The following is a 56,157-nucleotide window of genomic DNA, read 5'->3' as shown; positions in this document are numbered from 1 at the left end:
GTCGACGATCTCCTGCTCGACGTCGGGCACGACGCGGGCTTCGCAGAGGTCCACGCCGTAGGTCGCCAGGTACCTGGCGATGGCGTTGAGGTTCACGTCCTGGGTGCGGCCCGACAGGATCTCGTCGCCGATGATCAGCACCGCCGCCGTCACCCGATCCTTGCTGGCCGTCATGCGCGTCGCTCCTCTTAAGTGTCGGCGTTAGGACTAAGGCCAGGCCGGGCGGGCGGCAACGCCCTCCTGCGTCGCGGAAGGCGCCTGGGCGTTGGTAATGAACCGCCGGTTGACACCCCGCCCCGGCTGACAGCTTATCGCTGCATCTTTCAGCTTAGCCATTGAGCCGTGATGCGCGCCTTCGTCGTTTCCGCCCTGATCTCCATCGCCGTGGCCGGCTCGGCCGCCGCCCAGACCGCCGCGCCTTCGGACGCCGCCGCGCCGGCCGCCGCCGACAAGAAGGCGGAAAAGAAGAAGGACGCCGGGGTCATCTGCCGCCGCGAGCGCGTCGTCGGCAGCAACCGCCCGGTCCGGGTCTGCACCACGGCCGCCCAGCGCGACCTCGACAAGGAAGCCGCCCGCTCGATCTTCGACGGCCGCGCGCCCAACACCACCGAGGCTCCCGACGGCGGCTCCACGAACTGACGCCTTCGGCATCGTGCTTCTTCCGCAACCGCTGACCCGCGGTCGCATCGTCCAGCGCTACAAGCGGTTCTTCTGCGACCTGGTGCTGGACGACGGCCGCGAGATCACCGCCCACTGCCCCAACTCCGGCGCCATGCTGGGCGTGAACCTGCCGGGGCAGGGAGCGTGGGTCTCCTACTCCGACGATCCCAAGCGCAAGCTGGCCTGGACGCTGCAACTGGTCGAGGCCGCCGGCCCCGACGGGACCGGCCTGGTGGGGATCAACACCCTGCTGCCCAACAAGCTGGTGGCCGAGGCCCTGGTCGGCGGGGTGATCCCAGAGCTGACCGGCTACGCCTCGATCCGGCCCGAGGTGAAGTACGCCGCCGCCAGCCGCGTCGATTTCCTGCTGACCGACCCCGACCGGCCGCCGTGCTGGCTGGAGGTCAAGAACGTCCACCTCTCCCGCAGCCCGGGCCTGGCCGAGTTTCCCGACTGCAAGGCCGCCCGCTCGACCCGGCATCTGGAGGATCTCGCCGCCCAGGTGCGCGAGGGCCATCGGGCTGTCGCGCTGTTCGTCGTGCAGCGCGAGGACTGCGAAGAGTTCAAGGCCTGCCGCGAGCTGGATCCGGCCTTCGCGCGCGGCCTCGACGTCGCGGCCGAGGCGGGGGTCGAGGTCATGGTCTGGGCCTGCGCGATGAGCACGCAGGAGATCAGGATCACGCGGCCGATCGCCTGGCGGCCTTAGACGCTTTGAGCCCGGCGCCTTCCGACGCCGGGCTCTTTCTTACCGTCAGTCCGCTTCGGTGGTGGCCTGCCACGCGACGTAGAAGGCCGAGGCGGGCGGGGCGTCCACCCGGACGGTGAACTGCGTCGCGGTGATCGAGGCGCTGTCGATCCAGTAGCGCGACACCGAGGTCCAGTCGGATACCGGCGTGACCGACAGACCGGTCACCGAAGGCGGCGAGGCCAGCCCGTGGTTGATGGTCACGAAGGTCGTGCCGGTGGCGATCTCGGCCGAGCCCCGCGTGCGGGTCGCGTATCCGATGTTGCGGGTGACGCGACCGTCGGCGGCCAGCGCGTTGTCGCTGAGGCCGATGGTCGTGTTGCCGGTCAGATCGTTGTCACGGATCTCGTACTCGCTGCTGCCGGCGCCGACATAGATGCCGAACAGGTTGCCGGCGAAGTCGTCGTGCGGGCCGATCCGGTTGCCGCGGATCTTGAACTTCCGCGTTCCGGGCGCGATCGAGATGCCCGAGCCGCCGTTCTGGGCGAAGCTGCCCTGGTCGAACCAGACATCGACCGCGTTCGAGCCGACGAAGACGCCGTCATGGGCGTTGAGCTCGGCTTGGTGACGGATGGCGTGGAAACCGATGATGTCCCCGTCGCCGCCCAACATCACGCCGTTCTCGATCTGCGACGAGGTCCAGACATTGGTCAGCCAGGTGCGCGCGACCGCGCCGCCGGCGGCCGGGTCGACGAAGATCCCGAACTGGGCGGTGTCGAAGTAGGTGTGGTGGATGTAGGTGTTGACCACGGCCTGATTGGCCCCGGGGGTCATGGCCAGGTCCTTGCCCGCGCGGATGATGTCGCAGTTGGCGATGACGACCGCGTCGCTGTGCAGCATGCGGATCCCGTAGGAGGGCATCTGCTGCACCTGCTCGCTCTTGACCGTCGACGTAACCAGGTCGCTGTCCATCACCACGTCGTCGATGACGACCGCGACGCAGAAGCCGTTGGCGTTGGCGCCGAGCACGATGCCGGCGGAACCGGGCGCGACGCTGCTCTTGGTGGCGTTGCGGATGCTGCCGTGACAGATGCGGCCGATCGAGGAGTTGATCAGCTCGAAGCCCACATAGGGCGCGCGCAGGTCGAAGTCGCTGATCGCGAAGAACGGCGCGTTCTCCAGCCGCACATAGGCGCCCGAGGTGCGGACCACGTCGCTGGTGATCACCAGGCCGCGGGCGGTGAAGCCGGGCGAGGTGACGTTGAGCACCGGGTCGGTGGCCTCGGCGGCGATCAACTGGGCGGCGACGCCCGACAGGCCGCCGGTGAACTGCAGGGTGACCGGCTTCCTTACGTAAAGTTGGCCGACCTTGTAGCGGCCGGCGGCGAGAACGAGGCCGCCGTGAGCGGGAAGGGCGTCCAGCATGATCTGCCACGCTTGGGTGTCGTCGGCTACGCCGTCGCCGATGGCGCCGCAGGCTTCAGGGGTAAAATAGGTCGTCATAATATGGCTCCGAAAGAATATGCCCGCGGCTCTTGGCGGCGGGGCTTCGATCATGGAGCGCGACTACGACAGCCTCGGTCGCTGACGCCTGCCGCCATTGCGCGAGCGCGGGGTGGCGACGCCGGTTGAAATTTCATGCTATGGTCGCGACATAAGCCCGACCGGCATCCAGTGTTTCCGGCGCGCCTTCGTGGTCGCGCCCCGTTTGAGATTGAACGCCCATGACCCTCGACGACGCCTTCGAGATCGAGACCGAGACCCGCACGGGCCAGATCAAGATCCACAAGCCCGAAGACTTCGAGGGCATGCGCCGCGCCGGCCGCCTGGCCGCCGAGTGCCTGGACATGCTGATCCCGCACGTCGTGCCGGGCGTGTCGACCGATCATCTGGACGCGCTGGCCCGCGAGTTCATCCTCGACCACGGCGCCCTGCCGGCCTGCCTGTTCTATCGCGGCTATCCCAAGACCGTCTGCATCTCGCGCAACCACGTGGTCTGCCACGGCATCCCGGGCGACTGGACGCTGCGCGAGGGCGACATCGCCAATATCGACGTCACGGTCATCGTCGACGGTTGGCACGGCGACACCTCGCGCATGTACGGCGTGGGCGAGGTCGGCCCGCGCGCCCGCCGTCTGGTCGACATCACCTATGAAAGCCTGGCCCGCGGCCTGGCGGCCGTGAAGCCGGGCGCGACCCTGGGCGACATCGGCCACGCCATCCAGTCCTATGTCGAAGCCCAGCGCTGCAGCGTCGTGCGCGACTTCTGCGGCCACGGCCTGGGCAAGGTGTTCCACGACGCCCCCAACATCCTGCACTTCGGCCGTCCCGGTCAGGGCGCGGTGCTGAAGGCGGGCATGTTCTTCACCGTCGAGCCGATGGTGAACCTGGGCAAGCCGGCGGTGAAGGTGCTGGGCGACGGCTGGACGGCCGTGACCCGCGACAAGTCGCTGTCGGCCCAGTGCGAGCACTCGATCGGCGTGACGGAGGACGGCTGCGAGATCTTCACGGCCTCGCCCACCGGCCTGTTCCAGCCGCCGATGCAGGGCGCCTGAGCGCATCCCCTTACGGGCGCGAAGCCACTAGGCGAAACTGACATTTCAGCCTACCTATCAGTCCGAGGACAATCTTCGGAGCGGTTCCGTGCGCCAGCCTTCGCCCCCTCGGGCCCCTGACGACGCCCCCTACAACGTCGCTGGAGGCGGCGCGCGCTCGCGCATGCTGGTGCTGGACGTCTGCTCGTCGTCGGGCCTGGAGGACTGGTCGCCCGACCTGCAGAAGGCCAAGGTCTACGAGAAGATCCTGCTGGACCTGATCCTGGGCGAGTTGCCGCCGGGCGCGCGGCTGGACGAGCAGTCGCTGGCCGCCCGCTACGATGCGGGCCTGGCCGGCGTGCGCGACGCCCTGGGACGTCTGGCGCTGGAGGGGCTGGTCATCCGCCGCGCCCGCTCGGGCACCACGGTGGCGCCGCTGGATCTGGTGGACCTCCGCCAGGGCTACGAGGCCCGGGCCCTGATCGAGCCGCACTGCGCGGGCCTGGCCGCCCGCCACGCTTCCAAGGCCGACATCGCCGCCATCAGGGCCGTGTTCGACGACGCCGAAGCCGCCGCCAAGGCCCGCGACCTGCCGGCCCTGGTGGCCATGGATCAGCGCTTCCACGCCGCCGTCGCCCGGGCCTCGGGCAACCTGGCTTTGGCCCGCATCCTCATCCCCTTGCAGCACAAGGCCGCCCGCTTCTGGGTGTTCTCGTTCGGCGGCGCCACCGAGGCCGAGCTGATGGCCGACATCGAGCAGCACCGCGAAGTCGCCGACGTCATCGCCAGCGGCGACGTCGAGGCTTCCAAGGCCGCGATGATGCGCGTGCTGAGCGTCACCCCCGAGGCCGTGCAGAGGCCGCCGGTCGAGGCTTAGCGCCTTTACTTTGGCCCTCCCCCTCGATGGGGGAGGGGGGCGGCGTCGGAAGCCGTGCCCTGCCGCCAACTCAGCAGATCACCCCCATCCCAAACCCTTCCCCCTCGAGGGGGAAGGGGGCTTTCTGTGCACGCCCTTCCATCCAGTCCAGATTTGGACTATATGTAGATCTGGATGGAGGCTCGCATGTCGAACGCCAAGCGCAAACCCGTCGAGGTCGCCGCTGGTCCGGGCGTGCTGGACCTGTCGCGGTTCTCGCCCGCCAATCGCCGGAGGCTGAGCGGCCCTGGCCTTCGCACCTTCCTGTCGATCGCCGACCTGTGGGGGCTGACCGAGGACGAGCGCCTGCTGGTGTTGGGCCTGCCGTCGCGCTCGACCTACTACAACTGGATCAAGGCGGTGCGGGAGCATCGCGACATCACCCTCGACCTCGACATGCTGACTCGCATCTCGGCGGTGCTGGGCGTTCACCAGGCGCTCGGCGTGCTGCATGCGAGCGAGCGCGAGGGGGTCGCCTGGCTGCGCAGCCGCCACGCCGCCCCGCTGTTCGGCGGCCGCGCGCCCATCGAACTCCTGACCTGCGGAACCCAGGACGGGCTGCTCAGCCTGCGCCGGTTCCTCGACGCCGCGCGGGGCGGGCTCTACATGCCGCCGGGCGATCTCGACCGTGACTTCCGCCCCTACGAAGACGCCGAGATCGTCTTCTCGTGAGCGGCGAGCCCCACGCGCCCGCGCCCCGGCCGGCCTATCGCCTGATCCCGTCGCGCTTTCCGCCGATCGGCCTGTTCGACACCGTGGCGACGGCGGCCGATCTCGACGCGGTGATGGACCTGGCCGGCTGGACCAACGACCGGCTGGTGGCCGAGCGCATTGCGCGCCTGCCGATGGAGGAGCGGGTCTATGGCCGCCCCAACGCCAGTATCGTCATGGCCTCGTTCCTGCACGTGGCGCCGGGTGGCATGCGCTTCAACGGTCCCGACCTTGGCGCCTGGTACGCCGCCGAGCACCTGACGACGGCCGTGGCCGAGGTGGCCCACCACCTGCGCCGCGAGGCGGTCGCCATCGGCGCGGCGACGATCAGCCGTCAGTATCGCGTCTATACCGCGCGGCTCAAGGGCGACTATCTCGACATCCGCGGCCAGCAGGCGGCGCGGCCCGAGGTCTATGCCAGTGACGATTACGCCGCCGGCCAGGTGCTGGGCGAGGCGGTGCGCGCATCGGGCGGGGCGGGGATCCTGTTCGACAGCCTGCGCCACGCGGGCGGCGTCAACGTCGCCGCCCATCGCCCCCGCTACGTTCAAGACGTGACGCAGGGCGACCACTACGAACTGCGAGTGCAGGCCGCTTCGCGCCGGATCGAGGCCAGGCGGCTCGCGGCCTGAAGTTGGCGGACGGCTTTTTCTGAACCGATACCCTCAACTCCGTTCTTCCCCGCGAAGGCGGGGATCCAAGCTGAGACGGCAGAAGATGGCTCGGCAGCGCTCCATGCTGAACGTCAGCTTGGGCCCCCGCCTTCGCGGGGGATGTCGGATGGGGCGGAACATCCCGCCAACTGTGAGGCTTTCCCGACACAGGCCTTGGCAATCCATTCTAAAATGTCAGAAGGGATTTTGACGAACGTCAAGTCATCCCCATTTGGTGCGGCGAGGCGGGGCCTTGGTCCCGCTCTCCGGAGTCCGCACGCATGTCTCGCCGCCTCGTCCTGCTCGCCACCGTCGCCGCCCTTGGCGCCTTCGCCGTCTCGGCCGCGCATGCCGACGACCAGTTGGCGGAAGTCGACGCGGTGGTGGTGGTCGCTCGGGACCGCAACGCCGGCCTTCTGGAAAAGCAGCCCAACGACACGGTGTTCGGCCTCGACAAGCCGCTGATCGAGACGCCGCGCTCGGCCAGCTTCGTGTCGGACCTGACCTTGCAGCGCTATGGCATCGAGACCATCGACGGCCTGACGGCGGTGTCGCCCGGCACCTATACGGCCAGCTTCTACGGCGTGCCCGGCGCGCTCAACATCCGCGGCACCCTGGCGGAGAACTATTTCCGCGGCTTCAAGCGCATCGAGAACCGCGGCACCTATTCGACGCCGATCGGGGCCGCCGACCAGATCCAGATCGTCCGCGGCCCGCCGACCCCGATCTATGGCGCGGGCAAGGTCGGCGGCATGCTGAACTTCATCCCCAAGTCCGGGAAGGGCGAGGGCGGTTACCTGACCGAGCCCGAGGGCGAACTGACCGCCACCTTCGGCAGCTACAATCGCAAGAACGCCACCGCCCAGATCGGCCTGCCCGCCAATTTCGGGAACGTGGTCGGCGGTGTGCATGTCTATGGCGAGGTCGAGGACAGTCACAGCTATTATCGCGGCATCTATCCGCGCCGACAGACCTTGCAGGTGTCGTCCGATTTCGACCTGGGCGATGGCTGGAGCACGGCGCTGGGCGGCATGGTCTATCGCTCCAAGGGCGACGTGCAGACCGCCGGCTGGAACCGCCTGACCCAGGACCTGATCGACAACCGCACCTACGTCACCGGCCGGGATACGAGCCTGGTCGACGCCGACGGCAATGGCCGCCTGACCCCCAATGAGATCGGCGGGGCGCTGTACCTGCCCTATTACGGCTTCCCGGCGACGGACGGCGCCCACACCCTGGATACCGGCGTCGGGACCACGAAGCTGTCGCCGCGCACGGTCTATGTCTCGGGCGCGGACTTCTCGAAGACGGCGACCAGCACCCTCTATTTCGACATCGCCCGGAAGCTGTCGCCCGACAGCGCGATCAAGCTGCAGCTGTTCTACGACGACCTCACGAACAAGCGCTTCGTCTCCTACGGCTATCCGGCGCGCTTCGACAGCAAGGTCTGGGAGGCTCGCGCCACCTACGAGTTCGCCAACCGCTTCCTCGATGACGCCGTGGTCGCCCGCTCGTTCGTCGGCGCCTCGTATCGCGGCTTCAAGGGCCGTCGGCGCGAGAGCTACAACAGCGGCCTGATCGCTCTTGACCGCCGCGACCTGTCGGTGGGCCAGACCGCCACCGACCTGATCGGCAGCCCGTTCACCGACCCGTCGATGACCTGGGAAAACGACAACCACACCAAGTGGACGCAAGCCGGGATCTTCTTCACCACCGACATCAAGGTCGGCGAGCGGCTGAACCTGATGCTGGGCGGCCGTTACGACGACTACGACGTCACCTCGGAAGACACCGGCTCGCTGAGCTTCACCACGCCCGGCGAGCAGCACGCCGCCAAGGGCAAGGGAACCTATACGGCCAGCGTCACCTACAAGGCGCCGTGGGGCCTGATGCCCTACATCTCCTACGCCAAGGCCAGCGCGCTGGAGATGAGCCAGGCCGGCGACGTCAATCCAGGCCTGGTGGCCGACGCCGGCGACGCCTGGCTGTCGGATAGCGACCTGGCCGAAGCCGGCGTTAAGTTTCAGTGGCTGAAGGGCGCGCTGATCGGCTCGCTGGCCGGCTACCGCCAGAACCGCACCCAGCTGATGGGCATCAACGGCGATCCGGCCGGTACGCGCTCGAAGGGCGTCGAGCTGGAGGTTCGCTGGCTGGCCAGCCAGCATTTCAGCTTCACCTTCTCGGGCAACACCCAGCGCACCACGGTGAAGGGCCCCGACACCTCGTTCCAGTACGTGCCGACCTATACGGCGGGCGTGCCGGGGGCGCAGGGCTATGGCGGCTCGTACGTGGTTTGGAGCTTCGCCAGCGTCCGGCCGGGCGACTACGACTACACCCTGATCCCGAAATCCGTGGTCAGCCTTTACGGCGCCTACGCCTCGGACCAGCACGACTGGGGCAAGCTCTATGGGACGCTGGGCGTGACCCACGTGACCAAGACCTCGGGCACGGTTCCCGGCGCGGTGGTCTATCCGGCCTATGCGGTGGTCAATGGCTCGCTGGCCTACGAGCAGGGCCCCTACACCGCGACGCTCAACGTCGATAACCTGCTGGACGAGCTCTATTTCACGCCCGTCGCCGACACCTACGCCAACCTTGCCGCCCTGCCGGGCAAGGGGCGCGAGTGGCGGATCACCCTCGCAAGGCGCTTCTGATGACGAACCACCAGATCCAGCACCGTCCCTGGCTGCTGCTGGGCGCCTTCAGCTTGCTGCTGTTCCTGATCACCGCGGCCACCTATTCGTCGCTGGGCGTGATGATCCCGGCCATGGTCCCGGAGCTGGGCTGGAGCTGGCAGAACGCCTTCCTCGGCTTCACCGTCATGGGCGTGGCCACCGGCGCCTCGTCCTGGTTGCCGACCCTCTTGATCCGCCGCTGGGGCGTGCGCGCGACGCTGGTGGCGGGCGCGGCCGTGATGGCCGCAGGCCTGGCCCTGCTGGCCAAGGTGCAGAGCCTGCCGGCCTATTTCCTGGCCACGGCCCTGCTGGGGATCGGCTTCCAGGCGGCGGCCCTCATTCCCGGCACCCATGTGCTGTCGGCGATCTTCCGCCAGCGGGCCCTGCCGTTCGGGATCTACTTCACCTGCGGCGCCCTGGGCGGCGTCGCCGGTCCGCTGCTGGTGCTGGCCAGCCAGGGCGCGTTCGACGGCCAGTGGCGGATCTACTGGGCGCTGCAGGCGGTGGTCATCGGCTTGCTGGGCCTGCTATGCGCCGCCGTGGTCGGCGGCCCCAAGTGGCTGGAAGAGGCCGGCCGGGCCATGGACCGCCTGACCGCCGCCGAAGCCAAGACCGCCCCGGCCCATCCGCGCGTTTTCCGCACCGACCATGACTGGAGCGTTCGCGACGCCGTGCGCACTCCGCAGTTCGCCATCCTGGTGGCGGCCTATTTCAGCCACCTGCTGGCCGGGGTCACCGCCGCCAGCCTGACCCAGGCGCACCTGACGCAGCTGGGCGTGGCCGGTGTCGTCGCGGCCGGGGCGCTCAGCGCCGAGGGCCTGATGCAGGTCGCAGCCCGCATGGCCGGCGGCGCGGTGGGCGACCGCATCGATCCGCGCTGGCTACTGGTGCTGGCCCAAGGCCTGCTGGTGGCCGGCCTGCTGGCCCTGGCGCACGCCACCACCCTGCCGTTGCAGATCCTCTACGCCGTGGGCGTGGGCCTGGGCTTTGGCCTGACCGTGCTGGCCGTCAGCCTGCTGCTGCTGAACTATTTCGGCCGCCGCAACAATGTCGAGCTGTTCTCGCTGGTCTGCCTGGTGGGCGCGGTGTCGGCGGCCGGACCGTTCATCGGCGGCTTCATGCGCGACCGCCTTGGCAGCTTCACCCCGACCTTCCAGCTGTTCGCGGCCCTGACGGCGGTTGTGTTCGTGGCCGTGCTGCTGATGCGTCCGCCCAAGCCGCGCGACGCCGCCGTCCAGGCTGACGCCGAGCCCGCCGCCAACCTCTGAGGCCGGTCTCGCGCGACCATGCTTTTGGTCTATGGTCGCGCCTGACTCGCGGTTGAGCGAGCGGGCGTGGAGGCGACGATGGGGTACGACGGCGGGCGCAAGGAGTTCGGCGTCTTCCTGCCCGTGGCCAATGGCGGCTGGATCGTCTCCAGCAGCACGCCGCCGCTCGACGGCCTCTATCCGCAGAACCGCGCCGCCGCCGTGCTGGCCGACCAGATCGGCCTGGACTTCGTGATGTCGATGGCCAAGTTCCGCGGCTTCGGCGGCGACACCGACCACTGGGGCGCGGCCCTGGAGTCGGTAACCCTTATGGCCGCCCTGGCCGAGGCGACCAGCCGGGTGAAGATCTGGGCCACACTGCACCCCCTGCTGCAGAACCCGGCTGTGGCCGCGAAGATGATCGCCACCCTGGATCGTATCAGCGGCGGCCGGGCGGGGCTGAACATCGTCGCCGGGGCCTATCGCGACGAGTTCGCCCAGATGGGCGCCTGGGACGACGCCCTCGATCACGACGACCGCTACGCCCTGGCCGAGGAGTGGACGCGTCTGGTCAAGCGCCTGTGGACCGAGGACAGCGTCAGCCACGAGGGCCGGTTCTTCACGCTCACCGACTGCCAGTCCAAGCCCAAGCCGATCAGCAGGCCGCGTCCGGACCTGATCTGCGCCGGCGTCTCCGAGCGCGGCTTTTCCTTCGCCGTGGCCGAGGCCGACGCCTGCTTCATCGGCGGCGAGGACGAGGCGGCGCTGCGCGACGCCAGCCGCCGGGCCAAGGCGCGGGCGAACGAACTGGGCAAGACGATCCGCACCTACGCCATGTGCACCGTGGTCCACGCCGACACCGACGCGCAGGCGCAAGACCTGGCGGATCGCTATCGCGACGGGGTGGACATGGGCGCGGTCACCACCATGTTGTCCAATTGGGGCGTGCCGCCCGAGCGCCTGGCCGAAACGGCCGCGCGGCAGGGCGCGTTCATGACCCGCACCGTGATCGGCGCGCCGGCGACCTGCGGCGCCAAGATCCGCGATCTGGTCGAAACCTGCGAGCTGGACGGGCTGATGCTGATCTTCCCCGACTACGAGGCCGGCCTCTCGATGTTCGGCGCCGAGATCCTGCCGGGCCTGCGGGAGACCTATCCGTGAACGCCACGCCGATCATCGCGCAGGACGGCCTGACCGCCTGGATCGCCCCGTCGCGGACGGCGCTGGTGATCGTCGACATGCAGGTGGACTTCGCCGCGCCGGACGGGGTGATCGGCCTGTTCGGCGTCGACCTGTCGGCGGCGACCGCCGCGCTGGAGAACGCCCAGCGCCTGGCGCGGGCGGCGCGGACGGCCGGGACGCCGGTGGTGTTCGTCGGCCTGGAGACCACGCCGGACAGCGACCCGCCGACCATGCTCGAGCGCATGCGCCGACGTGGAGGCGATCCCGAGATCGAGCGGGTGATCTGCCGCAAGGGAACGCGGGGCTCCGATTTCCACGGACCGTTGCCGGAGCCGGGCGAGCTTGTTGTCCGCAAGCCGCGCTACAGCGCCTTCGTCGGCACGGACCTCGATGCGCGGCTGCGCGCACGGGGCGTCGACACCCTGATCGTCTGCGGCCTGACCACCGAATGCTGCGTCGACAGCACGGTGCGCGACGCCTTCCACCGCGACTATCACGTCTTCGTCGCCGGCGACGCCTGCGCGGCCTATGAGCCCGACCTGCACGAGGGGGCGCTGAAGAGCCTGGGCCTGTCCTTCGCCCTGCTGATCGACACGTCCGAGATCGAGGCGGCCTGGGCCGGCTGACGCGCACGAAAAAGCCGCCCGGGCTGACCCGGGCGGCTCGTTCGTTGGTCCCGAAGGGCCTGGCTTAGAACGAAGCCTTCAGCGACACGGCGACGCGCGAGTCGTAGATGCTGCCGAAGTCATGCTCGCTGGTGTCCCAGTAGCGGACGTCGAGCGAGAGCTTGTCGTTCAGGGCGTAGGCGACGCCGAGGTTCCAGGTGGTGTAGTCGGCGCCGTCCTCGATGGTCTGCTTGCCCAGGGCGCCGCTCAGCGAGAACTTGTCGTTCAGCGGGATCGAGCCGTTGGCTTCGTAGTAGACGGCGGTCGACAGGTCGCCCGGCCATTCCGGCGAGAAGTAGACGGCGCCGCCGAGGGTGGCCTTGCCGACCGGCTTCGACACGGCGGCCTTCAGCTCGGTGTAGCTGTACTTGCCGGGGGTCAGGCCCTTGTCCTTCGAGTAGCCGTAGTACAGCACGCCGAAGTCCATCGACACGTCGCCGACGGTCGGCTTCACGCCGGCGTAGAAGTCGACTTCCACGGTCGGGTCATCGGTGCCGAAATCGACGTTCGAAGCCCACACGCCAGCGTAGCCGACGCCGTAGCCGAGGTCGACGCCGCCGAACACTTGCGGGTCTTCGTTGGTCTGGCTGACGCCGCGGAACACGTAGTCGCTGGCGATGCCGACATTGTACGAAAGGCTGACTTCCTGAGCCATGGCGGCGCCGCCCAGGGCGACCGAAGCGGCCGCGGCGGCCAGCGCGAGCTTGAAGATCTTCATCCGTGTTATCCCCTTTTTTGTGTAGCCCGTCGGGAGTGTGGTCCCAACTTGTGCGGCGCCTGCAAGCGCGTTCCTTCACAAGCCGGGATTAACCGCGGGCCATGCTCTAGTTGCAATCAGAGGGGGCACAGCGCCAGCATTAAGAACATGGATCGCTCAAAACTTGGGCAACTGTGGCGCATTTGCTTCACAAGCGGCGCATCGGCCACAGTTGTCGGCAAGTTGTCGATCCGCGTTTGCGTGCGACTTCAGCGCATCGACAGGGTCGCCGCGCCCAGATGCAGGCCGGCGTCAACCAGCAGGGTTTCGCCGGTGACGTGGCGTGCGGCGGGCGAGGCCAGGAACACAGCGGCGCTGGCCACGTCCTCGGCGGTGGAGGCGACCTGCAGCGGCGTGGCCGCCGCCGCTCCTGCGCGCAGCCGGGCCACGCGGTCCTCGTCCATGGCCTTGCCGAACCACGGCGTGTCGATGAAGCCGGGGCAGATGGCGTTGACGCGGATCCTCGGCGCCAGGGCCCGCGCCAAGGACAGGGTCATGGTCGTCATCGCGCCCTTCGAAGCCGCGTAGGGCACCGAAGAGCCGTTGCCCATGACACCGGCGATCGAGCTGGTGTTGACCACAGCGCCAGGACGCGGCGCGGCCTCCAGCAGGCTGCGGGCGGCGCGGACCATCTGGAACGCCCCGACCACATTGACCGAATAGAGCTTGAGGAAGTCCTCGGCGTTCACCGCGTCGAGGTCGCCGTGCTGCGGGGCGAACTTGGTCATGCCGGCATTGTTGAACAGGGCGTCGATACGGCCCGACGGCGCGGCGGCCTCGACGATCCTGCGGCAGTCGGCGTCGTCGGCGACGTCGCCCTGGGCCAGCACGGCCTTGGCGCCAAGGGCCTCGACCTGGCGGGCGGTCTCCTCGGCCTCTTCTGCGCTGCTGGCGAAGTTGACCACCACCAGGCCCGCGCCCCGGCGGGCGGTCTCGACCGCGATCGCCCGGCCCAGGCCCGTCGAGGCGCCCGTGACCACCACCGTGAAGCCGTCGAAGTCCGTCATCGCTTCTCTCCCAAACAAGTGTTTGCGACACCGTAGCGAGGGCGCCGGCGCTTGTCTCGCCGGGGGCGGAGGCCTAAATCGCCGCCATGACCGAACTTTCCGTGACCCAGCTGGGCCAGACCGTCGCCGCTCCCGAGAACCCGGAAGCCGCCGTCCTCGAGGCCGTGCCGAACCCGCAGAGCGACGTGCTGTACTTGGCGCGCTTCGTCGCCCCCGAATTCACCTCGCTGTGCCCGGTGACGGGCCAGCCCGACTTCGCCCACCTCGTGATCGACTACGCGCCGGGCGACTGGCTGATCGAGAGCAAGTCGCTGAAGCTCTATCTGACCAGCTTCCGCAACCACGGCTCGTTCCACGAGGACTGCACGGTCAAGGTGGCGCGCAAGATCGTCGAGGTCGCCAAGCCGCGCTGGCTGCGCATCGGCGGCTACTGGTACCCGCGCGGCGGCATCCCGATCGACGTCTTCTGGCAGACCGGCCCGGCGCCGGAAGGCCTGTGGGTGCCGGACCAGGGCGTGGCGCCGTATCGCGGCCGGGGGTGAACCGCTAGCTCCTGGTCCCTCTCCCCCTGCGGGAGAGGGTGGCCTCCCGAAGGGAGGTCGGGTGAGGGGTCTCTCAAAAGCAAGACGCCGCGACAGCCGATCAGCCGTCGCGGCGTTTTTCGTGGGTGCGACCCCTCATCCGTCGGCTTTGCCGACACCTTCTCCCGCAAGGGGAGAAGGAGCTAAGCGCTCCACTCGCTCGTGATCGCCGCAACGTCCGGCCGCACGCGTTCCTGCGGCTGTTCCGCCGACGTGCCGATATAGAGGAAGCCGGCGACCTTCTCGGTCTCGGCCACGCCCAGGATGTCGAGCGCCCGCGGGTCGAAGCTGTACCAGTCGGTGATCCAGTTGGCGCCGTAGCCCATGGCCGAGGCGGCCAGCAGCAGCTGGGTGCACACGGCGCCGGCGCTCATCACCTGCTCCCATTCGGGCACCTCGTGCGGCACGGGGCGCGAGATCACGGCGATGGCCAGGGGCGGGGTCGTCAGCTTGCGCATGGCGGCCGTGGCCTTGGTTGGGTTGGCCTGGTCGGCGGCCAGGGGCGCGATCTTCGCGGCGAAGGCGGCCTTGGCCTCGCCGCGCAGGATCACGAACCGCCAGGGAGAAAGCTTGCCGTGGTCGGGCACGCGCGCGGCCAGGCGCAGCAGGTCGGCCAGCTCGTCCTCGCTGGGGCCCGGCGCGTGCAGCGCCATCGCCGACGCGGACCGACGGCGCGCCAGGAAGTTCAGGACCTCGGGCGCCGCCTCGATCGCGATCGGTTCGCCGAATTCGGGGGCGGGGGGAATGGAACCGGCCAAGACGATCTCCTGAAAGCGCGCTACAGGCACGTCACCTATGGCCGAGCCCCGGCCGGCACAAGTCGCGAGTCGTTCGCATGTCCGAGAAATTCGCCTGGCTGAAACCGCACGGCGAGGGCTGGGGCGTCACCAGCGCCAAGGTCGTCTACGATAATCCCTGGATCAACGTGACCGAGCACCAGGCCGTCGCGCCCACTGGAAATCCGGCGCTGTACGGCAAGGTCAGCTTCAAGAACCAGGCGATCGGGATCGTGCCGCTGCATGCCGACGGCACAGTGACCCTGGTGGGCCAGGCCCGCTTCCCGCGCGGCAACTACAGCTGGGAGATCCCCGAGGGCGGGGCGCCGATGGGCGAGGACCCGCTCGATGGCGCCAAGCGCGAGCTGGCCGAGGAGGTGGGTCTGGTCGCCGCCGACTGGCGCCCGATCCTGACCATGGAGCTGTCCAATTCGATCAGCGACGAGGTCGCCTATGGCTTCCTGGCGCTGGATCTGACGCCGACCACGGCCGAGCCGGACGACACCGAAGACCTGGCCGTGGCCCGTGTTCCGTTCACCGATGCGCTGGAAGCGGCGGTCACAGGGCGAATGCCGGACTCGTTGACGGTGGCGTTACTGCTCCGGGTGCACCATATGGCGGTCGTGGGCGAGCTGCCGGCCGATCTGGCCGCGCTGGTCCTGGCGCGGTGACCTGCGCGCCGTTCTGTTCGGCTGGAGCGTTTTGAATAAATATGCTCTAGTCACCGCTGGGAAGGGAGAGCCCCGTGGCCAAGCCGCTTGAAGTCGTGACCGATAAGGCCGCGCCGCCCGTCTGGGCCGCGCTGCGCAACCAGGCCGAACACGCCGCCAAGGCCGAACCGGCCCTGGCCTCGCTGCTCAACGCCGTGATCCTCAGCCACGACAACCTGGCCGACGCCCTGACCTTCCAGCTGGCCCGCAAGCTGGGCGACCAGGAGATGCGGGCCATGACCGCCCGCGAGTTCGCCGCCGAGGCCTTCGAGAGCGATCCGGCGCTGGTGGCCGCCGCCGAGGCCGACCTGCGCGCGGTGTTCGAGCGCGACCCGGCTACCAAGGGCTACGTCCAGCCGTTCCTGTTCTTCAAGGGCTTCCTGGCCCTGCAGACCCACCGCGTCTCCCACTGGCTGTGGAACAACAACCGCGAGACCCTGGCCTTCTACCTGCAGAGCCGCGCCAGCGAGGTCTTCCAGGTCGACATCCACCCGGCCTCGCGCGTGGGCGCGGGCGTGTTCATCGACCACGGCACCGGCATCGTCATCGGCGAGACCGCGGTGGTCGGTGACGACGTCTCGATGCTGCACGGCGTGACCCTGGGCGGCACCGGCGCCGAGCGCGGCGACCGCCACCCCAAGATCGGCAAGGGCGTGCTGCTGGGCGCGGGCGCCAAGGTGCTGGGCAACATCCAGATCGGCGACTACGCCAAGGTGGCCTCGGGCTCGGTGGTGCTGAAACCCATCCCGGCCCACTGCACCGCCGCCGGCGTGCCGGCCCGCATCGTCAACTGCCCCACCTGTGAAGAGCCGGCCCGGACCATGGACCACACCCTGGCCGACGTGGTGTACGACTACGTGATCTGAGGGGGCTTTCGGGCTCCCGGTCCTCAAGTTCGTCATCCCGGAAAGCGCGTAGCGCTTATCCGGGACCCAGGGGGGCGGGCGCGGCAAAGGGTCATCCCCCGAGGCGGCGGACATGCGTTGCGGCTGCCCCTGGGTCCCGGCTCTACGCTACGCTTCGGCCGGGATGACGACGGATAGAGGTCTTCAACGGCAGGCCGTCAGCCGCGCCGTCTCCAGCCTCGCCGGCTTCTCCGCCGCCATCCCGTAGATCGCCAGCGCCCACAGGGCCGCGACCGCCGCCCACTGGGCCGGCGTGATTTTCCGCTGTCTGTCCATGCGCCGTTTATCCGTCGGTTGCCCCGGCGCGGCTAACGACTTATCGGTCGAGGTCTGTGAGGTTTCGTCACATGGCTCGACGTCCGCTGCCGCCGCTGAACGCCCTGCGCGCCTTCGAGGCCTTCGGCCGGCGTGGGCGCATGACCCTGGCCGCCGACGAGCTGTGCGTCACCCACGGCGCGGTCAGCCGTCAGGTCCGCCAGTTGGAGGCGCATCTCGGCGTCGCCCTGACCGAGGGGCCGCGCAACCGGCTGACCATGACCGAGGCTGGGCTGAAGCTGGCCCAGGGCCTGACTCGAGCCTTCGACATTCTCGAGGAGGCCGTGCCGCGCCCGCCCGAGGACGAGCCGCGTCCGACGGTGGTGTCGTGCCTGCCGACCTTCGCCATGAAGTGGCTGATCCCGCGCCTGCCAGACTTCCTGGAGCGCTTTCCCGACACACCGGTGCGGGTGGCCGAGTCCAACGGGCCGTTCGACTTCCGCGCCGACGGGATCGATCTGGCCATCCGCATGCGCGATCCCGATGGCCCAGCTTCGCTGGACGGCGAGGCGACGGCCTTTCTCGACACCCATGTCGGCCCCGTCGTGGCGCCCGACCTAGCGGCGAAGGCGTCCAGCGTCGAGGGACTGCTGAACCTGCCGCGCCTGCACACCAAGACCTTCCTGCACGGCTGGGACCAGTGGGCCGAGGGGGCGGGCGTGGCCTTGCCGCCGGCCGGGCTGGTGCGCGAGTTCGACCACTATTTCTACATGATCGAGGCCGCCGCGGCCGGGCTGGGCGTGGCCATGGTTCCGCACGCCTTCGTCGAGCGCGACCTGGCGGCCGGCCGGCTGGTCGCGCCGCTGGGCATGGTTCCCCAGCCCACCCTGCTGTGCGCGCTGACCCCCAAGTCGGGCGCCTCGCGCGGGGCCCGGCGGTTCCGCGACTGGCTGGTCGAGCAGGGCCGAGCCTCGCCGCCGCCGCCGTTTTCTCAACAGACCTGAGCGGGCGCCCGCGCAAAAGGCCTTACACTTTGCGCCGTGGACCTCTAGTTTCCCGCCATTCCGCCCCACGGGGGCGAAAGCCCACCAACGAGATCAGGAGCCCCCCGTGGACGCCGCCGCCATCGCCAAGCTCGAAGCCCACCTGAAGCGCACCTTCGGCAACCCGCACATCGCCGTGAAGGCCCGTCCGAAGCAGAAGGACTCGGCCGAGGTCGAAGTGAAGGGCGAGTTCATCGGCGTCGTCTTCCAGGACGAGGACGAGGACGGCTCGTACATGTTCGAGATGGCCATCCTGGCCGAAGACCTCGACTAAGCGCTCAAAGCGCCTTCGGCTTTGAAAAAACGACCACCCTGGCTATCCTGCCGGGGTGGTCGTTTTCTTTGGTGAGGGCGTCATGCCTGACGGGACCTGGAGCCTGGCCGAAGCCGAGGCCAAGTTCGGCGAAGTGGTCGAGCGCGCCCGCACGCAGGGGCCGCAGCACCTGACCCGTGACGGCCAGGACGCCGCCGTGGTGCTGTCGGCCGAGGAGTATGAGCGGCTGCGCAACGCGGCTCCGCAGAAGTCGCCTTCCTGGCTAGATCCCAAATATCGCGTCCTCAGTGATGAGGAACATGCCGAACTCTTCGCTCGCGACCAGGATCCTGGCCGGGTCGTCGAGTTCTGATGTTCCTGCTCGACACCAACGTCTTCTCCGACGCCACGAAGCTGACGCCTCATTCCGGTGTTGCCCGGTGGCTGTCGGATCAGCCCACGTCGACGCTGTTCATCAGCGCCATGAGCGTGGCCGAGGCGGCTTATGGCGTCGAGCGGCTGGCGCCTGGCCGGAAAGCCGACAGTCTGCGGGCCTGGGTGGAGGAAGTGATCGTCGACTTCGGCGAGCGCGTACTGCCTGTCGATGCCGAAGTCGCCAAGATCCAGGCCCGAATCCGTCGCTCGGCCGAAAACGCCAGGCGGACCATGCCCTCCATCGACGCCTTCCTGGCCGCGACCGCCGAGGTCCATGGCCTGACCCTTGTCACCCGCAACGTTCGCGATTTCGAGTCCTGGGGCGGACCCGTCTTCGATCCCTGGAGCGCCTAGGCCGCCATCGCCTTGACCTCCCGCCGGATGAGCAGCGAGGCGCCCGCCGCGATCAGGCCGGCGACGCCCGCCAGCACGAACGCCTGGACGTACTGGCCCTGGGCGGCGCGGATCATGCCGGCGCCGACGGCGGCCGTGGCTGCGCCCAGCTGGTGGCCGGCGGCGATCCAGCCGAACACGATCGGGCCGTCGCGGTCGCCGAAGGCCTGGGTCGCCAGGCGCGCGGTCGGCGGCACGGTGGCGATCCAGTCCAAGCCGTAGAACACCGCGAACACCGACAGGCTGACGATCGAGAAGTCCGAATAGGGCAGGTAGATCAGCGAAAGGCCGCGCAGGGCGTAGTAGACGAAGAGCAGCTTGCGCGGGTCGTAGCGGTCGGTCAGCCAGCCCGACGCCGTGGTGCCGAAGAGGTCGAACAGGCCCATCAGCGCCAGCAGGCCGGCGGCGCGGACCTCGGGCATGCCCCGGTCGCCGCAGAAGGCGATCATGTGCACGCCGATCAGGCCGTTGGTGGTCAGGCCGCAGATGAAGAAGCCCAGGAACAGCAGCCAGAAGGTCCGGGTCTTGCTGGCGCGCGCCAGGGCCCCGAAGGCGCCGGCCAGGGCGTTGGAGGCCGAGCCGCGCGGCGGTTCCACCCAGTCCTCGCCCGCGCCGAACGGCTTGTGGCCGATGTCGGAGGGACGCTCGGGGATCAGCAGCCAGGCGATCGGCGCCATGACAGCGGCGACGGCGGCCACGGTCAGCACCACGGGGCGCCAGCCGCCGTGCTCGGCGATGAAGGCCATGGCCGGCAGGAAGATCAGCGAGCCGGTGGCGGTGGCGGCGGTCAGCAGGCCCAGCATCAGGCCGCGCCGCGCGACGAACCAGCGATTGACGATGGTCGCGCCCAGCACCATGGCCACCGCGCCGCTGCCGAAGCCCGCCAGCACGCCCCAGGTGGCCACATAGTGCCAGCTCTGGGTCATGAAGGCCGAAAGCCCAGTCGAGACGGCCATCATGACCAAAGCGAGGCTCACCGTCTTGCGAACGCCGAACGACTGCATCAGCGCGGCGGCGAAGGGGCCCGTCAGGCCATAGAGGAAGATGCCGATGGCGGCGGCCAGCGAGATCGAGCCGCGGTCCCAGCCGAAGCTCTTTTCCAGCGGCAGGATCAGCACGCCCGGCGCGGCCCGCAGGCCTGCGGCGGCCAGCAGGGCCAGGAAGGTCACGCCGGCCACCACGAAGGCGTAGTTGCGGCCGAAGGGGCGTCGGGTCATGGCCATGAGGCGCTCCGGAAGTCGGATGTAACCGATCGGTACGGGTCTTGATGGCGTTGTACGTACCGGTTAGTAACATCGTCAAGAGGCCTTTTGAGCTATGACGAAAAACGACGCTGACGCCCCCTTGCATCTCCAGCCCTATGCGCCAGGCCCGCGCGCGGCCGAGAAGATCTTCGAGACGGCCCGCGACCTGTTCTACCGCGAGGGCATCCGCGCCGTCGGCGTCGACGAGATCGTCAGCAAGGCGGGCGTCACCAAGCCCAGCCTCTATCGCAGCTTCAAGTCCAAGGACGACCTGGTCGCCGCGGTGCTGCGCGAGGTGGAGGAGGGCTTCTGGGACCGCTTCAAGTCGGCCGAGGACGCTTTCCCGGACGATCCCAAGGCCCAGATGGTGGCCTATTTCGAAGGTCTCGCGGCGCGTTCGGGCGGGGCCGACTATCGCGGCTGCGCTCTCAGCAACGCCGTCGTCGAGTATCCCGACCGCAGCCATGCCGGCCGGGCGGTGTCGCAGACGCACAAGCAGGACCTGCGCGATCGCCTGCGGGCCAAGGCGCAGGCGATGGGGGCGTCGGATCCAAAAGCGCTGGGCGATGCGATGATGCTGCTGATCGAGGGCGTCTTCACCTCCAGCCAGATGTTCGACGACGACGACAAGCCGGCCCTGGCGGTGGTGGGTGCGGTCAAGGCCCTGATCGCGGCGTACTGCCCATGAGCCACCCTCTCGACCGTCCCGTCTGGTCCAGCCTGACCGGTCGCCAGTCGCATCTGGCGATCACGCGGGGCGGGGCGCTGCGGATGGATCCCGACTTTGGCCTGTTCGCCGCCGTCGCCGACGAGGCGCCGGAGAGCCTGGCGGCCTTGGGCGAACTGGTGCGCGAGTACGGAAGCAGCGGCCTGGTGGAGCTTTCGCAGCCGCCGCCGGTTCCGGGGACAAGCGTGCTGTCCAGCGCCCTATGCTGGCAGATGGCGGCCAGGGCGGTTGCGCCGCTCAAGCCGCTGGATTTCGAGATCGTCGCGCTGACCGACGCCGACGCGCCGGAGATGCTGGCCCTGGCGACCCTGACCAAGCCCGGGCCGTTCTTTACGCGCACCCACGAACTGGGCGACTTCGTCGGGGTGAAGGTCGGCGGCGAGCTGGCGGCCATGGCCGGCGAGCGGATGCGGCCCGACGGCTTCACCGAGGTCAGCGGCGTCTGCACCCGGCCCGACTTTCGCGGCAAGGGCTATGCCGCCGGCCTGATGGCCCATGTCGCTGGCGCGATCCTGGAGCGGGGCGAGACGCCGTTCCTGCACAGCTACGCCGACAACGCCGGGGCCAATGCGCTCTACCAGGCCCTGGGGTTCGAGCGCCGGGCGGACCTCTGGTTCACGGTGCTGGCGCCCGAATAAGGAAAAGGCCCGGAAGCGTATGCTTCCGGGCCTTCCGTTTTCGATAGGGAGAGGCCCGTCAGGCCTCTTCCATCTTCCGCGCCTGGATGCGGCACCAGCCGTAGAGGCCGGCGACCACGACCGCCGCGACGATGATGGCGATGATCATGCCCAGGTGTTCGGGCGGCGGATTGGCGATGGCCAGCGGCGCGCCCTTGTTGGTCGAGACGATCAGCAGGGCCAGGGCCACGTTGAACAGGCTCTCGCCGACGATGAAGCCCGAGGCGATCAGAACGCCCAGGCGCTTGGCGACCTCGGCCTTGCGGTCCTTGGAGACTACCCGCTCGAAGATCCAGCCGGCGACAGCGCCGACCACCACCGGGGCGGTCACGGCGCTGGGCAGATAGATGGCCAGGCCCACGCCCAGCGGCGGCAGGCTGAAGCGGTCCTTGCTGGCGCGGCGCAGGACGATGTCGACCACGACGAGCGCCAGGCCGATCAGGGCGCCGACGCCCAGCAGGTCCCATTGCAGGTTATGGCCGATGACGCCCTTGGCCAGGGTCGAGATCAGCGTCGCCTGCGGCGCGGCCAGCGGCTCGGCGCCGGGCACGACGTTGAGGTTCGGCGCGCCCACGAAGCCGTTCGACTTGGCCAGCAGGTCGAGCACGAACGGGATGACGGTCGCGCCCGACAGCACGCCGATCACCAGGGCCGACTGCTGCTTCCACGGGGTGGCGTCGACCAGCTGGCCGGTCTTCAGGTCCTGCAGGTTGTCGTTGGCGACCACGGCCACGGCCAGCACGGTGGCGGTGACGTAGAGGGCGAAGGCGACCAGGGCCTTGGCGGCGTCCGGGCCGATCAGGCCGCGGCCGATGGCCCCGACCAGCAGCGAGGCGCCCAGCACCGTCAGGATGGCGATGCCCGAGACCGGGCTGTTGGACGAGCCGATCAGGCCGGCCATGTAGCCGCAGACGGCGGCGGCCAGCAGGCCGGCGAACACCAGGTAGGCCACGGCGGCGATGGTCAGCGGCAGGGCCAGAGCGCCGGCCGGACCGCCGAGCGCGAAGGCGGCCAGCAGCCAGCCGGCCGGGGCCAGCAGGGCCACCGACACCAGGCCGACGACGAACAGCGGGATGTCCTGCTCGACGCGCGGCAGGTCGCCGCCGCCTGAGCGGCGGGCCTTGCCGGCCTCGAAGGCCGACACCAGGCCGCGCCAGATCGGCACGACCAGCTTGCCCAGGGTCCAGATGGCGGCCGCGCCGATGACGCCGGCGCCCAGGAAGCGCACTTTGGTGGCCCAGACGGTCAGGGCGTGGTCGGCGACGCTCATGCCCGCTTCAGCCGGGAACACGCCGGTCAGGATCGGCACCAGCACGGCCCAGGCGATGAACAGGCCGGTGAACATGGCGATGCCGACGGTGATGCCCATCAGGTGGCCCGCGCCCATCAGGGCCAGCGAGCTGGAGGCGCCGATGCCGGTCGCGCCCTTGCCGACCTTGACGAAGGCGGCGACCTCGGCGGCGAAGATCTTGGCCGCGCCCAGCGCGGCGAAGGCGGCCGAGGCCAGGGTGCCGGCGATCACGGCCCACAGGCCCGCCTTGCCCTCGGCCGCGCCTTCACGCGAGCCCGAACCGACCTTCAGCACCTCGGCGGCGGCGACGCCTTCCGGGTAGGGCAGGGGCGAGTTGGTGACCAGCGCCCGGCGCAGCGGGATCGTGTACATCACGCCCAGGATGCCGCCGACGGCGCAGATGCCGAAGGTGGCCAGGAACGGGATGTCCGACCACCAGCCGATCATCAGGAGGCCCGGCAGCACGAAGATCACCGACGACAGCGTGCCCGCGGCCGAGGCGATCGTCTGGACGATGTTGTTTTCCTGGATCGTCGAGGTGCGGAAGAAACGCAGCAGGGCCATCGAGATCACCGCGGCCGGGATCGAGGTGGCGAAGGTCAGGCCGACCTTCAGCCCCAGATAGACCTGGGCTGCCGTGAAAACGACGGTGATGAGGATGCCCAGGAACACGCCGCGGAGCGTGAACTCCGAGCGTGGGGCGGCGGTGATATCGGACATGCGGGTTCCGCAAACAGTTAAGGCGGCCGGACCTTGCCGTCCGGCCGCCTCATACTCAAGCCTTTCGAGGTTTGAACTGTTACAAAATCACAGATTCAGGGTCACAGAACGCCCAGCATCTCGGCCACCAGGGGATGGCGGACGATGTCGCGGTCTTCCAGGCGGACGACGGCGATGTTCGACATGGCCTCGAAGCGGTCGGCCACGTCGCCGAGACCCGAGATGCCCGGCAGCAGGTCCGACTGGTTCGGGTCGCCGGTGACCACCATGGTCGAATGCCAGCCCAGACGCGTCAGCAGCATCTTCAGCTGCATGTAGGTGCAGTTCTGGGCCTCGTCGATCACCACGAAGGCGTTGTTCAGGGTGCGGCCGCGCATGAAGCCGACGGGGGCGATCTCGATGGCGCCCTCGGCCATCAGGGCCCGCATGCGCTTGACCGAGAGCCGATCGGTCAGGGCGTCGTAGAGCGGCCGCAGATAGGGGGCCAGCTTGTCTTCCATGTCGCCCGGCAGGTAGCCGATCGACTCCCCGGCCTCGACGGCGGGGCGCGACAGGACGATGCGGTTGACCCGGCCGGCCTCCAGGGCCTCGACGGCCTTGGCGATGGCCAGATAGGTCTTGCCGGTGCCGGCGGGACCGAGCGCCATGACGAGGTTCTTGCTGTCCATCGCCTCCATCAGCTGGGCCTGGCCTGGCGATTTCGGTTTTATCGTCTTGATGTAGCTCTGATCCCTGGGGGCGTTGTCCGTTTCGCCCAGCGGCGACCAGCCGCCGCGATGCTCCACCGGCAGGCGACGCACCTTGGCGTCGTCGTCGTAGCGGCCGTCAGCGCCTTCGCGCACCATCCGCTTCAGGGCTCGCTTGGTCATCAAAGCCTCCATTCAGGCATGAAAAAAGGACGAGGCCGTAAGGCGTCGTCCTTGGGTCGATGAGAGGAGCAGAAGACGGAGCCGCAGGCGCGGCCGGGCGGCTCGGTGGAGCCCCAGGAAGGCGGTGCTGTACGCCGGAACGCCGAACGCAAGACCCTGTTCTCCGTCATCAGGAGGCCGCGGGCGGTAGAGACCGCGGCGGATACGGAAGGAATGTCCCCCGATGGAAGGATGTTCCACCCCGAATCACCGGATCTACAATAGGGACTTTTATGGTTTATGAGCGATTAAGCGTCGCAGCCTTGGAAGAACACGGGGTGTACGGATGACTGTCTATTCGCTGGGCGATATCGCGCCGGATCTTCCGTCGCAGGACGAATACTGGATCGCCCCGACCGCCAGCGTGATGGGCAATGTCGTGCTCAGGCAGAACGCCAGCATCTGGTGGGGCGCGGTGGTGCGCGGCGACAACGACCCGATCACCATCGGGCAGAACAGCAACATCCAGGACGGCTCGGTGCTGCATACCGACGCCGGGATCCCGCTGACCATCGGCGCCAACGTCACGGTCGGCCACATGGTGATGCTGCACGGCTGCACGATCGGCGACGGCTCGCTGATCGGCATCGGCTCGATCATCCTCAATGGCGCCAAGATCGGGAAGAACTGCCTGATCGGCGCAGGCGCCCTGATCACCGAGGGCAAGGAGATCCCCGACAATTCGATGGTGGTCGGCGCGCCGGGCAAGATCATCCGCGAGGTCAGCGAGCGCCAGGCGATGATCCTGCAGGCCTCGGCCCTGCACTATGTCGAAAACTGGAAGCGCTATCGCGCCGGCCTGAAGGCGATCTGAAGGAAAAGCGCAGGAGCGCCGCCCGGAGGGGGGGATGGGCGGCGCTCCTGTCAGACCCGCGCAAAGGGGCTGGATGCGCGGGGCCTTCTCACGGCGGCGGCGGGACTGTCGCGGCCGTGGAAGTCGGATGGGCCGGTTGGGCGCTCTCCACGAAGCCGCCGGCCGATCTGATGACCGGCATGATGTCGGTCGGCCGTTCCGATCGGATTAAGGTTGAGTCCGCGCAAAATCCGTAACGGCGTTCTTCGGCTTTCCGCCGCGCCCGAACGGCGCTGAAATCAGGCAGGCGACCCAGATCCACGGCGAACCGCCGTTTCTGGGCGCCTTCGGAAGGCGCACTCCCCGTATTTTCCGCACGAAAGGCTCGCCGCGGCGGATCAAGCCCCCTTTCTGCTGGGCGAGGCCGCTCGGCCTGCGGCGATATGACCGGTCTTGATCCACGCGCGCGCCGCGCCCGCCTGCGGCGGCTCAGCGGCCGTCGGTCAGCGTGTCCAGTTCGCGGGCGATCCAGTCGGCGTTGCCGGCCAGGGTGGTCATGTGGTCGGAGGCCGGCGCCTTGGTGAAGCGGCTGCCGTCGTTCGGCCGGCAGGGGATGTCGCTCGGATCGAAGGCGGGGTCGGCGTCGCCGTGAAGGATTGAGAGGCGCGCCGAGCATTTCGCCGCGGCTCTCTGGCGTTCGGCCCAGTCACGGAAGGGATCGTTCGGCTTGGACCAGTCGATGCCCATCGCGACCCGTTCCCAGGTTTCCTGGACGGCCAGGTCGGTTTTCGACACGCCCCGGCTGTCGAGCCAGGTCTGCGGAGGGCGGGGCTTGAGCCAGGGCGCGGCCAGCATGATCCGGTCGAATCTTCGGCGGCTTCCGGTATCCTTGTTCATCACCGCCAGGCCCAGAAGGCCGCCATAGCTTTCCCCATAGAAGACGTGCCTGGCGTATCGACCTCGAAACGCGTCCACGCCCGAAAGTATGGCCCGAGCGTCGTCCTCGACGGCGCCGCCGCCCCTGGCGGCGAGGCGGTCGACCGTGGGCCTGCCGGCGCCGAAATTGCCGCTCGCCGTGACCAGCAGGACATCCCATTTCCTATTGAGGAACGGCTTCGCCAGCCTCAAGGCGTCCGCGCCCTGCGATGTCGCGCCAGGCCCGCCGCCGGCCAGGACCACCAGTCCGGCCGGATCCTTCTGGGAAAAGAGGCGCGCATCGACCTGATGGGCGTCGGCGCCCAGGCGCAGGTCCTCGATGTCGACGAGGCGGTCGTCGGCGCCCGAGCCGCAGGCCATGTCCCGGCGTTCTGCACCCCTCTCGATGCGGAACGCGGGCCGTGATGCGGGCGCGATGAACTGAAGGGCGCGCGTCTTTCCGTCGGCGGACTGGTCGTACTCGCCCAGCAGGCGCCCGGCCGGCATATCGACGGCGTCGGAGTGCGTCCTCCCCCCTTGAAACGAGGTGTATCGGCCCAGGTCGGAGGTCGAGAAAGCGATCTTGCCCTGGGGGCTCAGCTTGTACCGGGGGCCGCCGGCGACGGGCTGTCCCGTCCTGGCGTCGTACAGCTTTCCGGCCGCGAGAAGGTAGCTGCGGCCCTCTGCGAAGATCAGCTTTCCGTTGTCGATGAGGGATGCGCCGGAAATGCCGCCCGCCAGAGGCGGCCCGTTGTAGGTGGTGCGGGCCTCCAGCGTGTCGCGCGAAAGGAAGACGCCGGCTCCGGTCGCACCGGCGCCCATGTGGATTTCCTCGATGATGCCGGCGCTCTGGGCCTGGGCGTTGACGGCGTCGACGACGAACGCCTCCTTCTCGAACTCGGCCGGCTCGATGTACCCATCCAGGCGAATGCGCCGCGCATTGGTTTTGGTCTTGGCGCTCAGCCGGACGCTCTGCTGCTCCGAGAAGGCGGGCGCGTACAGATACTGGGCGCCGATCCCAGGGCTGAGCAGCATCAGCGCCGTCGAGTCGCCTTTCCAGGCGAGCTGCACAGGGGGAGAGCGGGATTCCACGGCGGCGACGGTGCAGGCGTCGACGCTCGCGCCCGAGAGCAGGCAGTCGACCTTCAGCACCGCGAAGTCGGGGCCGGGACCCAGCGGCGCGTTGCCCCGCGACCAGGCGACCAGCCAGGCCCCGTCCGGCGAGACATCGAGAAAGGAGGTTTCGCACAGCACGCGATCGGCCCCCGCCTGGCGAACACGGCTCTCGGCGAGCGCGTGATGCGAGGCGAGGGACAACGCCACGGGTAGGCAGCGCCAAAGATGTTGCAGAAAACGCATTCTACTGACGCTACCCGGTTTCCCAGCGGAGGCGGAACCTAGTCCGCCGACTTCACTTGAAGATCATAGACGCCGTCGTGCTTGCTGGTCATCCAGACGGAGCCGTCGCTGTAACTCTTCATGTGGGACTCGGGCTTGCCGTCATTGTCCATGTCCATCCAGAAGGTGCCGTTGTCTTCGGTCCAGTACTTGGTGCCTTCCGACGTCTTGTGCTCGGTCTTGCCTTCCCGGTTGAAGTTGCTCTTGGCGTCGCGTTCGTCGATCGCGGTGCGAGTGAACGGCGAATAGCCAAGATTGTAGAAGTTCGAGAAGAAGGTGATCAGGCTGTCGGCGTTGTCGAGAATGGTCTCGACGACATTGTCGCCGCCGCCCTCGGTCGGGATCGTGGACGTGTCGGATTCACCGTCGCTGCCGCCGCCGCCGGCGCCGCCGCTGCCGCCGCCGCTCCATTCGCCGCCGCCGCCGATAACGGTGACGCCGTCGATCTCGTTGTCATCGTTCACGCCGGCGCCCGTGACCAGGCCCATCTCCATATCGGAAAGCAAACGCATGTAATCCTCGGTTTCCAGGTGTGATGGAGCAAAATGCAACCTTCACTATATCAACCTATGGGGGTGAATCGCTTTTCCGCAAGTCGACTTCGTGGTTAAGGCGCTTGCGTACGGGAGCTTTCCACAGGCTGGGTGTTTGCAATGCTTTTCACGGGCTGCGACGCATCACGGCGGCCGCCGGCAGAGAGCCTTCCGCGGCATGTGCGCCGCGCAGGATCTTGCCGGTCTGGGAGCGCGGCAGGGGCGTGTCGAACGCGATCCGGCCCACCGCCGGCGGCAGCTCGAAGGCCCGCAGAACTGAAGCGATCCGGGCGGCGAACGGATCGCTGTAGGGCGCTTCGGTATAGATCAGCGGTTCGTCGCCGCGCAGTTCGACGGCGAAGGGCGCCAGCTCGCCCAGAGCGCTTTCCAGGTCGTCGAGATTGATCCTCACCCCGAAGACCTTCGCCAGGCGGGAGCGCCGGCCGGTCAGGGTGAGGTAGCCCTGGTCGTCGACGCGGCCTTCGTCGCCGGTGTGCAGGCCGTCCATATGCGCCAGCTCGGCAAGGTCGGCTGCCCCGACGGCGTAGCCGGCCATCAGGTTGGGGCCGCGATAGACCACCTCGCCGTCGTCGGTGATCTCTATGGCGCCGCCGGGCACGACCTTGCCCACCGCGCCGGGGCGCGCGACGAAGGCGGCTGGGGGCAGAACGCAGACCCGGCCGCAGGCCTCGGTCAGGCCGTACATGCGCACGAACTCGACGCCATGCCTGCCGGAGGTCTCGACCGCCCAGGCCAGGGTCGCCTCGTTCAGGCGGTCGCCCGAATGCAGCAGGCGGCGCAGGGACGGCGCGGCCAGCCGCTCCCAGCCGATGCGGCGCATGGCGTCGAAGCTGAACGACACGCTGGGCAGGCAGGTCACCCCCCAGCGCCGACAGAGCGCTCCGAAGGCGGGGTCCAGGACAGACTTGCGGCCCACCACGACCGAGGCCCCGCCGACCAGGTGACTCAGCAGCATGGTCAGGCCGTAGACGTGGTGGATCGGCAGGCTGAGCAGCATCCGCTCGTCCGGGCCCGGCGAGAGCGTGCGCCTGATCTGGTCGAGGCTGGCGTCCAGCGCCTCCCGCGACAGCTTCACGCTCTTGGGCGCGCCGGTCGAGCCGGAGGTCGACAGTAGAAGCTGCAGCCGGGGATGGACGGGCGTCGTCCAGCCGGTCGACCAGACGCCATAGCCTCGGGCCGTCTCCAGGTGGGCGCCGCGAGGGGCGAGGCCGGCTTCGGCGTGCTCGGGAGCCAGGACCCAGGCCGGGCGATAGGCGTCCAGCAGGGCGGCCCTGGCCGCGGCGGACGCCTGTGGGTTGGCGACATAGACGGCATGTCCCGCCGCCATCGCCGCCAGCACGGCCAGGGCGCCGCCCAGATCGTTGTCGGGCATGACGACGGCCAGGGACGGCGGTCCCGCCAGCCGCGCGGCCAGGAACCCGACCTCGTGCTCGACCGCGCCGGCGCTGAGGCTCTCGCCGGTATGGGCGTCGATCAGCCGAGCGGCGGCTTCAGCGCCGCTCAAGGCGCCGCATCCGGCGCGCTCATCCGTTCCCTCCAACTCATCCGTTCCCCGCCGCCCCTGCCGGAGCGCCACCATAACAGGACGCCATCTATGCGTGTCTGGCGATGAAATACGCGCAATGCCCTGTGGGCGCCATCGTCTCGTCCGCGGTGCGCGACAGGTCGACCAACGCGTCAATACCCGGTCATTGCAGTCTGCTCGGTGGACGGCGGTAGAAGGGGCGATGAAGTGGTCGACCGCTTTCTCAATATGGGAAGTCGTGGAGGGGTTAGAGAAGCATGAACGTGATCCAAATGGCACAGTAAATGGCTTGAAAGCTATGTGCGATCATTTGCACAAAATGACGCTGGATGTAGCGGGCGAAAAATCGTGAAATCAATTAACCGGTCTTAAAGACGCAAATACCTATCACGCCGCCGTTGTATTAGGTGGGGCGTTAGTATGTGTTTTTATGTATCGCAGGGCGTGACGCGCGCTCTGGTCGTCGCATCGAGCTCGGCTCTGGCTCTGATCTGGTCCACGGCAAGCTTCGCGCAGACCGCGCCCAGCCGGACCCTTCCCCAGACCATCTCGCCGACCGTGCAGGAGAGCCAAGGCGAGATCGCCCTGCCGGCCACGCGCCTGACGGCGGCTCCGGCCGGCGCCGAGGCGCTGTCGGTACGGATCGAGCGCGTGGCGGTCGAAGGCGTCGCGCCTGACCGCGCCGAAGCGGTCGCCGCACTGACCCGGCCGGTAGAGGGCCGCACCGTCACCGTCGCCGCGCTCTACGAGGTCGCCGCCAGGATCGAGGCGCTGTACGCCCAGGACGGTCGCATCCTGACCCGCGCCACCCTGCCGCCGCAGTCGCTCAAGGACGGCGCGGTCGTGCGGATCGTCGTGGTCGAGGGCTTCATCGAGAGCATCGACGACAGCCGCGTGCCGGCCAAGGTGCGCGGGCCGATCCGCGACCGGCTGGTCAAGCTGATCAACCGGCCGGGCCTCAGCCTGCAGCAGATCGAGCGCCAGGTGCTGCTGGCCGCGCGCGTTCCCGGCGTCAAGCTGCGCACGACCCTGGTTCCCGGCGAACGCGCCGGCGGGGCGCGGCTGGTGCTGCAGGTCGAGCACGACGCCGTCGCCGGTGGCCTGGGGGCCGACAACACCCTGTCGAGCGCCTATGACGACTGGAACCTCGAGGCGCGGCTGACGGCCAACTCGGTGTTCGGCGCGGGCGAGCAGTTCTATGCCTTCGGAGCCTCGGCCACCGACCTGGCCCTGACGGGCGGGCATCCTCATCGCCGCATCGTCGGCCTTGGCCTGATCGCGCCGCTGGGCTTCGACGGGGCGACGGCGCAGCTGGAGTACCTGCACGCCGACACCAATCCGATCACGCCGCGCGGCGTGCTGCCGGTGCAGGGCCAGTTCGACCGCGTCGTGGCCAAGCTGTCCTATCCGCTGATCCTGGGCCGCCGCGAGATGCTGTCGGTGTCGGGCGGGTTCGAGTGGACCAACGAAAGCCAGGCCGCCCGCGGCTTCGGCGTCGACCTCAGCAAGGACGCCCTGCGCAGCTTCACGCTCGGCCTCGAAGGCGGCAAGGCGATCGGTGCGGCCACCACGGTGTCGTCGCGCATCGACTTCAACCAGGGCATTTCGGGCTTTGGCGCGCGCACGCCGGCCGACGCCCGGGTCTCGGGCACGCCGCTGTCGCGTCAGGGCTCCAAGCCCGACTTCACCAGGCTTTCGGCCACGGCCAGCATCGACCGGGCCCTGGGCGGTCCGTTCTCCGCGCGGCTGGTGCTGCGCGGCCAGACCGGCTTCGGCGGCGCCATGCCCAGCGCCATGCAGTTCTCGCTGGACGGCGGCGAAGGCGTCTCCGGCTTCGACGCCGGCTCGATCAATGTCGACAGCGGCCTGACCGGCCGCGTCGAGCTGGCCGCCCTGACGCCGATCGGCGGGCGCGTCGTGGCGCGTCCCTACCTGTTCGCGGCCGCCGGCCGTGGCTGGCTGGAAAAGCCGACCGTGGTCGAAAAGCCGCGGCCTGACGGCTGGTCGGTGGGCGGCGGCGCCCGCACCGCGCTGGCCGAGCGCATCAATCTGAGCGCCGAACTGGCGCACGCCAACAGCAACCTGTTCGCCAAAAACCAGACGCGCCTCACGGCCAGCGTCAACGTCGCGTTCTGAGGAGGAGCCTGACCATGCTTATCGCCAACAAGCTTCGCCTGATCGCCACGACCAGCCTGACCCTGACCCTGGCCGCCATGGCCACCCAGGCGGCCGCGCGGGACGCCCTGCCCACCGGCGGCTCGGTGGTCGCCGGCTCGGCTGCCATCGGCGGCCAGTCGGGCGGCGCCCAGACCATCACCCAGACCAGCCAGAAGGCGGTGATCGACTGGGCCAGCTTCAATGTCGGCCAGGGCGCCAGCCTGACCTTCGTGACGCCCAACGCCGACGGCGCGACGCTCAACCGGGTGACCGGGACGACGGGCTCGACCATCGCCGGCCAGATCACCGCCAACGGCAGCGTCTATCTGATCAATCCCAACGGCATCCAGATCACCCAGAGCGGCGTGATCAACGCCGGCCGCGGCTTCGTGGCCTCGACGCTGGACATCTCCAACGACGAGTTCATGGCCGGCGCCGGCCGCTTCACCGGTACGGGCGGGACCATCGACCACCGCGGCTCGATCACCGTCGGCGCCGGCGGCGTCGTCGGCCTGCTGGGCGGCAGCGTCTCCAGCAGCGGCCTGATCATGGCGCCGGCGGGCAAGGTGGTGATCGGCGCGGTCACCCACGCCACGCTCGACCTCAACGGCGGCGGCTTCCTGCAGGTGGCCCTGCCCGAGCAGTCGGCCCTGGCGGCGGACGGCTCCAGCGCCCTGGTCTCGGCCCAGTCGAGCTATGACGCCACGCGCAACACCGTCAATCTGGACGGCCTGAGCAGCGCCAGCGTGACCGGCCGCAACGGCGACATCGTGCTGGGCGGCAAGATCAGCGTCGATTCCGACGCTGGCGACGCGGGCTCGATCATGGTGATGGGCAACAACACCCGCGCCAGCGGCGAGCTGTCGGCCCGCGCCACGGGCGCGACCGGCAAGGGCGGCTTCATCGAGACCTCGGGCAACTACGTCGACTTCACCGGCCTGCGAGTCGACACCCGCGCGGCAAGCGGCGCGACGGGGACCTGGCTGGTCGACCCGACCGACCTGACGATCGACGCGGCCGCGGCCTCGACCATCGAGACCAACCTCGCCACCACCAACGTCACGCTCGAGACCTATCTCAGCGGCGCGCCGTCCGGTCCCGGCGTGGCCAGCGAAGGCGCGGGCGACATCATCATCAATTCGGCGATCAGCTGGGGCGCCAACACCCTGACGCTGAACGCGGCCAACAGCATCAAGGTCAACGCCGTGCTGACCGCCTCGGGCAGCGCGGGCCTGGCCCTGAACTACGGCGACACCAAGGGCTCTATCGCCGCCACGCCGCTCGCCGGCGCCGGCCTCGACTTCGGCCTGACCAGCAGCGGCTTCGGCGGTCGGATCGACTTCACGGGCGGCAGCAACAGCTTCGCGGTCAACGGCCAAGCCTACACGATCATCACCGCCCTGGGCGCGGCCGGCTCGACCACCGGCACGGACCTGCAGGGCATCAACGGGGCCCTGGGCGGCTACTACGCCCTGGGGGCCGATATCGACGCGGCCGCCACCAGCGGCTGGAACAGCAACCAGGGCTTCGACCCGCTGGGCGCGACCAATGCGGAAGGCGGCGGCAATGGCTTCACCGGACGCTTCCTGGGCCTTGGCCATACGGTCAGCAACCTGACCATCAGGCGCACGTCGTCCGCCTATGGCGGCCTGTTCGGTCTTGCCGCCGCCAGCGCCTCCATCGGTAATGTCGGCGTCGTCAACGCCAGTGTCGCGGTCCATGGCGACGCGACCACCGGCATCGGCGCCGGAGCCGGCGGCACGGCGGGCGCCCTGGCCGGCGTTTCCTACGGCGTGATCACCCAGAGCTATTCCACGGGCTCGGTATCCTCCAACGGCGGACCCACCCACGCCCCCTCCACGGGCGGCGCGGGCGGCGTGGCCGGCGGCCTGGTCGGCAAGTCCTACGGTTCGATCACGGGAAGCCATTCCTCCGCCACGGTCTCGGCCGGCGGTCGCGACGGCAACAGCTATGGCGGCGCGGGCGGCAAGGCGGGCGGCCTCGCCGGCCAGTCCTACGGCGTGATCTCGGATAGCTACGCGACGGGCGCTGTCGCGACCAACGGCGGCGCCGGCACCGACTTTTCAGTCGGTACTGCCGGCGCGGGCGGCGTGGCCGGCGGCCTGGTCGCCGAAAGCAGCGGCGTGATCACGGGGAGCCATGCGACGGGCGTGGTCTCGGCCAACGGCGGCAGCGCCCGCGCCGCCTCCGGGGCCGGCGGCAAGGCGGGGGGTCTCGTCGGGCTCTCCAGCAGCACGATCACGGCAAGCTACGCCACCGGCGTGGTCTCGGCCAACGGCGGTGGCGGCTCTACCAGCGGCGGCAGCGGGGCCACGGGCGGGACGGCCGGCGGCCTGGTCGCCGAGAGCGACGGCGCGATCACGAGAAGCTATTCCACGGGTGCGGTCTCGGCCAACGGCGGCGCTGGTAGCGCGGCGGGTGCGTCAGCCGGCGGCGCGGGGGGCTCCGGCGGGACCGCGGGCGGGCTCGTCGGTAAGAGCCGCAGCACGATCAGCCTGAGCTACGCCACCGGCGCGGCGTCCGCCAACGGCGGCGGCGGCGGCGCGGGCGGAGTGACGTCCAATGGCGGCGCCGGTGGCAGCGGCGGCGTGGCGGGGGGGCTCGTCGGTGACGCCAGCGGCGCGATCGCCCAAAGCTATGCGACGGGCGCAGCGTCAGCCAACGGCGGCGGCGGCGGCAGCAACGCTTACGGCGGGATTGGCGGCGCCGGCGGCTCCGGCGGCGCGGGCGGCATGGCCGGGGGCCTGGCCGGCCTGGCCAGCGCCGACATCGCGCAAAGCTACGCAACGGGCCGAGTGTCCGCCGCCGGCGGCGGCGGCGGTAGTTCCATGTTGCTCGGCCCGCCGCCCGTCACGGTATATGGCGCGAGCGGCGCCGCGGGCACGGCCGGCGGCCTGATCGCCGTGGCCTCGGCCGGAACGATCGAGGCTTCGTACTGGGACCGCTACGCCAGCAGTCAGGCCTTGGGCGTGGGCTCCAACACCGGCGCGACCGTGACCAGCCTGGCCTCGGTCACCTCCGACGCGGCGCAATGGAACGCGGCCGACTACATCTACAACGCCTCGGCCTGGTCGATGCTGGCCACGGGCGCGACCAGCGACATCGACCTGACCGGTGGTCAGGCCCTGACCTGGCGGATGTACGAGGGCTTCACCACCCCGATGCTGAAGGCCTTCCTGAAGCCGGGAACCGTGGCCGTCAGCGTCGGCGACGCCACCGCCGTCTATAACGGCGTGCGGCAGCTGGTCAGCGCGCCGGTCACGGCGCCGAACGGCGTCGACACCAGCCTGATCCTGGGCGGCGGCCGCGGTCGCGACGTGGGCTCGTACGCCACCGGCGCCTACTCGACCCAGCAGGGCTATGACCTGATCGTCACCGGGACGGGCACGCTGACCATCACGCCCAAGGCCCTGACCATCAGCGGCGGCACCAGCACGCTGACCTATTCCGGCTCGGCCTTCGGCAACGGCTATGTCGTCAACGGCCTGGTCGGTGGCGACAACATCGCCAGCGTCAGCGGCGCCGCCATCGGCACGAACGTCGGGACCTATCTGGACAACCTGTCGGGCGCGACTGGCAGCGGCCTGTCGAACTACAACATCACCTATGTGAACGGCAGCCTGACCATCAACCCCAAGGCCCTGACGATCACCGGCACAATTGCGGGCGGCGTCTACACCGGCTCGCAAAAGACCCACACCGTGGTCGTCAATGGCCTGGTCGGTCGCGATACGGTGACCTCGGTCGAGGGCATAGCCACGGCGACCAATGTCGGGACCTACCTGGACAACCTGTCGGGCGCGACCGGCAGCGGCCTGTCGAACTACAACATCACCTACGTCAACGGCAGCCTGGCCATCACGCCCAAGGCCCTGACCGTGACCGGCAACACCGGCTCGTCGATCTATACCGGCGGCGCCCAGACCAACGGCTTCACCACCAGCGGCCTGGTCGGTTCCGACACCGTGACCTCGGTCGCGGGCCTGGGCGGCGGGACCAATGTCGGCAGCTATGCCGACAGCCTGTCGGGCGCGACCGGCAGCGGCCTGTCGAACTACGCCATCACCTACGTCAACGGCGGCCTGAGCATCACGCCCAAGGCCCTGACCATCACCGGCGACAGCGCCTCCAACATCTACAACGGCGCCCTGCAGATCAACGGCTTCACCGCCACCGGTCTGGTCGGCTCGGACATGGTGGCCTCGGTCGACGGCCTGGGGCGCGGGACCAATGTCGGGACCTATGCCGACGTTCTGTCGGGCGCGATCGGCAACGGCCTGTCGAACTACACGATCACCTACGTCAACGGCGGCCTGGCCATCGCGCCCAAGGCCCTGACCATCACCGGCGGCAACAGCTCGTCCGTCTACAGCGGCTCGGCCTACGCCAACGGCTACACCGTCAGCGGCCTGATCGGTTCCGACGCCGTGACCTCGGTCGCGGGCGTGGCGAACGGGATCAATGCCGGCAGCTATGCCGACGTCCTGTCGGGCGCTGTCGGTACCGGCCTGTCGAACTACGCCATCACCTATGTCAACGGCGGTCTGGTCATCACGCCCAAGACGGTGACGGTGACCTACACGGCCAATGGCGCCGGCAGTGTCTATGGCCAGGCGCCGAACGGCCTGAGCGGCGGCTATGTCGTCGACGGCCTGATCGGCGGCGACACGCTGTCGGGCGCGGCCAGCTGGACGACCACGGCGACCGCCACGTCCGGCGTGGGGAGCTACGCCATCACCGGTTCGGGCCTCGGCGGGGGCGCCAACTATACGCTGGTCTCCAGCCAGTCGGCCGGCAACGCCACCGCCCTGACCATCACGCCACGGGCGCTGACCGTGACCTACACGGCCAACGGCCTGGGCAGCGCCTATGGCGACACTCCGACCGGCGTGTCGGGGCGCTACGTGGTCGATGGCCTGGTCGGCGCCGACACCCTTTTTGGCAACGCCGCCTGGACCACCACGGCGACCGCGACCTCCGGCGTCGGCGCCTACGCCGTCAACGGCTCGGGCCTGAGCGCCAGCGCCAACTACGTGCTGACCAGCGTGCAGGCGGCGGGCAACGCCTCGGCGCTGACCATCACGCCGCGGACCATTATCGTGACTGCGGATGCGCTCAGCCGCGTCTACGGCGCGGCCAATCCGGCGCTGACCTGGACGGTCGGCGGACGCGGCCTGGTCAACGGCGATACCCTGTCGGGCGCCCTGGCCACCACGGCCGACACCAACTCGCCGGCCGGTGACTATGCGATCACCCGGGGCGGCCTTGCCGCGAGCCCGAACTACGCGGTGACCTTCGTCGATGCGGTGCTGTCGGTCACGCCGGCGGCGTCGTCCAACCCGCCGTCGCGCGTCGTCGACAACGGTCAGGCCGACGCCTCCGTGCCTGGCGCCCTCTCGGGCGGACGGGATCTCACGGCGGCGGTCGTCGACGTGGTGTTCTCCGAGGCGGGCGACGCCTTTGGCGACGACGTGTTCTCCAAGGGCTCGGGCTCGGGCGGGGGCTGTCAGAGCCAGGGCCAAGGCGCCGCCGTGAACTGCGCCGCCCAGTCCGGGTCCTGATGACGCGAGGGCGCGCCACTCCAAGGCGCGCCCGATCGTCTCGAGCACGATCCGAAGACCTTCGACGGTCGCAGTCCCGGGGGCTTCCCTAGGGGCTGCGGCCGTTTTGCATTGCCGGCGGACGAGGCCTGTTCTCTGGACGGGCCGCCCCTGCACGGACAACGCCGTTACGCAGCCTCTTGCCCCCGTCGCCCGACCGGGTCACTCTCTGTCTTAACAACGATAACATTGTGGGAGGGACGCCATGTCGGGCACGCGCTACGACTACGTCATCATCGGCGCCGGCTCGGCGGGTTGCGTGCTGGCCGCGCGGCTGACGCAGGATCCGGCGGTGAAGGTGCTGCTGCTGGAGGCCGGCGGCAAGAATGGTTCGGTGCTGGTGCGCATGCCCGCCGGCGTGGGCGAGCTGATCAAGGCCAAGGGCGAGTGCAACTGGGGCTTCTGGACCGAGGCCGAGCCGCATCTGGACGGGCGCAAGCTGTGGTGGCCGCGGGGCCGGGGCCTGGGCGGATCCTCGGCGATCAACGGCATGATCTACATCCGCGGCCATGCGCGCGACTATGACCAGTGGCGGCAGATGGGCCTTTCCGGCTGGTCCTACGCCGAGGTGCTGCCCTACTTCAAACGCTCGGAGACCTTCCACGGCGGGGGCTGCGACTATCACGGCGACAGCGGGCCGCTGCACGTCTCGGCCGGCGAGTCCGACAGCCCGTTCTACAAGGCGGTGATCGAGGCCGGTCGCCAAGCGGGCCATCCGGTGACCAAGGACTTCAACGGCTTCCAGCAGGAGGGCTTCGGGCCCTACGACCTGACCATCCGCGACGGCAAGCGCTGGAGCGCCGCGGCCGCCTATCTGGCCCAGGCCCTGTCGCGGCCTAACCTGACCTGCCTGACCGAGGCGCGGACCACCCGCATCGTCGTCGAGAACGGCAAGGCGGTCGGCGTCGAGTACGTGACCGGCAAGGGGGGCGAGAAAGCGGTGGCCTATGCCGACGCCGAGGTGCTGCTGAGCGCCGGGGCGGTGCAGTCGCCGCAGATCCTGCAACTGTCGGGGATCGGTGATCCCAACGCCTTGAAGGCCGCCGGCGTGACGCCGGTGCACGAGGCGCGGGGCGTCGGCCAGAACCTGCAGGATCACCTGGACGTCTGCCTCTCGTGGACGACCAAGGGGCTGAAGACCGCCTACTCGGCCAACAAGGGCCTGAACAAGCTGGGCGTCGGGCTATCCTACCTGCTGATGGGCAAGGGCATCGGCCGGCAGAACTTCCTGGAGTCGGGCGCCTTCCTGCGCTCGCGGCCCGATCTCGACCGGCCCGACCTGCAGATCCACGCCGTGCTGGCGATCATGCAGGACCACGGCAAGGTGGTGGTCGAGAAGGACGGCTTCACCCTGCATGTCTGCCAGCTGCGGCCGGAAAGCCGGGGCTCGGTGGGGCTGCACTCGTCGGACCCGTTCGCCGACCCGAAGATCCTGGCCAACTACCTGGCCGCCGAGGAAGACCGCCGGGCCATGCGCGAGGGCGTGCGGATCGGCCGCGACGTCGCCGCCCAGGCGGCGCTGGATCCCTATCGCGACAGCGAGTACGCGCCGGGCGCGGATGTCCGGAACGACCAGGAGATCGACGCCTGGATCCGCGCCAAGGCCGAGACCATCTATCACCCCGTCGGCACCTGCCGGATGGGGGCGGCGGGCGATCCGCTGGCGGTGGTCGACGACCAGCTGCGGGTGCAGGGGATCGAAGGCCTGCGGGTGATCGACGCCTCGGTGATGCCCACGCTGATCGGCGGCAACACCAACGCCCCGACCATCATGATCGCCGAGCGCGCCGCCGACCTGCTGCGCGGCAAGGCGACCCTGGCGCCGCAGGACGCACCGGTGTTCGACGGGGCGCCGGCCGCGGCGGCTTAAAGGGGCGGCTGTCAGAAACGGAAACCTCGTCCTGAGCTCGTCGAAGGGCGAGGACTGCGCACGCCGCCGTTTCGGATAGATCCGTCACGAAAGCCCAATAGGCCTTATTTCGAAGTTTGATTGGGCGAGGCGTGCTGAACCCGCGCACAGTTCCGGTCGTCTTGCGAACAAGGATCCGCTCATGAGCCAACGCCCCCTCGGCCGTTCCGGCCTTTCGATCGCCCCGCTGGTGTTCGGCGGCAACGTCTTCGGCTGGACGGCGGACGAGGCGACCTCGTTTCGCCTGATCGACGCCTTCGTCGACGGCGGCTTCGACGCGATCGACACGGCCGACGTCTATTCGGCCTGGGTTCCGGGGCACGAGGGCGGCGAGTCCGAGGCGACCATCGGCCGCTGGCTGGCGGCGGGCGGCAAGCGCGACCGCATCAAGATCCTGACCAAGGTGGCCAAGTGGCCCAAGCGTCCGGGCCTGTCGGCGGCCAACATCGTCGCGGCGCTGGAAGACTCGCTGCGTCGGCTGAACACTGACCATGTCGACCTCTACCAGTCGCACGAGGATGACGCCGCCACGCCGATCGACGAGACGCTGGAGGCCTTCGACCGGCTGGTGAAGGCCGGCAAGGTGCGGGCGATCGGCGCCTCGAACTTCACGCCCGATCGCCTGGAGGCGTCGCTGAAGACCTCGGCCGACAAGGGGCTGATCCGCTACGAGACGATCCAGCCGAGGTTCAATCTCTACGACCGCGACGAGGTGGAGGGGGCGTTGGCCGAGCTGGCCGCGCGGGAGGGCATCGGGATCATCCCGTTCTACGGACTGGCCGCGGGGTTCCTGACCGGCAAGTACCGCAGCGAGGCCGACCTGGAGGGCAAGGCGCGCGGGCGCACAGTCGCGCGCGACTATCTCAACGAAAAGGGCTTCCGCGTCCTGGCCGCCCTCGATGAAGCGGCCGAGGCGACCGGCGCCACCCAGGCCCAGGTCGCCTTGGCCTGGATCGTCGCCCATCCGGCCATCACCGCCCCGATCGCCAGCGCCACCAGCGTCGCGCAGCTGGAGGAGCTGCTGGCGGGCGTGCGCCTGACCCTGCCGCCCGAGGTGATCGCGGGGCTGGACGCGGCGGGACGGTAGTCGACGGCGGCGGCGCGCTCTAGGCTGGCGGAATGGAGAGTTCCGTCGATCGGGTGGCCGCGCTGGTGGTCGAGCACATGGGGGCGCCCGCCTTTCCGATCACGCGCGCGACGCGTCTGCTCGACGACCTCGGCATTGATGGCGACGACGCCGACGCGTTCTTCAGGGATTTCGGCGCACGGTTCGGCGTCGATCTGGCGCCGTTGCATGCGCGCTGGGACCGTCATTTCGGCAATGAGGCCGATTGGCGGTTAAGCCTACCCACGCTTCTGGTGGTGATCCTGCTGACCGTCGCCATCATTACCAGGTCGGCTTGGGCTGTCGCTGGGGGCGTTCTCGTCGTGGCGGCGGCGATCTTCTTCATCTGGCGGTCCCTGCGTCGGAACGAGCCGAACCTGCCCGTGACGGTCGGCGACCTGATCGAGGCGGTCGAGACCGGCCGCTGGCCGCTGCGCTATGAAGACGAGGCCAAGGTCGACAGGACGGGTCTCGCGCGCTAGAACTATTTGAGAATTATTCTCAAATAGAGGGCCGCCATGACCGAGCGCAACGTCAACCAGATCTCCGACTGGAACGGCCGCACCGGCGAGCGCTGGGTGGCCAACCAGGCGCGGCTCGACCGCATGCTCAAGGACTATGGCCAGGCGGCGATCGCCGCCGCCGCTCCGGCCGCCGGCGAGCAGGTGCTGGACATCGGCTGCGGGGCCGGGGCGGGCAGCCTGGAGATCGCCACCCTGGTAGGCCCATCGGGCGCGGTGCTGGGCGTCGACGTCTCCGAGCCGCTGGTCGCCCGGGCGCGCGAACTGGCGGCCGAGACGGCCAATGTGAAGTTCCAGGTGGCCGACGCCAGCCGAGCCTTGCTGCCGGTGGCGCAGTTCGACCTGCTGTTCTCGCGCTTCGGGGTGATGTTCTTCGACGAACCCGCCCAGGCCTTCGCCCACATGCGACGAGCGCTGAAGCCGGGCGGACGCCTGGCCTTCGCCTGCTGGCGCGGGGCGGGCGAGAACGACTGGGTGCGCCTGCCGATGAAGGCCATCGCGCCGATCGTCGGCGCGCCCGCGCCGCCGCCGCCCGAGGCGCCTGGGCCATTCTCGTTCGGCGACCGGGCGCGGGTGGAGCGGATCCTGGGCGAGGCCGGCTTCGTCGATGTGGCCTTCACCGCCATCGACCATCCGATCACCTTCGGCGAGGGCGAGACCCGGCAGGCGGCCATCGAGGACGCGGTGGACCTGGCCTTCCAGGTCGGCCCGCTGACCCGGGCCCTGGCCGATCAGCCCGAGACAGTGCGCCAGCAGGCCATGCCGCTGGTTCGCGAGGCCTTCGCGGCCAAGGCTGCTGGTGAGGCGGTGGTGATCGAGGGCGCGGGCTGGGTGGTCACGGCGCGCAACAGCGCCACGTAAGGGTCGGACGGAGGGGCGCTCCCGCCGTGGCGGCGCTCTCCCGAGCGCCCCTCCGTCCTTCCGGCGTCGTCTCCGGCAAGCCGACGCAAGACCTCCCGCCAGAGCACGGGAGGAAACTTGTTCGCCGCCGTCAGGCGATCAGGCGGCCGTCCAGGCTGGCCAGCCGCAGGCGCGGGGCTTCAGCGTTGGTCGGGGCGAGGGCCTGGATCCGGCGCACGCCCAGCTCGTAGGCCGGACGGCCCATCAGGCGCTGCATCATGGCGATCGGCTGGTAGAGGCCCAGGAACCGGTCGGCCTCGCCGCTGGCTCCGGTCATCGGGGCCAGCAGCACCTCCATGCCCACCGAGGCCACGCCATGGGCGCGGATGTCGGCGGTGACGACCACCGGCTCGCCCCGGCGGCGGGCCACTTCCAGCGCCGACTTAACCTCCAGCCGGTGCGACAGCGCCCACATCGACAGCTGGTCCTCGCCGCGCAGGTCGCGGGCGTGCAGATCGGTGACGAAGCCGCCGGCCAGGCGGAAGGGATAGCGCCCGTTCCCGCGCCCAAGGATGAACACCTGGGGCAGCAGATCGAGGAAATCGCCCGGATCGATGCTGGCGCGCGCCGGCATCCGGCCGTCGCCGGCCCGGTTTCGCCAATAGTCTATCAACCGTTCCGTGCTTGGATGGAACATCGTCGTCCCCTTGCGGGTCCTTTCGCGGTCCATTTCGACCGCATGGGGCTTGCTAGGAGAACCGGGCCAGGGGCCCTGTCGTATCGTCTTGGCACAGAGTCGGGGCGCGACGGGGTCCATGGCGCGCTTCTTGCTGGAGAACCGGCCGGAAGACGTCGCTGTGTGAAGGGGAGACGCCATGACGGCGCCGAAACTGACCGTGTCCAAGCTGTGGATCGCCATTGGGGCGGGCCTGGCCGGACTCTTCGTGGGCGGCGTCGCCTACGCCCAATGCAACAGCGGCTGCACGCCCACGCCTCCGACCTGCTGCGCGCCTCCGCCCGCGCCCCCGCGCCCGCCCAAGCCTCCGACCGGCTGCGACAACGGCTGCGGCGGCGGTGGCGGCCACTGGGGTGGTGGCGGCGGCAAGACCAACGTCAACGTGAACGTCAATGTGAACGCCAACGCCAGCGCCAACGCCTCGGTGCGCGCCGGATCGAACGCCTCGGCCGGCGCGACCGTCTATTACGGCGGCGGCGCGCACGGCGGCTACTATTCGGGCCCGCAGCCCACCGGCTACATCCAGGGCCTCAACGTGATCGGCGGTGAAGCCGCGCGCCGCACGGCCTACGAGGCCACCCGCACCCGCTTCAAGCGCGTGGTCGTTCGCGCCGTCTGCCTGGACGACAAGGACATCCCGCACCCGGCCTCGCAGGTTACGCCCGACCGCGAGATCGACGACCTGTATGACGGCGAGCTCTATCGCTGCATCGCCGGTAGCCGGATGCAGTACGTGATCGGCGAATATACCGGCCTGATCGACGCCAGCACCGGCGGCCAGACCTATATCTGCGCCAAGAACGAGGCCCTCTATCACGTCCCCGGCGTGCGCGGCGGCCAAGGCGGCGAGGGCGGGACGCTGGTCTGCCGTCCGCAGCGCCCCGCCCGCGACTGCAACGAGCGCTCGCTGCTGCGCCGCTACGGCGCCGGCGTGAAGATCCTGTCGATCATGACCACCGAGACCTACACCGCCTATCGCGAGGAGACCGTGCGCGAGTCCAGCTCGAGCATGAGCCTCAGCCTCGATGGCGGCGTCGGCGGCGTCGTCTACTAGGACGCTTTCCCCCTTCTCCCCTTGCGGGAGAAGGTGTCGGCGAAAGCCGACGGATGAGGGGTCTCTCAAACATGAAACGCCGCGAAAGCTGATCGGCTTTCGCGGCGTTTTCGTACGTGCGACCCCTCACCCGACCTCGCTCCGCGAGGCCACCCTCTCCCGCAAGGGGAGAGGGAACCTCCTACTTCTCCGGCTTGACCTCGAAGGTCCAGCTCTTGTCGTCGGCCAGGAAGGTGCGGGCGGCCTTCTGGACGTCGGCGGCGGTGACGCGTTGCAGGCCGGCGATCACCGAGCGGGTGGCGTCGAGCAGGCGCGGGTCGGTCTGGGCGCCTGAGAGGGCCCCCAGCCAGTACTCGTTGGTCTCGCGCGCCTTTTCCAGCTGGTCGATGCGCGGCAGCTTGGCCCGCTCCAACTCGTCGGCGGTGACCGGCTTGTCGCGCAGGTCGGCGGCGATCTGGCGGACGCTGGCGATCACCTGGTCGATCTTCTCGGGCGGAACCTCGACCGACAGGCCGATATAGCCCCAGCCGGGGAAGGTGGCGTTGTGGGTGGCCGAGACCGAGGGCGAGTAGGTGGCGCCCTGCTTCTCGCGCAGTTCGTCGGTCAGACGCAGCTGCATCACCGAGGCCAGGACCTGGGTGTTGCGCGAGCGTTGCAGGTCGCTGAACAGGTCGTCGGTCTTCCAGGCCATGAACAGCAGCCCCTGGTCGGCGCGGCCCTTGTGGTGGCGCACCACCGGAACCTTGGACGGCGCGGGGAAGGCGATCTTGGCCGCATCGGCCGGCGCCGCGCCGCCGGTGCGGACGGGCAGGGCGCCGAAGGTCTCGCCGACCGCGGCGATCGCCTTCTCCACCGTGGTGTCGCCGACCACGACGATCTCGATCTGGCCGGTCGACAGCGGGCCGCCCACGGCCGCCTTCAGCTGGTCGATCGAGCCGTCGGCGATCTCCTTGCGGTCGGGGAAGGCGAAGCGTTCGTCGTCGGGGTGCATCAGCCCGGCCAGGTCGCGGCCGACCACGCCGCCGCTGGTGCGCTCCAGCTGGTCGTGGATCGTGCCGTAATAGGTCTTCACGCGGTTGAAGGCCTCGGGCCGCCAGGCGGCGTCCGATGCATAGGCGGTCAGCACCTGCAGCTCGGTGGCCAGGTCCTCGGGGCGCGTGCGGCCGTTGAGCACGAAGGCGTCGTCCTCGACGCCCAGGCCGGCGTTCCACACCTTGCCGGTCAGCACCTGCTCCATGTCCTGGGCGGTGATCTGCTTGAGGCCGCCCTCGATCATCGACGAGGCCGACCACAGCGGGCTCTGGCCGGTCTTGGACAGGTCGAGCAGGCCGTTGCCGATGCGGGCCTTCACCAGGATCTGGTCGTCGCGGAACTTGGTCGGCTTGACGGTCAGGCGCACGCCGTTCTCGAAGCGCACGAAGACGGCGTCCAGGTCGTTGACGTCCTTCTGCTCGACCACCTTGCCGGTGGAGCCGAACACCGCATAGGGCCAGTTGGTGGCGGCGGGCGCGGCCGGCGGGGTGACTGGGGTCTTGCCGGATTCCTGGTAGGCGGTGGTGACCGCCGTCTCGCCGCCGTCGATGGCGGTGGGCGTGGGCAGCACGATCAGCGGCCCCTGGCCGGCGAACAGCGACTTCACCGCCGCCGAGACCGTGTCGGCCTTGAGGTCCTTGGTGATGGCCTCGAAGGCGGCCAGGTTCTGCGACGGGCTGGTCGGCACCTCGCGGTCGCCCAGCGTGCCGACGATCTGGCCGGCCAGGGCGGGCGTGCGCTGGGTGGCCTCGCCGGCGGCGGCGGCCACATAGGCGGCGCGCATGGCGGCGATCTCGCGGTCCAGCTCGTCCTGGCGCACGCCGAACTGCATCAGCCGGCGCTGTTCCTGGTCGAGCACTTGCAGGGCGGTCTTCCAGCCGCCCGGCTTCACCTGGGCGAACAGGCCGTTGATCTGGGCGGCGTGATACTGGTCGTTGCGCAGGGCGCCGGCCGAGATGAACGGCGGCTCGGCGCTGCGGGTCAGGGCGCGCAGGCGCCGGTTCAGCACCGCCATGCCCAGTGACTGCAGCATGTATTCGCGGTCGGACGCCTTGCTCTCGATGCGCAGGTCGGGCGACTGCACCCAGCCCAGCTGGACAGACTCGCCCGAGCCCGGCTCGACGATGACCTTGGCGGTCAGGCCGCGCTGGGCGATGGCGCCCAGTTCGGGACGCTTGCCCGGCTCGCCCTGGCCCTTCCAGTCGGCGAAGCGGGCCTTGATCTTGGCCTCCATGGCATCGACGTCGAAGTCGCCGACGGCCACGAACACCGCGTTCTCGGGACGGTACCAGGCCTGGTAGAAGTCGCGGATGCGCTGGGCCGGGGCGGTGGAAATCACCTCGGTCGTACCGATGGGCAGACGCGAGGGCGGACGCTGGCCCTCCAGGTTGAAGGCGAAGCCCTGCTTGAAGACGCGATAGCCGGGGCTGTCGCGGGTGCGTTCTTCCGACAGCACCACGCCGCGCTCGCGGTCGACGGCGGCGGGGTCGATGGTCAGCTCGCCCGCCGCCTCGCGCAGCAGCATCATGGCGTCGTCGACCGTGCCGTCGTCGGTCTTGGGCAGGTCGAGGGTGTAGGTCGTCTCGTCGAAGCTGGTCGAGGCGTTGGTGTCGGCCCCGAAGGCCAGGCCCCGGCGCTCGAGGATCTTGACCATCTCGCCTTCGGGCACGTTCTTCGACCCGTTGAAGGCCATGTGCTCGAGGAAGTGGGCCAGGCCCTGCTGGTCGTCGGCCTCCATCAGCGAGCCGGCGTCGAACCACAGGCGCAGCGCGCCCTGGCCGGGCGGGGTGGCGTTCTTGCGGATGGCGTAGCGCATGCCGTTGGGCAGCACCCCGAAACGGATGGCCGGATCGACGGCGACGTCCGAGATCTCGTGCGGCCACTGGCCGGGCTTGAGATCCGAGAACTGGGGTCCCGAGGTCTTGGCCGGCGCCTGGGCCGGCGGCGCCTTGGGCGCGGCCACACCGGGCGCGTTGGGGGCGCTGGCGCTGGTCGCGGCGTCCTTCTTGCCGGAACCGGGCAGGACCGAGGGCAGGGTGGAGCAGGCGGTGAGCGCCAGGCCGGCGGAAACGACGAGCGCCAGGCGCGAGACAGAGATCATGGAGACCGTTCGATTACCGGAAGTGTCGGGGCGGCAGCTAAGCCTTCGCGCGTGGCGCAAGCAAGGCCGCGCGGCGGCGAAGTCGGCGTTACGCGCTTCAGAATTGCAACATCCGCGCCTGGCCTGTGGGAAACTCGGCGGGCCGCCTTGCGCAAGGGCGATCGGCCGCCCACTCCCTAAGGGGCCGGAAGGTCGTCCGGCGGCGAGGGAGTGCGTCACATGCGTCTTTGGCTTGCGGGCGTCGCCGCCCTGGCGGTTCTGTCGGGTTCCCCGGCCCTGGCCCAGGCGCGTCCCGCCCACGCCGCGATCGCCCAGGCTCCGGACGCTGCGGTTTCGGCTCGCATCGACGCCGTGCTCGACCGCGCCATCGCCGACCAGCGCCTGGTCGGGGCGGTGGTGCTGGTCGCCCGCGACGGCAAGCTCGTCTATCACCGCGCCGCGGGCCTGGCCGACCGCGAGGCCAAGGCCCCGATGCGCGAGAACACGGTCTTCCGCCTGGCCTCGGTGACCAAGCCCTTCGTCAGCGCGGCGATCATGCGGCTGGCCGAAGAGGGCAAGCTGTCGCTGGCCGATCCGGTGACCAAGTGGCTGCCCGACTTCAAGCCGGCCCTGGCCGACGGCTCCACGCCGGTGATCACCCTGGGCCAGCTGCTCAGCCACACCGCCGGCCTGACCTATGGCCTCGCCGAGAAGGCCGACCATCCCTATCACCGGCTGGGCGTCTCGGACGGCCTCGACATCTCGGGCCTGACGCTGGACGAGGACGTCGCCCGCATCGGCAAGGGCCCGCTGGCTTTCGCCCCGGGCTCGGCCTGGCGCTACTCCCTGGCCATCGACGTGCTGGGGCTGGTGGCCGAAAAGGCCGACGGCCATTCGCTGCCGCAGGTGGTGGCGCGCACCGTAACCGGTCCGCTGGGCCTGAAGGACGCCGGCTTCCAGGCGACCGACCCGGCCCGCCTGGCCACGCCCTACGCCAACGCCGCGCCCGCCCCGACGCGGATCACCGACAACCAGGATGTCTCGCTGGGCGCCACCGCCGTGCGCATGGCCCCCAGCCGCGCCGTCGATCCGACGGCCTTCCCCTCGGGCGGGGCGGGCATGGTCGGCACGGCCGGCGACGTGATGGCCCTGCTGGAAGCGGTGCGCACCGGCGGCGGCCCGATCCTGTCGGCCGCCAGCGTCGAGGCGATGACCACCGATCAGGCCGGGATCAAGGCCGCCACCCAAGGCCCCGGCTGGGGCTTCGGCTACGGCTGGGCGGTGCTCGACGATCCGGCGATCGCCAAGACCCCGCAAGGCGCCGGAACCCTGGCCTGGGGCGGGGTCTACGGCCACAACTGGTTCGTCGATCCCAAGGCCAAGCTGACCGTGGTGCTGCTGACCAACACCGCCTTCGAAGGCATGAACGGCCAGGTGACGCGCGAACTGCGCGACGCGGTCTACGGGCGCTAGGAAGCAGTCGGCCTAGATCGGCCGGATCACGATCAGCGAGTTGTAGAGGTACTCGTTGTCGCCGGTTTCGGGATCCTTGTGCTTGCCCGACAGGAAGTCGTAGGTGACCACCATCTCGTGACGGGCGGCTCGGGCGGTCAGCTGGGTGGTGGTGTGCTTGCCCTCGCTGGAGCGGTAGAAGGCCTCGGCGCTTCCCATCAGGCCGGCGACCGCGTTCAGCGAGTTGTCGCCGACGAAGGGGATGTCGAACATGCAGGCGAAGTTGTCGACTTCCCGCCGGGTGCCGGGCTCGTAGAGCCTGGCGATCAGGGCGTAGCCGATGCCGTGGAACTGCGAGTCGCTCTGAAAGCGGAACGCGGTGCCGTTGTACCACGAGCCGAGCGGGACGTTTCCGGGCCCCACGCGCTTGGTGCGGGCCGGAATGCGCTTGGCCGACAGGTTGTGCGCGGCGCCCTCGTAGATGTAGCCGAAGTCGAACTCGAGATCCTTGTCCGTCAGATTGTAGACGTAGACGTTCTGATAGGACTGGTGCAGCACGAACTCTAGGATGACGAAGATCAGGGCGATCACCAGCAGCCCCACCAGGGTGTAGGCCAGGGCCGCGCCGGTGATCGCCGAGAACACGCCGCCGGCGATCAGTTCGCCGCTCGCCGCCTGGGCGGCCACCAGGGCCGCGCCGATCTCGGCCCCGCCGATGAGCTCGCCGACGAAGGCCGCGGCGAAGGCGTAGGCGACCTGGACCGCGCCCGACAGCGCCGTCCACAGCACGGTGAAGAGCCCGGTGCTGATCCCGGCCCAGACCTCGGTGAAGGCCGCGATGCCCGCCGCGCTGGCCACGGCGGCGATCGCCGCGCCGATCCCCTCGGCCCCGAGCACGAACAGGCCAAGGTTGATCAGGGCGTTGTTTCCGCCCGGCGCCAGGAAGTGCAGGGGGATGCTCATGTTCACGAAGTAGCGCTTGCCGTCGATGACCAGGAAGGTGTCGCCGCGCGAGACGTCGTACTTGCGCGCGATCTCGTCGATCTCGGCCTCGCTGCGCACCTCCGTGAACCGCACCGAGCCGATGATGTCGGCGTTGCTGAGCGAGACGCGGTGGTCGACCCCGCCGATCCTGTGCTGCCATTCCCATTGGCTGGCGCCGTCGCCCTGGCGGACCTCGCGCAGGTCGCTGAACTTTGTGCGCGAGAACGCCTGCAGGAACTGTCCCTGCCGGAACATGACCTGCGCGGCCTGCTGGGTGAGGCCCGACGACAGCGGACCCGAACGCATGGCCCCCACGATCCCGTCGTCGGCGAAGGAGGAGTCGATGGCGGTGACCTTGATCTGGCTTTTCAGCGCCGACATGCGCGGCTCTCCGGGCAAGAGGAAACGGCGCCCGCGCACGTGGCGCGGGCGTGTTGCGGCTTTCGAGGCAGGAGGCCGCCGGTCAGGCGGTCTTGTCGCGGATCACCACGAGCGAGGAATAGAGGTAGAGGTCCTGCCCGGTTTCCGGGTCCTTGTGCTTGCCGGTGAGGTAGTCGTAGGTGACGATGATCTCGTGATGATCGTCGTGGGCCGAGAACTGGGTCTTCCGGTTCACGCCGTCGTTCTTCTTGAAATAGGCCTCGTAATCCTTGACCTCTTCGGTGGTGGCCGCCAGCGAGTTTTCGCCCGAGAACGGGATCTCGAACATGCAGGTGAAGGTCTTGACTATCTCGGTCTTGCCCTTGGGGTGGAAGTTCAGCTTGACCACGTAACCCAGGCCGTGGAAGTCCGAACCGCTCTGGAAGCGGAAGGCCGAGCCGTTGTACCAGTTGCCGAGCGGGGTCTTGTTCGGACCGTACTTAACTTCCTTGCCCTTGATCGTGTCGTTCTGGGCGTTGGCGATCTCGCCCTTGTCCTTGTAGGGCAGGGTATAGCTGATGTCGTAGTCGGTCAGATTGTAGATGTAGGTGTTCTGGTAGCTGCGATGGAGCACGTACTCCAGAAACAGCAGCGAGCCGACCAGCAGCACCGCGCCGGCGAAGGCGTAGCCGATGCGGCGAGCGGTGATCTTGGCGACGGACTTGCTCCAGGCCTTGCCGGCCGCTTCGGTCGCGGCCTCCAGCGTCGCCGAGAGGCCGACCTCCAGGATGATGCCCCCGACAATGGTCGACAGGAACCGGTAGATGCCGGTGACGATGCCGCGCAGCACGCCCCAGATCACCTTGAACAGGGCCGAGCTCAGCTCCTTGAAGGCGTCCTTGAACGCGTCCATGCCGAACGCCTTGATGGCCGCGGCGACCGCCCCGCCCAGCGCGGAGTCGCCAAGGATGAACAGGCCCGCCTGCATCCACAGGCTCGACTTGTCGCCGTTGCCGAAGTGCAGCGGCACCGCCATGTTGACGTGATACTTCTTGCCGTCGATCTCGAGATAGGTCTGCTCGACCTTGATGTCGTATTCCTTGGCCAGTGCTTCGGCTTCGGCCTGGCTGATTTCCTTCAGGTCGACGGTGCCGAGGATCTCCGACTTCTGCAGGTAAAAACTGTACTCGTTGCCGTCGATGGTCTGAATGGCCGACCAGACGGTGTCGCCGTTGTCGAGTTCGACTTCCTGCAGGTCGTGGAACTGGGTCTTGGAGACGACCCGGGTGAACTTGCCCTGGCGGTAGTTGCCCAGATTGATCTCGGTCGTCGTGTTGTCGTTGACCGGGCGGCCCGTGGCCATCGGCGAAACCACATCCGAGGACAGTGCGCTGCTGATGCCGGTCATGCGGATGTTGGCGTCGGCGTCTGTGGTGTCTTCCACGAGCAGGGCTTGGTCGAGGGGCATCGGGACCTCCGTGTTGCAAAGTTGGGCGAGGCGGCCAGAGCGCCGACCGGGCATGCACGCCAGGGGTGCAGCCTCAAAATTGCAACATGTAGTTCAGGTGCGAGCAAGTGCGATCTTGGGTTGTTTTTTCACATACCCAAGGCGGCTTTCATGCGTCCACGGGAGGCGCGCGGCCTTGCCGCCCGCCGGCGAACGCGCCGGGGCGGGGCTTGGGGCGAGCGATGCGCGGGCGTGATGCGGCCTCGTCGGCCGGCGTCAGTTCGAGCGGACGTAGAAGGCCGCGTCGTTGCCGACGGCGCGGGCGCTGCTGGTGATCGAGCGGGCCGAGCCGGTGACGGTGGTGGTGGCGCGCGAGGAGACGTCGGCGTTGTTGGTCTGGGTGTTGCTCGTGGTCATCGAGCCGCCGCAGGTTCCGCACACATAACCGCCGACCGAGTTGCCGGCCGCGCTGGCGCGGGCGCCGATGTCGTAGCCGTCGTGCCCCTCGGCGCTGGCGATCACCTCGACCCCGCCGCCGTCGTTGGTCTGGACGTTGTCGAGCACCAGGGCCGCGCCCGTGTTGCTGACGACCGCCGCGTTGCCCACCCCGTAGGCGCTGCTGTTCGCCGCCCCGAACTGGTACGACGTGGTCTCGGCCTGCGAGCGCACATAGGCGGTGTTGTACTGGTGATTGGCCACGTCGAGCAGCGGGCCGACATTGGTGGCGTTGAGGTTGTTGCCCGTCGCCGAGGTCGAGGTCTCGGTCAGGTAGGCGTTACCGTAGGCGGCGAACTTGCTGGCCTGCACCAGGTCGGAGGTGTTGCCCTGGTCGGTGATGACCCGGGCGGCCGACTGGTTGGCGCCGTCGATGTCGATGTGGTTGCCCGCCGCTGTGCCGGCCACGGTCGAGGTTCCGCTGACGTACTGCACGATCGCGCCGCCGTCGGCCATGACGTCGCCCGAGTTGGCCTGGCTGATCCGCGCCCCGGCCGCGCCGTTCTGCAGCCACAGCCCCTGGGTGTTGCCGGTGGCCTGGGTGTCCATGGCGATGTCGCCGGCCCGGGCGGTCTCGCCCTCGACCTGGCCGCGGGCGGTGACCGCGCCGCTGTTGGTCTGCACCATGAAGCCGCGATAGGTCGCCTCTTCCGCGCCCGCATTGCCGAAATTGCCGGCCGCCTGGGTGGCGACGGTGCTGGAGGCGCCCATCGAGCCCGACGCATTGACCACGGTGCGGCCATAGACCGAGCCCTGGTTCACCTGGTTTGAGGTGGCGTCGACGTCCACGCGCGAGCCTGCGATGCCGACGTTGTTGCCGGTGGCCGAGGTGGACGCAGCCACGCCCTCCTGAACGGTGACGACGTTCAGGGTCTGCTCGCTGAAGATCTCGCCCAGGTTCAGCTGGTCGTTGAGAACCTGGCCCTGGGCGAAGGCGCTAGTAGCGGCCGCGACGCACAGAGGGATCGCTGCGATCGTTCCAGCGAGACGGATCTTCGCGGGTCTGCGCATTGTTGCTTCCCAGGTTGTTGTAGGCGGGCGTGAAAGCGCCCGTGACGCCGACGGTGTCGGCCCCGAAGGGGTCGGACTGCAGGCAGCTTTGCGGACCCGGCATGCCGTAGAGGTTGGCGCTCATCTCGACGACCGAACGCTCGATCAGCGAGCGCACGGCCAGTTGCACCGGCTCCAGCGCGCCCTTGCCGGCCGACAGGTCGAACAGGTTGTTGTTGGCGAAGGCGAAGATGCCGGCGCTGACTTCGCGGCCGATCACCTGCTTCTGGTAGGAGATGACGTCTTCCACCACCAGGGTGCGGCTGTTGATCAGGCGCAGGTCCATGGCGATGTTCATCACGAACACGCGGCGCTTGAAGTTGGCCTTCAGCCCGTCGGTGTCGAGGTCGCCGCCGTAGAGGTCAGCGCCCGCCGAGTGGATGTTGTAGTTCAGCTCGGTGACGCCGCCGACGAGATAGAAGTCCGAGCCCGCGACCTGGCCGGCGACGATCTTGCGATAGTCGGCCGGGGCGTCCGGCGTCAGGGCCGGGCGGTCGGAGATCAGCTTGTTGTTGGCGTACTTCAGCTCCAGTTCGGAAACCGAGGTGTCGAAGCGCTCGACCATCGGCATGCCGGCCTTGGCGAAGGCGGTCATCGCCATCAGCGAGGCGCCTTGCGTGACCTTGCGGCCCGAGCCGTCGGACTCTTCCTTGCCGGTGTAGTCGGCGATGCGGCCCACGGCGATGCGCGGAGCGGCGACGCGGTTCTGCCGGGCGTAGCTGGCCAGGCAGTTCAGCGCCGTCGAATAGGGGGTCGGGTTGGCCGTGACCGGCGCCGTGCCGATGGGGCGGGCATAGTTGCCCGCGTCCAGGCGCTTGGGCATGCCGCCGCCGCAGGCGCTGAGCGCCGTGCAGGCCGCGGCCACCATCAGGATGACGCGCTTAGTTGCCATTGGAGACACCGCCGTTGGTCGAAGCGCCGGCGCTGACATTGCCGTTGTTGACCTGGTTGGAGTTGACGATCACCGTGTTGTTGTTGCCCTGGGTGATGACCGTCAGGTTGTTGCCGATCGCGGTCGAGCCGGCGAAACCGCCCAGGCTGCCCACGCCCGAATAGCTGTCCAGCGAGCCCGACGAGCTGCGGCTGGAATAGACGCTCTGGTCGCTGCCGGTCAGCATGACGCCGTCGACGATGACGCGATTGCCGTTGGCGTCGCGGGTCGAATAGTCGACGACGTGGTTTTCCTGGCCCGCGACGCGGCCGTAGCCGGCGTTGAACGAGGCGGAGTTGCTGTTCATGGTCTGGGCCATGGCCGGGGCGGCGGCGTTCAGGATCAGCACGCCGGTGAGGGCGGCGACCGCGCCGAGGGCCCGAACCTGGGGCTTGTTGTTCTTCTTTGAGGCCATGACGGGCTCCGCGACTGTCTGTCCGGGGCTTGCAAGCAACCCCCGTGCCAAAACCGGACACGTCACCATAGGCGGTAAGGTATCCAGAATTGGTTAAACGCGGCGGGGGCGGCGCATTGGGCGGGGCGCGGCGCGTTCGCCATTGATCCCGACGCGGGTTTGCGAGACCTTTGTTCTGCAAAGAGCGATCAGGGAGGATTGCGTTTTGTTGGTGTCTCAGATCCTGAAGACCAAGGGCGACCTCGTATTCACCGCCTCGCCCCAGGAAACCGTCGGCGCGGCCGCGGCGCTTCTGCACAGCCGCAAGGTCGGCGCCATGGTGGTGCTGGAGGCCGACGAGTCCATCGCCGGCATATTGTCGGAACGCGACATCGTACGGCAGATCGCCAAGGAGGGCGCGAGCGCGCTCGCCAAGCCGATCTCGGCCTGCATGACGCGCGACGTCATCTTCGCCCAGCCCGATGAGAGCGTCGATGATTTGCTGGCCAAGATGACCGACCGCCGCATCCGCCACCTGCCGGTGGCCAAGGGCGGGCGCCTCGTCGGCATCATCTCGATCGGCGACCTGGTGAAGTACAAGATCCAGGAAGCCCAGGCCGAGGCCGACGGCTTGAAGGCCTATATCGCCGCCGGCTGACGGCGGGATCTTTGCGAAGAGAGAAGGCGCTCCCTATGGAGAGCGTGGAAGCAGGCTCGTCCTCGTCGAGGGCGGGCCTTTCTCATGAGCGCTCTTCTATATGCACGGATGCGCGGGCGAGGCTCAGCCGATCAGCTCGGCGCCCTGGCCGGCGACCGCGTCGGCCAGGCTGTAGCCCTCGAGCACGGCGGCCGTGGCGTCGCGGGCCCGCAGCAGGGCCTCGCGCAGGGCGCAGGTGGCTAGGTCGCTGCAGTCCTCGCAGCGGCGGAAGGCGGTGCGGCTGACGCAGGGGGCCAGGGCCAGGGGGCCGTCGACCAGGCGGATGATCTCGGCGAAGCTGATCTCTTCGGCTGGGCGGGCCAGCAGATAGCCGCCGAACTTGCCGCGCCGGCTGGTCACCAGCTTGTGGCGGGCCAGGCCCAGCAAGATGGCTTCGAGGAACTTGCGGGGAGCATCGGCGCGCAGGGCCAGTTCGCCGGCCGTGACCTGCTCTTCCGCGCGGGCCAGTTCGACCATGGCGCGCAGGGCGTAGCGGGCTTTCTGGGACAACATCGGCGGCGTCTCTCCTTATAGAGCGCTCTATGGAGGCTGCATGGCGGGGTGTGCAAGCGGTTCCGCTTGATGGGGCCTGGGGCGTATCCTGGCGATTCCATGCACAGATCCGCTCACAGCTAACCGGCGGGGCGGTGCGAAATTGGGTTGCGGCCGGGCAGGGGGCTGTCTAGAAGCCGCACCTCGCCGCGGGGGACACGCTTCGCTGCTCGGAAATGAAGGTTTCGACTTGCATTTCCAGCGCCGGATCGCTAAGTTCCGCGGCCTCAATCGACTCGGGCAGCTGGATTGCCGACGACCTCTGGTCTTCGGGAAGGGCTGCTTTTGTTGCCTTCGGAAGGGCTTCGGTTCTTTCGGAAGTTTCTGAAAAGAGTTGGTTGACGAGGTTGGGATGCTTCAATAGAAGCGCCGCCTCGTTCATCGGGATCGAAGAGTTCGCAAGAATTCGGAAGTGCTGATGAAGAAGTCGAGCAGAACTTTCTTAGAAAGAATTGCTTGACAGGGCCTGGTGGTTTCTTTAGAAGCTGCCGGCTCGCTGGTCCGGGGATTTCCCTGGTTCGGCATCGGGTCGAAAAGTTTTGAAAAAAACGATTTGACACGGAATTCGAGGTTAGCTAGATAGCCGCCTCCGCCGACACCGGGCGCTAAACGGTGGGGCCGCTCCCCGGTTACGGAGGCGGCTCGGAGCTTCGGCTCTGGTCTTTGACATTGTTGATTTGGAAAGAGAAACGCAGGCGGCGGCGCTCTGGCGGACGGCTCTACGGAGCTGTTCAGTAGACGCTGACGAATGCGGTCTCTTGAAGACACCATTTATACGGTGGCTGAGCTTTCGGGCTTGGTCATTGTGTGATGGGAACTCGTCAAGAAACTATGCAAACCAGATACGCGATCGGGGTTTTCCCCTCGGTCAAATAGCTGGAGTCAATGTCAACTCAACCTGAGAGTTTGATCCTGGCTCAGAGCGAACGCTGGCGGCAGGCCTAA

The 56,157-nt window shown here is 68.9% G+C and carries 50 protein-coding genes (1 of these 50 only partly in view); 29 read left to right on the top strand and 21 right to left on the bottom strand.

Annotated elements, in window-relative coordinates; all coding sequences use genetic code 11:
• Positions 1 to 174 carry the beginning of a competence/damage-inducible protein A gene (locus P7A99_RS21800; RefSeq protein WP_277795840.1) on the bottom strand. The gene continues 588 nt to the left of window position 1, outside the view, so 174 of the gene's 762 nt are visible here — the first part of the coding sequence; its start codon is at positions 172 to 174; its stop codon lies off the left edge, out of view.
• A gap of 171 nt (positions 175 to 345) precedes the next feature.
• Between P7A99_RS21800 and P7A99_RS21795 the strand changes: the two genes are divergently transcribed.
• Positions 346 to 639, top strand: a complete 294-nt coding sequence (locus tag P7A99_RS21795; RefSeq protein ID WP_277795839.1) for a hypothetical protein — start codon at positions 346 to 348, stop codon at positions 637 to 639.
• 13 nt (positions 640 to 652) lie between these two features.
• Positions 653 to 1,366 (top strand): DNA/RNA nuclease SfsA, encoded by a 714-nt coding sequence (gene sfsA / locus P7A99_RS21790; protein WP_277795838.1) that lies wholly within the window; start codon positions 653 to 655, stop codon positions 1,364 to 1,366.
• Positions 1,367 to 1,411: 45 nt separating this feature from the next.
• On the opposite strand, the gene P7A99_RS21785 is transcribed toward sfsA, so the two are convergent.
• Complete coding sequence (locus P7A99_RS21785; RefSeq protein ID WP_277795837.1) at positions 1,412 to 2,848, bottom strand: hypothetical protein; 1,437 nt, start codon at positions 2,846 to 2,848, stop codon at positions 1,412 to 1,414.
• Positions 2,849 to 3,069: 221 nt separating this feature from the next.
• Between P7A99_RS21785 and map the strand changes: the two genes are divergently transcribed.
• The 8 genes from map to P7A99_RS21745 all read left to right on the top strand — a co-directional run bounded on the left by map (position 3,070) and on the right by P7A99_RS21745 (position 11,889).
• On the top strand, positions 3,070 to 3,900 hold the full coding sequence (gene map / locus P7A99_RS21780) for a type I methionyl aminopeptidase (protein WP_277795836.1): 831 nt from the start codon (positions 3,070 to 3,072) through the stop codon (positions 3,898 to 3,900).
• Positions 3,901 to 4,063: 163 nt separating this feature from the next.
• Positions 4,064 to 4,756 carry a GntR family transcriptional regulator gene (locus P7A99_RS21775; protein WP_277795854.1) on the top strand — a complete coding sequence of 231 codons (693 nt, stop codon included), beginning with the start codon at positions 4,064 to 4,066 and terminating at the stop codon, positions 4,754 to 4,756.
• 186 nt (positions 4,757 to 4,942) lie between these two features.
• Entirely contained in the window at positions 4,943 to 5,467 is a 525-nt protein-coding gene (locus tag P7A99_RS21770; RefSeq protein ID WP_277795835.1) for an MbcA/ParS/Xre antitoxin family protein, read from the top strand.
• The gene (locus P7A99_RS21765) at positions 5,464 to 6,138 is read left to right on the top strand and encodes an RES family NAD+ phosphorylase (protein ID WP_277795834.1); all 675 of its coding nucleotides are present in this window, start codon (positions 5,464 to 5,466) and stop codon (positions 6,136 to 6,138) included. Before P7A99_RS21770 ends, P7A99_RS21765 begins: the two co-directional genes overlap by 4 nt.
• A 302-nt stretch (positions 6,139 to 6,440) precedes the next feature.
• Positions 6,441 to 8,813, top strand: a complete 2,373-nt coding sequence (locus P7A99_RS21760) for a TonB-dependent siderophore receptor (RefSeq protein WP_277795833.1) — start codon at positions 6,441 to 6,443, stop codon at positions 8,811 to 8,813.
• Positions 8,813 to 10,102, top strand: coding sequence for an MFS transporter (locus tag P7A99_RS21755; RefSeq protein ID WP_277795832.1), 1,290 nt, complete (start codon positions 8,813 to 8,815; stop codon positions 10,100 to 10,102). Before P7A99_RS21760 ends, P7A99_RS21755 begins: the two co-directional genes overlap by 1 nt.
• 78 nt (positions 10,103 to 10,180) lie before the next feature.
• Entirely contained in the window at positions 10,181 to 11,242 is a 1,062-nt protein-coding gene (locus P7A99_RS21750; RefSeq protein ID WP_277795831.1) for an LLM class flavin-dependent oxidoreductase, read from the top strand.
• Positions 11,239 to 11,889, top strand: a complete 651-nt coding sequence (locus tag P7A99_RS21745; protein WP_277795830.1) for a cysteine hydrolase family protein — start codon at positions 11,239 to 11,241, stop codon at positions 11,887 to 11,889. The genes P7A99_RS21750 and P7A99_RS21745 overlap by 4 nt, the downstream gene beginning before the upstream one ends.
• A 64-nt stretch (positions 11,890 to 11,953) precedes the next feature.
• On the opposite strand, the gene P7A99_RS21740 is transcribed toward P7A99_RS21745, so the two are convergent.
• Entirely contained in the window at positions 11,954 to 12,646 is a 693-nt protein-coding gene (locus P7A99_RS21740) for a TorF family putative porin (RefSeq protein ID WP_277795829.1), read from the bottom strand.
• Positions 12,647 to 12,894: 248 nt separating this feature from the next.
• On the bottom strand, positions 12,895 to 13,710 hold the full coding sequence (locus tag P7A99_RS21735) for an SDR family NAD(P)-dependent oxidoreductase (RefSeq protein ID WP_277795828.1): 816 nt from the start codon (positions 13,708 to 13,710) through the stop codon (positions 12,895 to 12,897).
• 68 nt (positions 13,711 to 13,778) lie between these two features.
• On the opposite strand from P7A99_RS21735, the gene queF reads away from it, so the two are divergent.
• Positions 13,779 to 14,234 carry a preQ(1) synthase gene (queF, locus tag P7A99_RS21730; RefSeq protein WP_058346646.1) on the top strand — a complete coding sequence of 152 codons (456 nt, stop codon included), beginning with the start codon at positions 13,779 to 13,781 and terminating at the stop codon, positions 14,232 to 14,234.
• A gap of 182 nt (positions 14,235 to 14,416) precedes the next feature.
• On the opposite strand, the gene P7A99_RS21725 is transcribed toward queF, so the two are convergent.
• Entirely contained in the window at positions 14,417 to 15,031 is a 615-nt protein-coding gene (locus P7A99_RS21725) for a nitroreductase family protein (RefSeq protein WP_277795827.1), read from the bottom strand.
• Positions 15,032 to 15,108: 77 nt separating this feature from the next.
• Between P7A99_RS21725 and P7A99_RS21720 the strand changes: the two genes are divergently transcribed.
• Together P7A99_RS21720 and cysE are read left to right on the top strand one after the other, a co-directional pair.
• Positions 15,109 to 15,720, top strand: coding sequence for an NUDIX domain-containing protein (locus P7A99_RS21720; protein ID WP_277795826.1), 612 nt, complete (start codon positions 15,109 to 15,111; stop codon positions 15,718 to 15,720).
• A gap of 74 nt (positions 15,721 to 15,794) precedes the next feature.
• Complete coding sequence (gene cysE, locus P7A99_RS21715) at positions 15,795 to 16,625, top strand: serine O-acetyltransferase (protein ID WP_277795825.1); 831 nt, start codon at positions 15,795 to 15,797, stop codon at positions 16,623 to 16,625.
• A gap of 183 nt (positions 16,626 to 16,808) precedes the next feature.
• Here the strand turns inward: cysE and P7A99_RS21705 are convergent, their stop codons facing one another.
• A complete protein-coding gene (locus tag P7A99_RS21705; RefSeq protein ID WP_277795824.1) occupies positions 16,809 to 16,940 on the bottom strand; it encodes a hypothetical protein in 132 nt (43 codons plus the stop codon).
• Positions 16,941 to 17,011: 71 nt separating this feature from the next.
• On the opposite strand from P7A99_RS21705, the gene P7A99_RS21700 reads away from it, so the two are divergent.
• The 4 genes from P7A99_RS21700 (at position 17,012) to P7A99_RS21685 (ending at position 19,004) form a co-directional block, all read left to right on the top strand.
• Positions 17,012 to 17,923, top strand: a complete 912-nt coding sequence (locus tag P7A99_RS21700) for a LysR substrate-binding domain-containing protein (RefSeq protein ID WP_277795823.1) — start codon at positions 17,012 to 17,014, stop codon at positions 17,921 to 17,923.
• 106 nt (positions 17,924 to 18,029) lie between these two features.
• Positions 18,030 to 18,236, top strand: a complete 207-nt coding sequence (locus P7A99_RS21695; RefSeq protein ID WP_101711814.1) for a DUF3126 family protein — start codon at positions 18,030 to 18,032, stop codon at positions 18,234 to 18,236.
• Positions 18,237 to 18,318: 82 nt separating this feature from the next.
• Complete coding sequence (locus tag P7A99_RS21690; RefSeq protein ID WP_277795822.1) at positions 18,319 to 18,588, top strand: type II toxin-antitoxin system Phd/YefM family antitoxin; 270 nt, start codon at positions 18,319 to 18,321, stop codon at positions 18,586 to 18,588.
• The gene (locus tag P7A99_RS21685; protein ID WP_277795821.1) at positions 18,588 to 19,004 is read left to right on the top strand and encodes a type II toxin-antitoxin system VapC family toxin; all 417 of its coding nucleotides are present in this window, start codon (positions 18,588 to 18,590) and stop codon (positions 19,002 to 19,004) included. Before P7A99_RS21690 ends, P7A99_RS21685 begins: the two co-directional genes overlap by 1 nt.
• On the opposite strand, the gene P7A99_RS21680 is transcribed toward P7A99_RS21685, so the two are convergent.
• Positions 19,001 to 20,260: an MFS transporter gene (locus tag P7A99_RS21680; RefSeq protein ID WP_277795820.1), complete on the bottom strand. Its 1,260-nt coding sequence runs from the start codon at positions 20,258 to 20,260 to the stop codon at positions 19,001 to 19,003. The two genes, P7A99_RS21685 and P7A99_RS21680, sit on opposite strands and share 4 nt — an antisense overlap.
• A 100-nt stretch (positions 20,261 to 20,360) precedes the next feature.
• Here P7A99_RS21680 and P7A99_RS21675 point away from each other — a divergent pair, with 100 nt between their 5' ends.
• Together P7A99_RS21675 and P7A99_RS21670 are read left to right on the top strand one after the other, a co-directional pair.
• Entirely contained in the window at positions 20,361 to 20,975 is a 615-nt protein-coding gene (locus P7A99_RS21675; RefSeq protein WP_277795819.1) for a TetR/AcrR family transcriptional regulator, read from the top strand.
• Positions 20,972 to 21,652, top strand: a complete 681-nt coding sequence (locus tag P7A99_RS21670) for a GNAT family N-acetyltransferase (protein ID WP_277795818.1) — start codon at positions 20,972 to 20,974, stop codon at positions 21,650 to 21,652. Before P7A99_RS21675 ends, P7A99_RS21670 begins: the two co-directional genes overlap by 4 nt.
• A gap of 58 nt (positions 21,653 to 21,710) precedes the next feature.
• Here P7A99_RS21670 and P7A99_RS21665 read toward each other — a convergent pair whose 3' ends face one another.
• Entirely contained in the window at positions 21,711 to 23,702 is a 1,992-nt protein-coding gene (locus P7A99_RS21665) for an OPT family oligopeptide transporter (RefSeq protein WP_277795817.1), read from the bottom strand.
• Between the two features lie 101 nt (positions 23,703 to 23,803).
• Complete coding sequence (locus P7A99_RS21660; RefSeq protein WP_277795816.1) at positions 23,804 to 24,583, bottom strand: PhoH family protein; 780 nt, start codon at positions 24,581 to 24,583, stop codon at positions 23,804 to 23,806.
• Positions 24,584 to 24,896: 313 nt separating this feature from the next.
• Between P7A99_RS21660 and P7A99_RS21655 the strand changes: the two genes are divergently transcribed.
• Entirely contained in the window at positions 24,897 to 25,424 is a 528-nt protein-coding gene (locus P7A99_RS21655; protein ID WP_277795815.1) for a gamma carbonic anhydrase family protein, read from the top strand.
• Between the two features lie 468 nt (positions 25,425 to 25,892).
• Here P7A99_RS21655 and P7A99_RS21650 read toward each other — a convergent pair whose 3' ends face one another.
• The 3 genes from P7A99_RS21650 to P7A99_RS21640 all read right to left on the bottom strand — a co-directional run bounded on the left by P7A99_RS21650 (position 25,893) and on the right by P7A99_RS21640 (position 29,774).
• A complete protein-coding gene (locus P7A99_RS21650) occupies positions 25,893 to 27,641 on the bottom strand; it encodes an alpha/beta hydrolase family protein (protein WP_277795814.1) in 1,749 nt (582 codons plus the stop codon).
• Positions 27,642 to 27,715: 74 nt separating this feature from the next.
• On the bottom strand, positions 27,716 to 28,228 hold the full coding sequence (locus P7A99_RS21645) for a hypothetical protein (RefSeq protein WP_277795813.1): 513 nt from the start codon (positions 28,226 to 28,228) through the stop codon (positions 27,716 to 27,718).
• Between the two features lie 148 nt (positions 28,229 to 28,376).
• A complete protein-coding gene (locus P7A99_RS21640) occupies positions 28,377 to 29,774 on the bottom strand; it encodes an AMP-binding protein (protein ID WP_277795812.1) in 1,398 nt (465 codons plus the stop codon).
• Between the two features lie 465 nt (positions 29,775 to 30,239).
• Here P7A99_RS21640 and P7A99_RS21635 point away from each other — a divergent pair, with 465 nt between their 5' ends.
• The 6 genes from P7A99_RS21635 to P7A99_RS21610 all read left to right on the top strand — a co-directional run bounded on the left by P7A99_RS21635 (position 30,240) and on the right by P7A99_RS21610 (position 41,969).
• Positions 30,240 to 31,931, top strand: coding sequence for a ShlB/FhaC/HecB family hemolysin secretion/activation protein (locus P7A99_RS21635; RefSeq protein WP_277795811.1), 1,692 nt, complete (start codon positions 30,240 to 30,242; stop codon positions 31,929 to 31,931).
• A 14-nt stretch (positions 31,932 to 31,945) separates the two neighbouring features.
• A complete protein-coding gene (locus P7A99_RS21630) occupies positions 31,946 to 37,534 on the top strand; it encodes an MBG domain-containing protein (RefSeq protein WP_277795810.1) in 5,589 nt (1,862 codons plus the stop codon).
• A gap of 244 nt (positions 37,535 to 37,778) precedes the next feature.
• A complete protein-coding gene (locus tag P7A99_RS21625; RefSeq protein WP_277795809.1) occupies positions 37,779 to 39,443 on the top strand; it encodes a choline dehydrogenase in 1,665 nt (554 codons plus the stop codon).
• Positions 39,444 to 39,624: 181 nt separating this feature from the next.
• Complete coding sequence (locus P7A99_RS21620; RefSeq protein ID WP_277795808.1) at positions 39,625 to 40,569, top strand: aldo/keto reductase; 945 nt, start codon at positions 39,625 to 39,627, stop codon at positions 40,567 to 40,569.
• A gap of 32 nt (positions 40,570 to 40,601) precedes the next feature.
• On the top strand, positions 40,602 to 41,069 hold the full coding sequence (locus P7A99_RS21615; RefSeq protein ID WP_277795807.1) for a DUF1493 family protein: 468 nt from the start codon (positions 40,602 to 40,604) through the stop codon (positions 41,067 to 41,069).
• 36 nt (positions 41,070 to 41,105) lie between these two features.
• Positions 41,106 to 41,969 carry a class I SAM-dependent methyltransferase gene (locus P7A99_RS21610; protein ID WP_277795806.1) on the top strand — a complete coding sequence of 288 codons (864 nt, stop codon included), beginning with the start codon at positions 41,106 to 41,108 and terminating at the stop codon, positions 41,967 to 41,969.
• Positions 41,970 to 42,099: 130 nt separating this feature from the next.
• On the opposite strand, the gene P7A99_RS21605 is transcribed toward P7A99_RS21610, so the two are convergent.
• Complete coding sequence (locus tag P7A99_RS21605) at positions 42,100 to 42,645, bottom strand: PAS domain-containing protein (protein WP_277795805.1); 546 nt, start codon at positions 42,643 to 42,645, stop codon at positions 42,100 to 42,102.
• Between the two features lie 178 nt (positions 42,646 to 42,823).
• Between P7A99_RS21605 and P7A99_RS21600 the strand changes: the two genes are divergently transcribed.
• The gene (locus P7A99_RS21600; RefSeq protein WP_277795804.1) at positions 42,824 to 43,738 is read left to right on the top strand and encodes a hypothetical protein; all 915 of its coding nucleotides are present in this window, start codon (positions 42,824 to 42,826) and stop codon (positions 43,736 to 43,738) included.
• Between the two features lie 181 nt (positions 43,739 to 43,919).
• Here the strand turns inward: P7A99_RS21600 and P7A99_RS21595 are convergent, their stop codons facing one another.
• Complete coding sequence (locus tag P7A99_RS21595) at positions 43,920 to 46,871, bottom strand: M16 family metallopeptidase (protein ID WP_277795803.1); 2,952 nt, start codon at positions 46,869 to 46,871, stop codon at positions 43,920 to 43,922.
• Between the two features lie 219 nt (positions 46,872 to 47,090).
• Here P7A99_RS21595 and P7A99_RS21590 point away from each other — a divergent pair, with 219 nt between their 5' ends.
• Positions 47,091 to 48,323 (top strand): serine hydrolase domain-containing protein, encoded by a 1,233-nt coding sequence (locus tag P7A99_RS21590; protein ID WP_277795802.1) that lies wholly within the window; start codon positions 47,091 to 47,093, stop codon positions 48,321 to 48,323.
• A gap of 12 nt (positions 48,324 to 48,335) precedes the next feature.
• Here P7A99_RS21590 and P7A99_RS21585 read toward each other — a convergent pair whose 3' ends face one another.
• From P7A99_RS21585 to hfaA, 5 genes are all read right to left on the bottom strand, one after another.
• A complete protein-coding gene (locus tag P7A99_RS21585) occupies positions 48,336 to 49,667 on the bottom strand; it encodes a hypothetical protein (protein WP_277795801.1) in 1,332 nt (443 codons plus the stop codon).
• Positions 49,668 to 49,749: 82 nt separating this feature from the next.
• Entirely contained in the window at positions 49,750 to 51,114 is a 1,365-nt protein-coding gene (locus P7A99_RS21580) for a hypothetical protein (RefSeq protein ID WP_277795800.1), read from the bottom strand.
• A 255-nt stretch (positions 51,115 to 51,369) separates the two neighbouring features.
• Positions 51,370 to 52,599 (bottom strand): holdfast anchor protein HfaD, encoded by a 1,230-nt coding sequence (hfaD, locus tag P7A99_RS21575; RefSeq protein ID WP_277795799.1) that lies wholly within the window; start codon positions 52,597 to 52,599, stop codon positions 51,370 to 51,372.
• Positions 52,526 to 53,530: a holdfast anchoring protein HfaB gene (gene hfaB, locus P7A99_RS21570; protein ID WP_277795798.1), complete on the bottom strand. Its 1,005-nt coding sequence runs from the start codon at positions 53,528 to 53,530 to the stop codon at positions 52,526 to 52,528. The genes hfaD and hfaB overlap by 74 nt, the downstream gene beginning before the upstream one ends.
• Positions 53,520 to 53,984: a holdfast anchoring protein HfaA gene (gene hfaA, locus P7A99_RS21565; protein ID WP_277795797.1), complete on the bottom strand. Its 465-nt coding sequence runs from the start codon at positions 53,982 to 53,984 to the stop codon at positions 53,520 to 53,522. Before hfaA ends, hfaB begins: the two co-directional genes overlap by 11 nt.
• A gap of 205 nt (positions 53,985 to 54,189) precedes the next feature.
• On the opposite strand from hfaA, the gene P7A99_RS21560 reads away from it, so the two are divergent.
• On the top strand, positions 54,190 to 54,621 hold the full coding sequence (locus P7A99_RS21560) for a CBS domain-containing protein (protein WP_165261725.1): 432 nt from the start codon (positions 54,190 to 54,192) through the stop codon (positions 54,619 to 54,621).
• A 123-nt stretch (positions 54,622 to 54,744) separates the two neighbouring features.
• On the opposite strand, the gene P7A99_RS21555 is transcribed toward P7A99_RS21560, so the two are convergent.
• Both P7A99_RS21555 and P7A99_RS21550 read right to left on the bottom strand, forming a co-directional pair.
• Entirely contained in the window at positions 54,745 to 55,173 is a 429-nt protein-coding gene (locus tag P7A99_RS21555; protein ID WP_165261727.1) for an RrF2 family transcriptional regulator, read from the bottom strand.
• 169 nt (positions 55,174 to 55,342) lie between these two features.
• A complete protein-coding gene (locus P7A99_RS21550) occupies positions 55,343 to 55,594 on the bottom strand; it encodes a hypothetical protein (RefSeq protein ID WP_277795796.1) in 252 nt (83 codons plus the stop codon).
• Positions 55,595 to 56,157 lie beyond the last annotated feature (563 nt).

Origin of the sequence: Caulobacter endophyticus, from assembly GCF_029543245.1 — a bacterium.
Classification (GTDB): Bacteria; Pseudomonadota; Alphaproteobacteria; order Caulobacterales; family Caulobacteraceae; genus Caulobacter; species Caulobacter endophyticus_A.
Note: the sequence above shows the minus strand (reverse complement) of the source record. Positions and strands in the feature narration are given on the sequence as shown.

What these genes read in the sequence shown, in the direction of transcription:
- P7A99_RS21755 (WP_277795832.1), top strand. Translation starts at nt 8,813, where the DNA reads ATGACGAACCACCAGATCCAGCACCGTCCCTGGCTGCTGCTGGGCGCC.
- P7A99_RS21680 (WP_277795820.1), bottom strand. Translation starts at nt 20,260, where the DNA reads ATGACCCGACGCCCCTTCGGCCGCAACTACGCCTTCGTGGTGGCCGGC.
- P7A99_RS21775 (WP_277795854.1), top strand. Translation starts at nt 4,064, where the DNA reads ATGCTGGTGCTGGACGTCTGCTCGTCGTCGGGCCTGGAGGACTGGTCG.
- P7A99_RS21720 (WP_277795826.1), top strand. Translation starts at nt 15,109, where the DNA reads ATGTCCGAGAAATTCGCCTGGCTGAAACCGCACGGCGAGGGCTGGGGC.
- hfaB (WP_277795798.1), bottom strand. Translation starts at nt 53,530, where the DNA reads ATGGCAACTAAGCGCGTCATCCTGATGGTGGCCGCGGCCTGCACGGCG.
- P7A99_RS21685 (WP_277795821.1), top strand. Translation starts at nt 18,588, where the DNA reads ATGTTCCTGCTCGACACCAACGTCTTCTCCGACGCCACGAAGCTGACG.
- P7A99_RS21795 (WP_277795839.1), top strand. Translation starts at nt 346, where the DNA reads ATGCGCGCCTTCGTCGTTTCCGCCCTGATCTCCATCGCCGTGGCCGGC.
- P7A99_RS21670 (WP_277795818.1), top strand. Translation starts at nt 20,972, where the DNA reads ATGAGCCACCCTCTCGACCGTCCCGTCTGGTCCAGCCTGACCGGTCGC.
- P7A99_RS21660 (WP_277795816.1), bottom strand. Translation starts at nt 24,583, where the DNA reads ATGGAGGCTTTGATGACCAAGCGAGCCCTGAAGCGGATGGTGCGCGAA.
- P7A99_RS21655 (WP_277795815.1), top strand. Translation starts at nt 24,897, where the DNA reads ATGACTGTCTATTCGCTGGGCGATATCGCGCCGGATCTTCCGTCGCAG.
- P7A99_RS21590 (WP_277795802.1), top strand. Translation starts at nt 47,091, where the DNA reads ATGCGTCTTTGGCTTGCGGGCGTCGCCGCCCTGGCGGTTCTGTCGGGT.
- P7A99_RS21550 (WP_277795796.1), bottom strand. Translation starts at nt 55,594, where the DNA reads ATGAACGAGGCGGCGCTTCTATTGAAGCATCCCAACCTCGTCAACCAA.
- P7A99_RS21585 (WP_277795801.1), bottom strand. Translation starts at nt 49,667, where the DNA reads ATGTCGGCGCTGAAAAGCCAGATCAAGGTCACCGCCATCGACTCCTCC.
- P7A99_RS21630 (WP_277795810.1), top strand. Translation starts at nt 31,946, where the DNA reads ATGCTTATCGCCAACAAGCTTCGCCTGATCGCCACGACCAGCCTGACC.
- P7A99_RS21625 (WP_277795809.1), top strand. Translation starts at nt 37,779, where the DNA reads ATGTCGGGCACGCGCTACGACTACGTCATCATCGGCGCCGGCTCGGCG.
- P7A99_RS21555 (WP_165261727.1), bottom strand. Translation starts at nt 55,173, where the DNA reads ATGTTGTCCCAGAAAGCCCGCTACGCCCTGCGCGCCATGGTCGAACTG.
- P7A99_RS21600 (WP_277795804.1), top strand. Translation starts at nt 42,824, where the DNA reads ATGACGGCGCCGAAACTGACCGTGTCCAAGCTGTGGATCGCCATTGGG.
- P7A99_RS21770 (WP_277795835.1), top strand. Translation starts at nt 4,943, where the DNA reads ATGTCGAACGCCAAGCGCAAACCCGTCGAGGTCGCCGCTGGTCCGGGC.
- P7A99_RS21675 (WP_277795819.1), top strand. Translation starts at nt 20,361, where the DNA reads ATGACGAAAAACGACGCTGACGCCCCCTTGCATCTCCAGCCCTATGCG.
- hfaA (WP_277795797.1), bottom strand. Translation starts at nt 53,984, where the DNA reads ATGGCCTCAAAGAAGAACAACAAGCCCCAGGTTCGGGCCCTCGGCGCG.
- P7A99_RS21760 (WP_277795833.1), top strand. Translation starts at nt 6,441, where the DNA reads ATGTCTCGCCGCCTCGTCCTGCTCGCCACCGTCGCCGCCCTTGGCGCC.
- P7A99_RS21700 (WP_277795823.1), top strand. Translation starts at nt 17,012, where the DNA reads ATGGCTCGACGTCCGCTGCCGCCGCTGAACGCCCTGCGCGCCTTCGAG.
- P7A99_RS21595 (WP_277795803.1), bottom strand. Translation starts at nt 46,871, where the DNA reads ATGATCTCTGTCTCGCGCCTGGCGCTCGTCGTTTCCGCCGGCCTGGCG.
- P7A99_RS21615 (WP_277795807.1), top strand. Translation starts at nt 40,602, where the DNA reads ATGGAGAGTTCCGTCGATCGGGTGGCCGCGCTGGTGGTCGAGCACATG.
- P7A99_RS21610 (WP_277795806.1), top strand. Translation starts at nt 41,106, where the DNA reads ATGACCGAGCGCAACGTCAACCAGATCTCCGACTGGAACGGCCGCACC.
- P7A99_RS21645 (WP_277795813.1), bottom strand. Translation starts at nt 28,228, where the DNA reads ATGCGTTTGCTTTCCGATATGGAGATGGGCCTGGTCACGGGCGCCGGC.
- P7A99_RS21580 (WP_277795800.1), bottom strand. Translation starts at nt 51,114, where the DNA reads ATGCCCCTCGACCAAGCCCTGCTCGTGGAAGACACCACAGACGCCGAC.
- map (WP_277795836.1), top strand. Translation starts at nt 3,070, where the DNA reads ATGACCCTCGACGACGCCTTCGAGATCGAGACCGAGACCCGCACGGGC.
- P7A99_RS21620 (WP_277795808.1), top strand. Translation starts at nt 39,625, where the DNA reads ATGAGCCAACGCCCCCTCGGCCGTTCCGGCCTTTCGATCGCCCCGCTG.
- P7A99_RS21785 (WP_277795837.1), bottom strand. Translation starts at nt 2,848, where the DNA reads ATGACGACCTATTTTACCCCTGAAGCCTGCGGCGCCATCGGCGACGGC.
- P7A99_RS21705 (WP_277795824.1), bottom strand. Translation starts at nt 16,940, where the DNA reads ATGGACAGACAGCGGAAAATCACGCCGGCCCAGTGGGCGGCGGTCGCG.
- P7A99_RS21665 (WP_277795817.1), bottom strand. Translation starts at nt 23,702, where the DNA reads ATGTCCGATATCACCGCCGCCCCACGCTCGGAGTTCACGCTCCGCGGC.
- P7A99_RS21740 (WP_277795829.1), bottom strand. Translation starts at nt 12,646, where the DNA reads ATGAAGATCTTCAAGCTCGCGCTGGCCGCCGCGGCCGCTTCGGTCGCC.
- P7A99_RS21750 (WP_277795831.1), top strand. Translation starts at nt 10,181, where the DNA reads ATGGGGTACGACGGCGGGCGCAAGGAGTTCGGCGTCTTCCTGCCCGTG.
- P7A99_RS21605 (WP_277795805.1), bottom strand. Translation starts at nt 42,645, where the DNA reads ATGTTCCATCCAAGCACGGAACGGTTGATAGACTATTGGCGAAACCGG.
- queF (WP_058346646.1), top strand. Translation starts at nt 13,779, where the DNA reads ATGACCGAACTTTCCGTGACCCAGCTGGGCCAGACCGTCGCCGCTCCC.
- hfaD (WP_277795799.1), bottom strand. Translation starts at nt 52,599, where the DNA reads ATGCGCAGACCCGCGAAGATCCGTCTCGCTGGAACGATCGCAGCGATC.
- P7A99_RS21690 (WP_277795822.1), top strand. Translation starts at nt 18,319, where the DNA reads ATGCCTGACGGGACCTGGAGCCTGGCCGAAGCCGAGGCCAAGTTCGGC.